The 57,671-nt window shown below is 67.5% G+C and carries 50 protein-coding genes and 1 tRNA gene (1 of these 51 only partly in view); 21 read left to right on the forward strand and 30 right to left on the reverse strand.

Going from position 1 to position 57,671, the window contains the following annotated elements; all coding sequences use genetic code 11:
• Positions 1 to 14: 14 nt before the first annotated feature.
• Entirely contained in the window at positions 15 to 1,610 is a 1,596-nt protein-coding gene (locus tag A8G18_RS05170) for an FMN-binding glutamate synthase family protein (protein ID WP_084421516.1), read from the forward strand.
• Positions 1,611 to 1,617: 7 nt separating this feature from the next.
• Here the strand turns inward: A8G18_RS05170 and A8G18_RS05175 are convergent, their stop codons facing one another.
• The 3 genes from A8G18_RS05175 to A8G18_RS05185 form a co-directional block, all read right to left on the reverse strand.
• The gene (locus A8G18_RS05175; protein WP_064062994.1) at positions 1,618 to 2,496 is read right to left on the reverse strand and encodes a cyclopropane mycolic acid synthase family methyltransferase; all 879 of its coding nucleotides are present in this window, start codon (positions 2,494 to 2,496) and stop codon (positions 1,618 to 1,620) included.
• Between the two features lie 181 nt (positions 2,497 to 2,677).
• Complete coding sequence (locus A8G18_RS05180) at positions 2,678 to 4,078, reverse strand: WS/DGAT/MGAT family O-acyltransferase (protein ID WP_064062995.1); 1,401 nt, start codon at positions 4,076 to 4,078, stop codon at positions 2,678 to 2,680.
• Positions 4,079 to 4,408: 330 nt separating this feature from the next.
• Positions 4,409 to 4,948, reverse strand: a complete 540-nt coding sequence (locus A8G18_RS05185) for a potassium channel family protein (RefSeq protein ID WP_064062996.1) — start codon at positions 4,946 to 4,948, stop codon at positions 4,409 to 4,411.
• Between the two features lie 131 nt (positions 4,949 to 5,079).
• On the opposite strand from A8G18_RS05185, the gene ppsA reads away from it, so the two are divergent.
• Complete coding sequence (gene ppsA / locus A8G18_RS05190) at positions 5,080 to 7,365, forward strand: phosphoenolpyruvate synthase (RefSeq protein ID WP_064062997.1); 2,286 nt, start codon at positions 5,080 to 5,082, stop codon at positions 7,363 to 7,365.
• A 135-nt stretch (positions 7,366 to 7,500) separates the two neighbouring features.
• On the opposite strand, the gene A8G18_RS05195 is transcribed toward ppsA, so the two are convergent.
• The 3 genes from A8G18_RS05195 to A8G18_RS05205 form a co-directional block, all read right to left on the reverse strand.
• The gene (locus tag A8G18_RS05195) at positions 7,501 to 8,589 is read right to left on the reverse strand and encodes a TerC family protein (RefSeq protein ID WP_064062998.1); all 1,089 of its coding nucleotides are present in this window, start codon (positions 8,587 to 8,589) and stop codon (positions 7,501 to 7,503) included.
• A 179-nt stretch (positions 8,590 to 8,768) separates the two neighbouring features.
• On the reverse strand, positions 8,769 to 9,437 hold the full coding sequence (locus tag A8G18_RS05200) for a hypothetical protein (protein ID WP_064063038.1): 669 nt from the start codon (positions 9,435 to 9,437) through the stop codon (positions 8,769 to 8,771).
• Positions 9,434 to 12,205 (reverse strand): cation-translocating P-type ATPase, encoded by a 2,772-nt coding sequence (locus A8G18_RS05205; RefSeq protein WP_064062999.1) that lies wholly within the window; start codon positions 12,203 to 12,205, stop codon positions 9,434 to 9,436. The genes A8G18_RS05200 and A8G18_RS05205 overlap by 4 nt, the downstream gene beginning before the upstream one ends.
• A 323-nt stretch (positions 12,206 to 12,528) precedes the next feature.
• Here A8G18_RS05205 and A8G18_RS05210 point away from each other — a divergent pair, with 323 nt between their 5' ends.
• From A8G18_RS05210 to A8G18_RS05220, 3 genes are all read left to right on the forward strand, one after another.
• Positions 12,529 to 13,080 (forward strand): GNAT family N-acetyltransferase, encoded by a 552-nt coding sequence (locus A8G18_RS05210; protein ID WP_064063039.1) that lies wholly within the window; start codon positions 12,529 to 12,531, stop codon positions 13,078 to 13,080.
• Between the two features lie 120 nt (positions 13,081 to 13,200).
• Positions 13,201 to 14,133, forward strand: coding sequence for an ABC transporter ATP-binding protein (locus A8G18_RS05215; RefSeq protein WP_064063000.1), 933 nt, complete (start codon positions 13,201 to 13,203; stop codon positions 14,131 to 14,133).
• Positions 14,134 to 14,149: 16 nt separating this feature from the next.
• Positions 14,150 to 15,784, forward strand: a complete 1,635-nt coding sequence (locus A8G18_RS05220; protein WP_064063040.1) for an ABC transporter permease — start codon at positions 14,150 to 14,152, stop codon at positions 15,782 to 15,784.
• 3 nt (positions 15,785 to 15,787) lie between these two features.
• Here A8G18_RS05220 and A8G18_RS05225 read toward each other — a convergent pair whose 3' ends face one another.
• Positions 15,788 to 16,660 (reverse strand): universal stress protein, encoded by an 873-nt coding sequence (locus A8G18_RS05225; protein WP_064063041.1) that lies wholly within the window; start codon positions 16,658 to 16,660, stop codon positions 15,788 to 15,790.
• A gap of 191 nt (positions 16,661 to 16,851) precedes the next feature.
• Here A8G18_RS05225 and A8G18_RS05230 point away from each other — a divergent pair, with 191 nt between their 5' ends.
• Positions 16,852 to 17,382 carry a flavodoxin domain-containing protein gene (locus A8G18_RS05230; protein ID WP_064063001.1) on the forward strand — a complete coding sequence of 177 codons (531 nt, stop codon included), beginning with the start codon at positions 16,852 to 16,854 and terminating at the stop codon, positions 17,380 to 17,382.
• On the opposite strand, the gene A8G18_RS05235 is transcribed toward A8G18_RS05230, so the two are convergent.
• The 5 genes from A8G18_RS05235 to A8G18_RS05255 form a co-directional block, all read right to left on the reverse strand.
• Positions 17,383 to 18,873, reverse strand: coding sequence for a DUF4389 domain-containing protein (locus A8G18_RS05235; protein WP_064063042.1), 1,491 nt, complete (start codon positions 18,871 to 18,873; stop codon positions 17,383 to 17,385).
• A gap of 154 nt (positions 18,874 to 19,027) precedes the next feature.
• On the reverse strand, positions 19,028 to 19,795 hold the full coding sequence (locus A8G18_RS05240; RefSeq protein ID WP_064063002.1) for a glycerophosphodiester phosphodiesterase: 768 nt from the start codon (positions 19,793 to 19,795) through the stop codon (positions 19,028 to 19,030).
• Entirely contained in the window at positions 19,795 to 21,180 is a 1,386-nt protein-coding gene (locus A8G18_RS05245) for an ABC transporter substrate-binding protein (protein WP_064063003.1), read from the reverse strand. The genes A8G18_RS05240 and A8G18_RS05245 overlap by 1 nt, the downstream gene beginning before the upstream one ends.
• A 37-nt stretch (positions 21,181 to 21,217) precedes the next feature.
• The gene (locus A8G18_RS05250) at positions 21,218 to 22,102 is read right to left on the reverse strand and encodes a carbohydrate ABC transporter permease (protein ID WP_064063004.1); all 885 of its coding nucleotides are present in this window, start codon (positions 22,100 to 22,102) and stop codon (positions 21,218 to 21,220) included.
• Positions 22,099 to 23,076, reverse strand: coding sequence for a carbohydrate ABC transporter permease (locus A8G18_RS05255; RefSeq protein WP_064063005.1), 978 nt, complete (start codon positions 23,074 to 23,076; stop codon positions 22,099 to 22,101). Before A8G18_RS05255 ends, A8G18_RS05250 begins: the two co-directional genes overlap by 4 nt.
• 315 nt (positions 23,077 to 23,391) lie before the next feature.
• Here A8G18_RS05255 and A8G18_RS05260 point away from each other — a divergent pair, with 315 nt between their 5' ends.
• Entirely contained in the window at positions 23,392 to 24,261 is an 870-nt protein-coding gene (locus A8G18_RS05260) for a DeoR/GlpR family DNA-binding transcription regulator (protein WP_245207779.1), read from the forward strand.
• The gene (locus tag A8G18_RS05265) at positions 24,258 to 24,968 is read left to right on the forward strand and encodes an HAD family hydrolase (RefSeq protein WP_016933698.1); all 711 of its coding nucleotides are present in this window, start codon (positions 24,258 to 24,260) and stop codon (positions 24,966 to 24,968) included. The genes A8G18_RS05260 and A8G18_RS05265 overlap by 4 nt, the downstream gene beginning before the upstream one ends.
• A 40-nt stretch (positions 24,969 to 25,008) precedes the next feature.
• Here A8G18_RS05265 and A8G18_RS05270 read toward each other — a convergent pair whose 3' ends face one another.
• From A8G18_RS05270 to A8G18_RS05290, 5 genes are all read right to left on the reverse strand, one after another.
• Positions 25,009 to 26,091: an ABC transporter ATP-binding protein gene (locus A8G18_RS05270; RefSeq protein WP_064063007.1), complete on the reverse strand. Its 1,083-nt coding sequence runs from the start codon at positions 26,089 to 26,091 to the stop codon at positions 25,009 to 25,011.
• A gap of 185 nt (positions 26,092 to 26,276) precedes the next feature.
• On the reverse strand, positions 26,277 to 26,849 hold the full coding sequence (locus A8G18_RS05275; protein ID WP_064063008.1) for a hypothetical protein: 573 nt from the start codon (positions 26,847 to 26,849) through the stop codon (positions 26,277 to 26,279).
• A 360-nt stretch (positions 26,850 to 27,209) separates the two neighbouring features.
• On the reverse strand, positions 27,210 to 27,872 hold the full coding sequence (lexA, locus tag A8G18_RS05280) for a transcriptional repressor LexA (RefSeq protein ID WP_064063009.1): 663 nt from the start codon (positions 27,870 to 27,872) through the stop codon (positions 27,210 to 27,212).
• 77 nt (positions 27,873 to 27,949) lie between these two features.
• On the reverse strand, positions 27,950 to 28,483 hold the full coding sequence (locus tag A8G18_RS05285; RefSeq protein WP_016934207.1) for a hypothetical protein: 534 nt from the start codon (positions 28,481 to 28,483) through the stop codon (positions 27,950 to 27,952).
• 85 nt (positions 28,484 to 28,568) lie between these two features.
• A tRNA-Leu gene (locus tag A8G18_RS05290) sits at positions 28,569 to 28,642 on the reverse strand.
• Between the two features lie 110 nt (positions 28,643 to 28,752).
• Here A8G18_RS05290 and A8G18_RS05295 point away from each other — a divergent pair.
• Both A8G18_RS05295 and A8G18_RS05300 read left to right on the forward strand, forming a co-directional pair.
• Positions 28,753 to 29,367, forward strand: coding sequence for an ANTAR domain-containing response regulator (locus A8G18_RS05295; RefSeq protein WP_016934206.1), 615 nt, complete (start codon positions 28,753 to 28,755; stop codon positions 29,365 to 29,367).
• Positions 29,368 to 29,553: 186 nt separating this feature from the next.
• A complete protein-coding gene (locus A8G18_RS05300) occupies positions 29,554 to 30,885 on the forward strand; it encodes an ABC transporter substrate-binding protein (RefSeq protein WP_064063010.1) in 1,332 nt (443 codons plus the stop codon).
• A gap of 40 nt (positions 30,886 to 30,925) precedes the next feature.
• On the opposite strand, the gene A8G18_RS05305 is transcribed toward A8G18_RS05300, so the two are convergent.
• From A8G18_RS05305 to A8G18_RS05320, 4 genes are read right to left on the reverse strand one after another with little or no spacing between them, the layout of a single operon-like run.
• Positions 30,926 to 31,765 (reverse strand): ABC transporter ATP-binding protein, encoded by an 840-nt coding sequence (locus A8G18_RS05305; protein ID WP_064063011.1) that lies wholly within the window; start codon positions 31,763 to 31,765, stop codon positions 30,926 to 30,928.
• A complete protein-coding gene (locus A8G18_RS05310; protein ID WP_064063012.1) occupies positions 31,762 to 32,844 on the reverse strand; it encodes an ABC transporter ATP-binding protein in 1,083 nt (360 codons plus the stop codon). The genes A8G18_RS05305 and A8G18_RS05310 overlap by 4 nt, the downstream gene beginning before the upstream one ends.
• Positions 32,837 to 33,826, reverse strand: a complete 990-nt coding sequence (locus A8G18_RS05315; protein ID WP_016934864.1) for a branched-chain amino acid ABC transporter permease — start codon at positions 33,824 to 33,826, stop codon at positions 32,837 to 32,839. Before A8G18_RS05315 ends, A8G18_RS05310 begins: the two co-directional genes overlap by 8 nt.
• A gap of 3 nt (positions 33,827 to 33,829) precedes the next feature.
• Positions 33,830 to 35,200 (reverse strand): branched-chain amino acid ABC transporter permease, encoded by a 1,371-nt coding sequence (locus tag A8G18_RS05320; protein ID WP_064063013.1) that lies wholly within the window; start codon positions 35,198 to 35,200, stop codon positions 33,830 to 33,832.
• Between the two features lie 253 nt (positions 35,201 to 35,453).
• Between A8G18_RS05320 and polA the strand changes: the two genes are divergently transcribed.
• Positions 35,454 to 38,177, forward strand: a complete 2,724-nt coding sequence (polA, locus tag A8G18_RS05325) for a DNA polymerase I (protein WP_064063014.1) — start codon at positions 35,454 to 35,456, stop codon at positions 38,175 to 38,177.
• An 80-nt stretch (positions 38,178 to 38,257) separates the two neighbouring features.
• On the opposite strand, the gene trxA is transcribed toward polA, so the two are convergent.
• The 3 genes from trxA to A8G18_RS05340 form a co-directional block, all read right to left on the reverse strand.
• The gene (gene trxA / locus A8G18_RS05330) at positions 38,258 to 38,629 is read right to left on the reverse strand and encodes a thioredoxin (protein WP_016691445.1); all 372 of its coding nucleotides are present in this window, start codon (positions 38,627 to 38,629) and stop codon (positions 38,258 to 38,260) included.
• Positions 38,630 to 38,769: 140 nt separating this feature from the next.
• Positions 38,770 to 39,777 (reverse strand): GlxA family transcriptional regulator, encoded by a 1,008-nt coding sequence (locus A8G18_RS05335; protein ID WP_172506047.1) that lies wholly within the window; start codon positions 39,775 to 39,777, stop codon positions 38,770 to 38,772.
• Between the two features lie 229 nt (positions 39,778 to 40,006).
• Entirely contained in the window at positions 40,007 to 40,525 is a 519-nt protein-coding gene (locus A8G18_RS05340) for a 2'-5' RNA ligase family protein (protein ID WP_064063015.1), read from the reverse strand.
• 37 nt (positions 40,526 to 40,562) lie between these two features.
• On the opposite strand from A8G18_RS05340, the gene A8G18_RS05345 reads away from it, so the two are divergent.
• The 4 genes from A8G18_RS05345 to A8G18_RS05360 all read left to right on the forward strand — a co-directional run bounded on the left by A8G18_RS05345 (position 40,563) and on the right by A8G18_RS05360 (position 44,378).
• Positions 40,563 to 41,630 carry an isocitrate/isopropylmalate dehydrogenase family protein gene (locus A8G18_RS05345; protein WP_016934442.1) on the forward strand — a complete coding sequence of 356 codons (1,068 nt, stop codon included), beginning with the start codon at positions 40,563 to 40,565 and terminating at the stop codon, positions 41,628 to 41,630.
• Between the two features lie 86 nt (positions 41,631 to 41,716).
• On the forward strand, positions 41,717 to 42,610 hold the full coding sequence (locus A8G18_RS05350; RefSeq protein WP_172506106.1) for an ABC transporter substrate-binding protein: 894 nt from the start codon (positions 41,717 to 41,719) through the stop codon (positions 42,608 to 42,610).
• Positions 42,611 to 42,621: 11 nt separating this feature from the next.
• On the forward strand, positions 42,622 to 43,608 hold the full coding sequence (locus A8G18_RS05355) for an amino acid ABC transporter permease (RefSeq protein WP_064063016.1): 987 nt from the start codon (positions 42,622 to 42,624) through the stop codon (positions 43,606 to 43,608).
• Positions 43,605 to 44,378 (forward strand): amino acid ABC transporter ATP-binding protein, encoded by a 774-nt coding sequence (locus tag A8G18_RS05360; protein ID WP_064063017.1) that lies wholly within the window; start codon positions 43,605 to 43,607, stop codon positions 44,376 to 44,378. Before A8G18_RS05355 ends, A8G18_RS05360 begins: the two co-directional genes overlap by 4 nt.
• 39 nt (positions 44,379 to 44,417) lie before the next feature.
• On the opposite strand, the gene A8G18_RS05365 is transcribed toward A8G18_RS05360, so the two are convergent.
• A complete protein-coding gene (locus A8G18_RS05365) occupies positions 44,418 to 45,326 on the reverse strand; it encodes a class I SAM-dependent methyltransferase (RefSeq protein ID WP_064063018.1) in 909 nt (302 codons plus the stop codon).
• Between the two features lie 219 nt (positions 45,327 to 45,545).
• Here A8G18_RS05365 and rpsA point away from each other — a divergent pair, with 219 nt between their 5' ends.
• Entirely contained in the window at positions 45,546 to 47,006 is a 1,461-nt protein-coding gene (gene rpsA, locus A8G18_RS05370) for a 30S ribosomal protein S1 (protein WP_016934980.1), read from the forward strand.
• Between the two features lie 191 nt (positions 47,007 to 47,197).
• Here the strand turns inward: rpsA and A8G18_RS05375 are convergent, their stop codons facing one another.
• The gene (locus A8G18_RS05375; protein ID WP_016934979.1) at positions 47,198 to 47,410 is read right to left on the reverse strand and encodes a hypothetical protein; all 213 of its coding nucleotides are present in this window, start codon (positions 47,408 to 47,410) and stop codon (positions 47,198 to 47,200) included.
• 780 nt (positions 47,411 to 48,190) lie between these two features.
• Here A8G18_RS05375 and coaE point away from each other — a divergent pair.
• Together coaE and A8G18_RS05385 are read left to right on the forward strand one after the other, a co-directional pair.
• A complete protein-coding gene (gene coaE / locus A8G18_RS05380) occupies positions 48,191 to 49,408 on the forward strand; it encodes a dephospho-CoA kinase (RefSeq protein ID WP_209446998.1) in 1,218 nt (405 codons plus the stop codon).
• A gap of 96 nt (positions 49,409 to 49,504) precedes the next feature.
• Positions 49,505 to 50,647, forward strand: coding sequence for an LLM class flavin-dependent oxidoreductase (locus tag A8G18_RS05385; RefSeq protein ID WP_064063020.1), 1,143 nt, complete (start codon positions 49,505 to 49,507; stop codon positions 50,645 to 50,647).
• Positions 50,648 to 50,834: 187 nt separating this feature from the next.
• Here the strand turns inward: A8G18_RS05385 and A8G18_RS23180 are convergent, their stop codons facing one another.
• The 3 genes from A8G18_RS23180 to A8G18_RS05395 all read right to left on the reverse strand — a co-directional run bounded on the left by A8G18_RS23180 (position 50,835) and on the right by A8G18_RS05395 (position 53,626).
• Positions 50,835 to 50,966 (reverse strand): putative transporter small subunit, encoded by a 132-nt coding sequence (locus tag A8G18_RS23180; protein ID WP_016935144.1) that lies wholly within the window; start codon positions 50,964 to 50,966, stop codon positions 50,835 to 50,837.
• A complete protein-coding gene (locus A8G18_RS05390) occupies positions 50,963 to 52,663 on the reverse strand; it encodes a sodium:solute symporter family protein (protein ID WP_064063045.1) in 1,701 nt (566 codons plus the stop codon). The genes A8G18_RS23180 and A8G18_RS05390 overlap by 4 nt, the downstream gene beginning before the upstream one ends.
• 444 nt (positions 52,664 to 53,107) lie before the next feature.
• Positions 53,108 to 53,626, reverse strand: a complete 519-nt coding sequence (locus A8G18_RS05395; protein ID WP_064063046.1) for a ribonuclease FAU-1 family protein — start codon at positions 53,624 to 53,626, stop codon at positions 53,108 to 53,110.
• 69 nt (positions 53,627 to 53,695) lie between these two features.
• Between A8G18_RS05395 and uvrB the strand changes: the two genes are divergently transcribed.
• The 3 genes from uvrB to A8G18_RS05410 all read left to right on the forward strand — a co-directional run bounded on the left by uvrB (position 53,696) and on the right by A8G18_RS05410 (position 57,382).
• Complete coding sequence (uvrB, locus tag A8G18_RS05400; RefSeq protein WP_064063021.1) at positions 53,696 to 55,855, forward strand: excinuclease ABC subunit UvrB; 2,160 nt, start codon at positions 53,696 to 53,698, stop codon at positions 55,853 to 55,855.
• A 45-nt stretch (positions 55,856 to 55,900) separates the two neighbouring features.
• On the forward strand, positions 55,901 to 56,773 hold the full coding sequence (locus A8G18_RS05405) for an SCO6745 family protein (protein ID WP_064063022.1): 873 nt from the start codon (positions 55,901 to 55,903) through the stop codon (positions 56,771 to 56,773).
• Between the two features lie 156 nt (positions 56,774 to 56,929).
• On the forward strand, positions 56,930 to 57,382 hold the full coding sequence (locus tag A8G18_RS05410) for a universal stress protein (RefSeq protein WP_064063023.1): 453 nt from the start codon (positions 56,930 to 56,932) through the stop codon (positions 57,380 to 57,382).
• Between the two features lie 4 nt (positions 57,383 to 57,386).
• On the opposite strand, the gene A8G18_RS22315 is transcribed toward A8G18_RS05410, so the two are convergent.
• Positions 57,387 to 57,671 carry part of the coding region annotated (locus A8G18_RS22315; RefSeq protein ID WP_245207780.1) for a DUF732 domain-containing protein on the reverse strand (this coding region is incomplete at its 5' end). Its footprint extends 202 nt past the window's final position, so 285 of the 487 annotated nt are shown.

The raw sequence follows: 57,671 nt of genomic DNA on the forward strand, positions 1-57,671 counted from the left end.
AGAGAAGGTGAACCGTGCTGCGGTTCTTCCTCGTCGGTTTCCTGGGCCTGACTCTGGTTCTGGTCGGTGTGATCGCCGCAGTCGGAGGGTGGGGCTGGTGGGTGCTGGTCGCCCTTCTGGCGTTCCTGTCGGTGGTCGGAATCTACGATCTCGTGCAGCGCCGGCATTCGGTGCTGCGCAACTATCCGGTGCTCGGCCACATGCGGTATCTGCTCGAGAGTGTGCGCCCGGAGTTGCAGCAGTACTTCGTCGAGCGGAATTTCGACGGACGCCCCTTCGACAGGGACGTACGCACCGTCGTCTACGAGCGGGCGAAGGGAATTCACGGCGAGTTGTCGTTCGGCACCGAACGCGACGTCTACGAGGTCGGGTACGAGTATCTCGTTCACTCGACAGCGCCGGTGGTCGAACCCGACGAACCACCGCGGGTGAACATCGGAGGGCCCGACTGCAGCCGGCCGTATTCGATGTCGCTGCTGAACGTCTCGTCGATGAGTTTCGGCGCACTGTCCGCCAACGCGATCCGGGCGTTGAATCGTGGGGCGGCCCGAGGCGGGTTCGCCCACGACACCGGCGAAGGCGGGCTGACGCCGTATCACCTCGACGGTGGTGGCGATCTGGTCTGGGAGATCGGATCCGGGTACTTCGGGACGCGCGACCGCGACGGACGATTCGACCCCGCAGAGTTCGCCGACAAGTCGGCTCACGACCACGTCAAGGCGATCTCCCTCAAACTCAGCCAGGGGGCGAAACCCGGCGTGGGTGGCGTGCTCCCGGCGGCGAAGGTGAGTGAGGAGATCGCACGCTATCGTGGCGTTCCGGCCCACGAGAAGTGCATCAGTCCCGCAGCGCACACGGCCTTCACGACACCGCGCGAACTGATCCGCTTCCTCGCCGATCTTCGGGAACTGTCCGGAGGAAAACCCGTAGGTGTCAAGCTCTGCGTCGGTTCCCGCGTCGATGTGCTCGCGATCTGCAAAGCCATGCTCGCGGAAGGGACGGCACCCGATTTCGTCATCGTCGACGGGGCCGAGGGTGGCACCGCCGCAGCACCCCTCGAATACGAGGACAACATGGGGCTTCCGCTCACCGACGGGCTGATGACGGTCCACAACGCCCTCGTGGGTACCGGATTGCGGGACCGCATCAGGGTCGGCGCGAGTGGCAAGGTCGCGACCGGAAACGACATGGTGAAGCGACTGATCCAAGGTGCGGACTACACCAATTCGGCACGGGCGATGATGATGGCGCTCGGATGCATCCAGGCGCAGCGATGCCACACGAACAGGTGTCCGGTCGGAGTGACGACCCAGGACCCGAAACGAGCGCGGGCGCTCGATGTGGCGGACAAGGCATTACGAGTGCAGCGGTACCACGCGAGCACGGTGCGTCAGGCGGTTCGACTCATGGCGTCGATGGGCGTCGACGAACCCGGCGGGCTCACGACGGACATGCTTCGGAAGAAGGTGTCGCCGACCACCGTTCGCTCCTACACGGAACTCTACGAATGGCTCGCTCCGGGCGAACTCCTCACCGATCCACCGCCCATGTGGTCAGCGGATTGGCGTGCAGCCACGCCGGATTCGTTCCGCCCCCGGTCTCGCTCGTGACAGATCCTCATGATCGCTGTCGCTGCTTCACGAGGGTGAACTGCTGGACGTCGATGAGGCGCCGTCGGAAGTTCGCGGCGCAACCGGTCAGATACCTGATGTATCGCTGGTAGACCTCGTCGGAGGCCATCCGGACCGCATCGTCGCGACGCGACTCGAGGGCCTGCGCCCACAGGTCGAGTGTGCGGGCGTAATGGGGTTGCAGCGACTCGATGTTCTGCACCCAGAAACTGTTGCGTTGCGCGCCGGTGATGACCAGGTCCCGGTCGGGTAGCTGCCCTCCGGGGAAGATCTCCCGCATGATGAATCGCAGGAACAGGGCGTCCTCCCGGGTGACCGGCACCTTCATCGCCTCGAGTTGGGCGCGGGAATGACCGACGATGGTGTGCAGCAACATCCGGCCGTCGTCGGGCAGGATGCGCGAGGTGCGTTCGAAGAAGGTGTCGTACCGCTGCCGGCGGAAATGCTCGAACGCCCCGATGCTGACGATGCGGTCCACAGGCTCGTCGAATTCCTCCCACCCCTGCAGGCGAACCTCGGCGGTACGGCCGCCGGCCGACATTCCCGAGAGCAGACCGGACACGTGCTCGTACTGGTTGCGGCTCAACGTCAAGCCGATGACGTGCACGTCGTATCGCTGCGTCGCCCGCACCATCGTCGAGCCCCACCCGCAACCGATGTCCAACAGCGTCATTCCGGGCCGGAGATCGCACTTGCGGAGAGCAAGGTCGACCTTCGCGATCTGCGCTTGCTCGAGGCTCATGCCGTCGCGCTCGAAATAGGCGCAACTGTACGTGCGGGTGGGGTCGAGAAACAGTTCGAAGAAGTCGTCGGACAGGTCGTAGTGGGTCTGGACCTTTTCGTAGAACGGCGTCAGCTTCTGCATTCGGACCTACTCTCCGCGAGGAGTGGGACGAGAGTTCCGGTGTCGGCGTCGATGCCTCCCGACGGACACACCGCTCTCGGTCGATAGTGCTCCCGCAGAGCGCCTTCGCACACGGGAACGGCGATTCCTGGGGCAGTTGTCCGACTCGGTCACACGAGTGTGTTACCGCTACTCCGTGACGTCAGCCTGCACGGACGGATGGCTCGTCGTCGTCCGGCTCGATGCCGAGGGCGTCCTCGAGTGCTTCGAGGGCTGCGTCGAAGTGGTCGAGCAGCGGCTGCAGTTGCGGCAGGCTGCGACTGCACGAGGTCAGGCCGAAGGCGATGGCGTCGTCGGTGCTCGTGCACGTGATGTTCAGCGCCTGGCCGTCGACGGGCACGGACAGCGGATACACCGCGTCCACCCGAGCGCCGTTCCAGTACAACGGATCCGGGGATCCCGGCACGTTCGAGACGATGACGTTGAAGGGCGGGCGGGGGAGTGCGCGATTGCGGGTGAGGATGCCTACCGCCAGTGGCGCGACGCCGAGTGCGCTGGTCGCCAACCGCGACAGGGTGGACATGCCCTGCATGGAGGCCTTGCCCTCCGTGGTCGACGCCGACACCCGGGCCAGCCGGTCGGCGGGATCGGCCAGGTCCGTACCCAGATCGCACATCAGGACGCCGAGTTCGTTTCCTGCGCAGTCCTTGTCGGGTCGGAGGCAGACGGGGACCATGGCTACGAGCGACTTGTCGGGCAGCGCTTTCTGCTCCGTGAGAAGAGCGCGCAGTGCTCCCGACGACATGGCCAGCACGACATCGTTGACGGTCGCGTCGGCCGCCCTCGCCACGGTGCGCAGACGGGCGAGCGGCCACGACCGCGCAGCGAACCGGCGCGTGCCCGAGATGGGGACGTTGATCACGGTGTTCGGTGCGGCGAGCGACAGCGATCCGCCCCCACCGCGCAGTGCCCTGTTCACGGTGCCGGCCAGCGCGGGCACGAAGCCTGTGACCTCGGCGGTTGCGGTCCGCACCGCCTGCATCGCGGCTTCGGGGAGACCGAGCGCCGTCCCGGGCGAGTGGGGGCGGCCCGGCGTGTCGAACGGAGCCCACGGCGCCGGCATGTCGGTGCGCTCGGAGTCCGGGCTCAGGGCGCGGCGCAGCAACTTCATCGCACCCACGCCGTCGGCGAGGGCGTGGTGGATCTTGGTGTAGACGGCCAGTCGGCCGTCCGTGAGACCCTCGATGACGTGCATCTGCCACAGGGGCCTGCTCCGGTCGAGCAGCGTGCTGTGCAAACGGGAGACGAGATCCCACAGTTCGTCGAGGCCGCCGGGTTGCGGCAGCGCGTTGCGCCGGACGTGGTACTCCAGGTCGAAGTCCACGTCCTGCTCCCATGCCCACTGTCCGAAGGTGCCCAGGGAACGGACCGCGCGCTTACGCCACAGCGGGGCGACCTCGCCGTTCTCTGCGGCGGCGGTGAACAGGGCCCCGAGATCCGCGGCGGTTGCTCCGTCCCGGGGACTCAGAAGGATCAATCCGCCCACATGCATCGGATGATCACGGGACTCCCCGAGAAGGAACATCGAATCGGTGGGCGACATGGGTAGACGCATAAGAACGTTTCCTCAGCTCGGAACACCGAGCAGTTCGTGGCGAGACCCCCTGCTGTCCCGCCGGCATGTGCGCCAAACCATGACCCCCGTCACAGATTTATGACGCGACACAACTAATACGCGATCCCGGACCATGTCGCCAAGTCCGGGAGTCCGTTTTCGTACCAAAACGACAATTGTTGTCCGATTTGCGAACTCCGGGCCGAGTTCTGGGACGCGGTCGTGGGAGGCGTCGAGAGTTCTGCGATGTCCGACGCCGACGATCGTGGCGATCAAGACCGGGACGCCGAATCGCGTAGGTCTCGGTCCCGTGATCGGTCACTCCTCGCCCCCACGATTGCGACGACGCCACTGCACGGCGGCCGTGAGCAATCTGATCCCGACAGCCAGGAAGATCAGATTTGCGACCATCTGCACCGACACGACGGCTCGCGCGGTCTCGGATACGGCGGCGATGTCCCCGAATCCCACCGTGGAGAAGACCGTCAGACAGAAGTACAGGGCATCGACGCGGGACAGTGGTTCGGTGAAGTAGTCCGGATGCGCCACGGACATGCGGAGATAGATGGTAGCGAAAACCACGAGATAGGTGGACACGATCGTGGTGAGTGCCTCGACGGCCTGGACCGCCGGGTACTCGGAGGCGAGAATCCTGCGGATCTGCCACCAGCCGACCATCAGGACCGCAGTGCCGCCACCGATGAGGGTCAGGGCCTCGGAGGTGCTACGGATATGCTCGACCGGAATCACGAAGTAGACGCTGACCAGCACGAAGGCGGTGAGCGTCGGACGCGCTATCGCAGTCAGGATCAGCCGTCTCCGCTCCCGCGGGTCCGGTATTCGCGGAGAATCGACCATGACGATGCCCGTTCCGGAATGGTGACTTTCGCCCCTACGGTATCGACCGGGTCGAGGCGACGATGGGAAGACCGAGGATCCGATCCGGCCCGAAAGGTCGACGCGGGGCGGCGAAGCGTGGGGAGTCACCGATGACCGAACACAACCTGTGGGTTCGACCGATCGGCGAAGTAGGCGCCACCGACGCGCCGACGGTGGGCGGTAAGTCCGCGAACCTGGGGGAACTGACCCGCGCCGGGTTCCCTGTCCCCGCCGCCTTCGCCGTCACCACCGACGCCTACCTCGATGCGATGGAGGCTGCCGGGACACGAACCGAGCTGGTCGCCGAGGCGGTGCCCGCACCGGACATCGACGACGCCACGCTCATCCGCACGTCTGCCGCCCTCGCCGCCCTGGTGACCGATTCGACCGTTCCGGACGAGATGCGTGCGGCGATCGTCTCCGCCTACGAACGTCTCGGACCCGATGTCCCCGTCGCGGTGCGGTCGTCGGCTCCGGCGGAGGATGCCTCCGACACGTCGTTCGCCGGGATCCACGAGTCCTACACGAACATCATCGGCGCCGCTTCGGTGGTCCGCGCGGTGCAGGCGTGCTGGGCCTCGTTGTGGTCCGAACGCGCCCGCACCTATCGCGGACTGCGCGGAGTCACCGACGAACCGTCCATCGCGGTGGTCGTCCAGGTCATGGTGAAATCCGAGTCCTCCGGTGTGGCATTCACCGCGGACCCCCGCACCGGCGACCTCGACCGCATCGTGATCGAAGCGGCGCTCGGTCTCGGCGAGGTCGTCGTCGGCGGGCAGGTGGAGCCCGACACCTACGTCGTCGCCAAGGACACCTTCGAGGTGCTCGACGTGCATCTCGGTCACCAGGAGTTCCGGATCGCCTCGACCGACACCGGGGACAGTCGTGTCGCGGTCGATCCGACTCGCAGCACCCGGGTGCTCGACGACGATCAGCTCGACCGCGTCGCGCGGCTGGCCGCCGGAGTCGAACAACACTACGGTCGGCCCCAGGATCTCGAATTCGCATTCGCGAACAACGAGCTGTGGATCGTGCAGACCCGCCCCATCACCACCCTCGATCAGCCGGCTCCTGCCGCCTCGACCGGCAACGGCGAAGCACGACCGTTGCTGACCGGCCTCGGCGCCGGCCCCGGGGCGGCGACCGGGCGCGTACGGGTGCTGCACGAACTCGTCGACGGGAAACGTCTGAGCGACGGCGAGATCATCGTGGCGCCCATGACCCGGCCGGACTGGCTGCCGATCCTGCGGCGCGCCGGTGGCATCGTCACCGACGGCGGCGGCATCACCTGCCATGCCGCCATCGTCGGACGGGAACTGGGCAAGCCCGTCGTGGTCGGTGCCCGGACCGCCACCACCGATCTGCGCGACGGACAGTTGATCACGGTGGACGGCAACGCCGGGGCGGTGTTCGACGGGGCGGTCCACACCGCCGAGCGGCCCGCGGCGACGACATCCGCACCGGCGACGTCGCCTGCCGGAGCTGCGACCGTCACGGCCACAGCGGTATACGTCAATCTCGCCACTCCGGACGCGGCAGAGGCGGTCGCCGCCACCGATGTCGACGGGGTCGGCCTGCTCCGCGCGGAATTCATGATCACGGAGGCGCTCGCGGGGGAGCACCCGTCGCACATGATCGCGCAGGGCCGTCGCGACGAGTACGTGGAGAAGATGGCGGAAGGCGTCGCGACGATCGCGACGGCGTTCGCGCCACGTCCGGTGGTCTATCGCGCAATCGATCTGCGCAGCAACGAGTTCGCCGATCTCGAAGGAGGCGAGATCGAGCCCCACGAGGAGAACCCCATGATCGGCTACCGCGGATGCTTCCGGTACGTGCGGGATCCTGAACTGTTCTCGCTCGATCTCGATGTGCTGCACCGCGTTCGGAGTGCACATCCGAACGTGCACCTGATGATCCCGTTCGTGCGCACCCGCTGGGAACTCCGGGACTGCCTCGCCCAACTCGACCGGCATCCACTCGGATCCGACCAGCGCATGCTGCGCTGGATCATGGCCGAAGTCCCTTCCGTCGTCTACTGGCTGCCGGAGTACGCCAAACTCGGAATCCATGGGGTGTCGATCGGCAGCAACGACCTCACACAATTGATGCTCGGGGTCGACCGGGACTCCGAAGTGTGCAAGGACCTGTTCGACACCCTCGACCCGGCCGTGCTCGACGCGATCGACCACGTCATCGAACGAGCCTCGGCCGCGGGACTGACGACGTCGTTGTGCGGGCAGGCCGTGTCGACCAGCACCGACCTCGCCGAGCATCTCGTGCGGCGCGGTATCACCTCGGTGTCGGTCACACCCGACGCCGCAACGCAGACGAGACGGACCGTGGCGCGAGCGGAACAGCGCATTCTGCTCGACCGCGCCCGCACCTCGGAGACGTGAGTGAAATATCGACGCCCCCTACCCGGTGGGCCTCTCGACAGGGCGTCGATAGGTCGGATCCCCTGTCTCGGATCCGACACGATCTGTTCCCACCATCGTTTTCGATCTCCCGCTGCAGGTCGCCGAGACTCGCGCTCAGTCCCGGAGCCCCTCTCCTGTGGTGGTTCGGCTCCCATCCCCGAGGCACTCGGAATCGTCCGAACGAGCCGGGGCACCTGTGCGCCTCCACCCCCACAGGGGCGCTGCGGCAGCGAGTTCCGCCGGAGTGGCGCGGCGGAACAGAGCCGCAGCGACCGGAGGAGCCTGACGGCCCCGGCCGCGGGTGACGTACAAGCTCGCAGCGATGGAGGCCCCGATGATCGTGGTCACCACGGCCAACGAGATCGTGGTGGGGATGTAGAACACGTCGATCTTCAACGCCATCTTGAATCCCACCCAGACGAGCACCAGCGCCAGGCCGACCTTCAGGTAGACGAAGCGGTGGATCAGATCGGCGAGAAGGAAATACATCGCCCGCAGACCCAGGATGGCGAACGCGTTGGCCGTGAACACCAGGAACGGAACGTCGGTGACCGCGAAGATCGCCGGGATGGAGTCGACGGCGAAGACGATGTCGGTGACCTCCACCAGTACCAGCACCGCCAGCAGCGGAGTGGCCAGCACCGTGCCACCGATCCGAACGAAGAACTTCTGCTCGTAGAAGGCGTCGGTCATCGGCACGTAGCGGCGGAACAGGCGTAACGTACGCGAGCGCTCCGGATCGAGGTGCTCGTCGCGGCCGCGCAGCATCCGACAGCCCGTGAGGATCAGGAAGGCCGCGAACAGATACAGGATCGCTCCGAAACTCGCGATCAGCACCGAACCGGCAGCGATGAACAGGCCACGGAAGACCAACGCTCCGAGTACCCCGAGGAAGAGCACCCGGTGCTGCAACCGGCGGGGCACTGCGAAGTATGTGAAGATGATCGCCCACACGAAGACGTTGTCCACTGCGAGAGATTTCTCGATCAGGTACCCCGCGAAATACTGCCGGCCGAACTCCGCGCCGGCATTGAGCCAGATCAGAACGCCGAACCCGATCCCGAAGCCGACCCAGACCGCGGACCAGACCGCCGCCTCACGCACCCCGATCACATGGGCGCGGCGGTGGGCGAACAGGTCGATCGCGAGCATCACCACGATGAATCCCAGCACCGCGGCCCAGGCCCAGAACGGAACAGTCATCGACACACCTCCGGTTCGTGATCAACCGGAGGTCTTTCCCGCCCGCCGAGACAGGCCCGCTCGCCGGGTCCGGATCGTCGGACCGTCGTGACGACGAGACGGTTGGGGGATACTCCCCTCCATCGGAAACCAGTGAAACCGATCCAGCGGAGTTCTGCAAGGAATTTCGCCGAGTGCGCTCACGGTCGTCCCCGTCGAGATTCCGAGGACTCCGCGACTCGTGGGACGGACGGGGTCTGTCGCCTGAGCAGGACCGACATGGTCGCGCCCGTCACCGCAGCCATGGCGAGCGCCATACCCACGCCCGCGACGAGTCCGATCGCCACGACGAGCACCGGGGGCTGGCCGGGGTGCCAGAACGGTGGAGCTACTGCGAAGAAGACGGCGAGACCGACGAGCCAGCCGAGAGCCGTTCCGAGTATCCACCAGGTCGCACCGGAGAGATGACGGCGTAGTTCGAGCCATTGAGCGAGACCGATCGACGTCAGGAGGGCGACAGCACCCGCTCCGAAGAAGAGCACCTGCGCGATCAGTGGCCAACTCGTCCACCGGGCGGCGAGTGCGGAAGGCAGGAGACCGATCGCGTACGCCGCCGTCGCCGCTGCCGCTGTGAGTGCCACCCATCTCCGTCTCGACAGTTGCGGCAACCGCCGGTGCAGTACCGCTGCCTGCGAGATTCCCAGGATCGCACCTTCCACGGCACCCGCGGCCAGAAGCAACGGAAATGCCGATGGGGAATCCCTCGTGAGGACGCCGACTGCGGCGGGCGCAGCGAAACCCGCCGCTTCTCCTGCCGCCACCACCACGATCCACGTCGTGAGCCAGCGTCGCGTCGGTTGCTCGTTCATCCGTGCTGCGCTCCGTTCCCAGTCCGACGCCACCATCGGAACAACTCGTCGCATCCCCACACGATGACCGGTAAGGGAAGCAACAGGGTCAGCAGCCAGATGTCCGGGACTGCGGTACCGAAGACGGTCTGCAGCGGGGGAAGGGTCACGACCGCTGCCGCAAAGACGATCTCGAAGGCGATGCCCCACAACAGCATCCGATTCGTGGTGAATCCGATTCGGGCGAGTGGACTGCGGCTGGTGCGGGCCGCCATGGCGGTGCCGATCTGACAGGCGACGATGCCGAGAAAGGTCATCGTCGTCGCCTGCTGCCAGGTGTGGTGCAGTTCTCCGGTGCTGGTGTCGGCCCCGAAGGTCCATCCGCCGTCGAGGAGGGTGAGCAGGAACAGTCCCATCACGAGGACGGCCGAAACGCCACCGAGCAGGCCCCATGAGCGGGCGAGCATGGGGCCGTCGATCACCGATTGTGTACGCGGCCGAGGCGGACGCCGCATCAGATCCGGTTCGGCGTTCTCACGACCGAGTGCCAGGGCGGGAAGTGTCTCGGTGCCGAGATCCACGGCCAGGATCTGCATGATGGTCAGCGGCAGAGGGATCGCGCCGCTGGTGAGTGCGTACGCGAGGAACGGCACGACCTCCGGTGTGGCGTGCGCGAAGATGTAGACGATGAATTTGCGGACGTTGTCGTAGACGCGCCGGCCCGCTTCGATGGCGCCGACGATCGTGGCGAAATTGTCGTCGACGAGGACCATGACGGCGGCTTCGCGCGCGACGTCCGTGCCCGAACGCCCCATTGCCACTCCGATGTCGGCCTGGCGCAACGCCGGTGCGTCGTTGGCTCCGTCCCCGGTCATGGCGACGATATGGCCCGATTCCTGCAAGGCGTCGGTGATGCGCAGTTTCGTCTCCGGTGAACTACGGGCGAAGACGATCTCGTCGTGTCCTGCGAGTGCCGCGTCGAGTTCACGATCCGACATGGCGTCCGCCTCGTCCCCGCCGATGACGCGCAGACCCCTTTCCCCGATGTGCACACTCTCGGCGATCCCCCGGGCAGTGAGCGCGTGGTCGCCGGTGACGACGATCAGTCGGATCCCCGCCGAGTGGCAGCGGTCCACGGCTTCGGGTACCTCGTGGCGGGGTGGATCGATCATGGCGGTGATACCGAGCAGTGTCGAGCCCTGTTCCGCCTGTTCGCGGGTGAGGTTCGCGGGGATCTCGGACGACGGGAGGGTGCGTTCGGCGATCGCGAGCAGACGCCGGCCTCGCCGCGCCCAGTCGGCGATGACCGCGTCGACCGTGGCACGATCCTCATCCGTCAACGGTCTGGTCGAGGTCTCCTCGGCGATGTGCGTACAGCGTGCGAGGACTTCCTCGGGTGCGCCTTTGGTGTGCACGACGACGGATGTGCCGACGCGGTCCACCGTCGACATTCGTCGCAGAGCGGGATCGAAGTGGAACTCCGCCAGCCTGTCGTCCTTGCTGCGATGGGGGTCGATGCCGACCTGCGCGGCGGCCTGGAGGAGAGCGAGTTCGGTCGGGTCGCCGATGCCGGTCTTCGCGGCATGTTCACCGTCGGGTCGGATCGTGTCCGGAGCTTCGGCCGGTTCGGAATTGTTGCACCATACCGCCGCGGTCATCAGCCGGTGCGAGACCGAACGTGCGGCGGGCGGATCCGGGAGGGCTTCGAAGTCGACGACTCCGTCGCTCGTCCACGCCGTCGTGACGGTCATCCGGTTCACGGTCAGCGTGCCGGTCTTGTCGGTGCAGATGACGCTCGTCGACCCGAGTGTCTCGACGGCCGAGATCCGCTTGACCAGGGCGCCCTGTCGGGCGAGCAAGCGTACCCCGACGGCGAGAGCGAGGGTGATGGTGGGAAGCAGTCCCTCGGGAACGTTGGCAACGATCAATCCGATCGCGAAGGTCACGGAGTCTGCCAGGGACAGTCCGGCCAGCAATGTGCCGAGTGGTATGAATGCGGCGCCCATCCCGACGGCGACGACGGCGATCAGCCGCGCAACCCGTTTGACCTGCTTTTCGAGGGGACTTTCCTGATGTCCGCCGCCTTGGGACAACGCCGCGATCCGTCCGAGCTCGGTGTGCATGCCGGTGGCGAAGACCACGGCTGTCGCTTCGCCGGTGACACAGGTGGTGCCGCTGAACACGACGTCCCGCGCGTGGATCAGAGGCACGTGGCTGTCGGCGCTGTCGGCGGTCACCCGCACCGGCATCGATTCTCCGGTGAGAGCCGAGGCGTCGATTTCCGCCACGCCGTCGAGCAGTCGTGCATCGGCGGAGACCCGATCCCCCTCGGAGACCACGATGACGTCACCCGGCACCAGCTCCCGGGCGTCGATTTCCCCGTCGGTGTCGTCACGCAGGACTCGGGCACGTTGGGGCAGGTACGCGGCGAGAGCTTCGACCGCCTGGTCGGCGTGGCGTTCCTGCACGAACGCGAACGCGGCGTTGAGGGCGATGACGACGACGATCGCAACGGCGAGAGGAACGGAGGACGACAGCGCCGCAAGGAGAGCCGCGACCCAGAGCAACAGCGCGAGCGGGTGCACGAGTTGCCGGCTCAGGGCGCGCAACCAGCCTTCGCTGCGGCGACGGACCAGTTCGTTGTAGCCCGACACGCCCAGGCGCCGCTGCGCTTCGCGGGTGGACAGGCCGGTACGGGACGAACGCAGGTCCCGTAGGAGGCGGTCGAGGGATTCGAGGGGATCGACGGGCGGGTCGTGCTCGGCGGTGTCGGTCGTGAAGTGACTCATGAGGTCTCATTCCTGCCGCATCGCACAGGGGCTCGGGGGTGGGGCACAGGGAACCGGTGTCCGCCGCGTCCGACGACCAGAAGGATCTGTTCCGCGACAGCGCCGGCGGTCACTTCTGCAGAATAGGCCTGCACGGCCGGTCGAGCAGCGGCCTCGCCGTCGGCCGCGTGAACAGTGACCAGGGACCCCACGCCTCTCGCGTTTCGGGCCTATCGTGGACGTCGACGGAAATCGGAGCACACGGGAGGCCGTGATGCGGTCGGTGTCGGCGGCGATCGAGGCGGTGCAGAGTCTCGGCTCGCCGGTGGGAGGGGATGCACTCGATGGGGACTACTCCACCACACACCGTCTGCGCAGATCTGGTGCTCCGCCCGCTCGGTCCGCAGGACGAGGAGCAAGTCCGCGCATTGCACGAACATCTCACCGAACGGGAGACCTATCTGCGATTCTTCACGCTCGTCCCGCGCCACCTCGACGATCTCGTGGACATGCTGTGCAATCAGGACGACAAGCACGTGAGTCTCGGGGCCTTCGACGACGGAACGCTCGTCGGAGTCGCGAACTACACCGTTCTCGAGCCCGATCACAAGGCTCCTACGGCGGAATGTGCCGTCGCTGTCGGTCATCCGTTCCAGCATCACGGGGTCGGCACCACCTTGCTGCAGCGATTGGTGGGAATCGCGTGGCGTCGCGGCATCCGACATCTGTCGGCATTCGTCCTGGCCGAGAACAGTACGATGTTGCAGGTGCTCGAGGACCTGGGGTGGTCGCGGGACGAGCGAGCGCCGGGGCCCGTGGTCGAGGTGAAGATCGACCTCGCGGATCCGAGGGGCGAGGACGACCTCCGAAACCTGATCGCCGGGCCGGTCGGTTGACGCAGTGCCACCTGTTCTTCGCGTCCGGTGGCCGCGGCGCGACGAAAACCGTGCAGTGTGCGACGCATTCGCGTTCGAAATGCGCTGTCTGCGCCCCGGAATGCGCGTAATCTCGGCACCGTGTCCCCGGCCGTGTCGGTGAATCAGCTCGTCAAGACGTTCGGCACGACCCGCGCGCTCGACGGCCTCGATCTCGAGGTCCGTCCCGGTGAGGTGCACGGTTTTCTGGGACCCAACGGGTCCGGCAAGTCCACGACCATCCGGATCCTGCTCGGATTGCTTCGTGCCGACTCCGGAGAAGTGTCACTGCTCGGTGGCGACCCGTGGCGTGAGGCGGTGTCGCTGCACCGGCGTCTCGCCTACGTGCCGGGAGACGTCAACCTCTGGCCGAACCTGACCGGCGGGGAGGCGATCGATCTCCTGGCCGGACTTCGGGGAGGTCTGAACGAGCCGCGACGCGCCGATCTCGTCGAACGATTCGAACTGGATCCGACGAAGAAGGTGCGGACGTATTCACGAGGCAACCGGCAGAAGGTCGCGATCGTTGCAGCGCTGGCCTCGGACGTGGACCTGTTCCTGTTCGACGAGCCCACCTCCGGTCTCGACCCTCTTAAGGAGGAGGTTTTCCGGGACTGCGTGCGCGACATGGTTGCTCTCGGCTGCTCGGTGTTGCTGTCGAGCCACATCCTGGCGGAAGTGGAGGCATTGTGCGACCGCGTGACCATCATCCGTCGTGGCCGCACCGTCGAGTCGGGCACACTCGCCGAACTGCGCCACCTGACCCGCACGTCGGTGACCGCCGAAACCGTTCGCCCGGCGGTGGGCCTCGAGACGATCGAGGGGGTGCACGATCTGGACGCGCACGACCACACCGTGCGCTTCGAAGTCGACACCGGACATCTCGAAGCGGTGTTGCGCGAACTGCTCGGATTCGGTCTGACCTCGCTGACGAGTACTCCGCCCACTCTCGAAGAACTGTTCCTGCGGCACTACGGCGACGATCTGCCGGGTGAGCACAACCATGCACCCGGAACACGCTCCGCACCGCGGTGAAGGAGCCGGATCCGTCATGAGTGCGGCATTCGTCGGAACCGGCCACCTGATACGGCTCGCCGCGCGCCGCGACCGGGTGCAGCTGCCGGTGTGGCTGGCAGCGATCACGGTCGTCTACACGGTGTCGGTGTCGAGCCTCGAGGGTTTGTATCCCACGCAGCAGGATCTGCACGTGCTTGCGGTGAGTTCTGCGGTCTCGCCGGTGGTGCTCGCCACCAACGGTCTGGTGTCGGGGGACAGCCTGGGGGCGGTGGTCGCCGCGCAGACGCTGTTGTTCCTCGCGCTGGCCGCCGGATTGATGAGCACGCTGGCGATGGTGCGGCACACGCGGCAGAACGAGGAGACCGGTCGAGCGGAGTTGGTGGGCGCCAACGTCGTCGGCCGACGCGCGATGCTCACCGCAGCTCTGGCCGTCACCGCCGGGGCGAATCTGGCGCTGGCGGTGCTGTCGAGCGTCGTGTCCATCGCTTTCGGATTGCCCGTGGACGGATCCGTGGCCCTCGGTGTCGCAACCGGTGCCGCCGGTCTCGCCTTCGCGGCCGTCGCCGCTGTGACCGCCCAGATCGCCGAGGGAGCTCGGGCGGCGAACGGGCTCGCCGGTGCCGCCCTCGGCGCGGCTTTCCTGCTGCGTGCGATCGGTGACAGTGCCGGCACGGTGGATCCGTCCGGTGTTCGCGTTACGAGCATGTGGCTGTCGTGGCTGTCGCCGATCGGATGGGCCCAGCAGATCCGGCCGTTCGACGCGAACGCATGGTGGATCCTGCAACTGTTCGTGGTGTTCGTGGTCGTGATGGTCGGGCTCGCATATGCCCTGACGGAGCGACGGGATTTCGGTGCCGGATTGATGCAGTCGCGTCCGGGACCTGCCCGTGCGGCCGAGCGGTTGCCGACGGCCTTCGGTCTCGCCTGGCGGCTGCAACGCACCACGCTGCTGTGGTGGGCGGTCGGTCTCGTGATCCTGGCTGCGACCTACGGCAGCGTGGCCGACGAGATGAACGACTTCCTCGACGAGGGCGGCGGGGTCGCCGACCTCATGAAGCAGCTCGGAGGCGGTGCGGAAGCGCTCACCGACGCGTACTTCGCCATGACCTTCCTGATGATGGCGTTGTTGACGAGCGGCTATGCGGTGCAGTCGATTCTGCGGTTGCACGGTGAGGAGACCTCCGGCCGTGTGGAATCGGTGCTCACCACCGCCCTGGGGCGGGTGCCGTGGGTGCTCACCCATCTCGTCGTCGTGGTGATCGGTGTGCTGATACTGCAGCTCCTCGTGGGGATCGTGCTGGCACTGACATACGGTGCGGCGATCGGCGACGTCGCCGGTCCGTCGGCCGATCTGCTTCCGGCGGCACTCGTGTACGTGCCGGCGATCGCGCTGGTCGCAGCCACGGCCGTGCTGTGCGTCGGGGCGCTTCCGCGTCACGGCGCGGCCGTCGCATGGGGACTCTTCGCGGTCTGGCTGCTCATCGGGCAGCTCGGGGTACTGCTCGATCTCCCGCAATTCGTGCTCGACCTGTCGCCGTTCACCCACGTACCGGCGCTCCCGGCGGCGCCGTTGCGGATCCTGCCGCTCGCTGTCCTGTCGGTGCTTGCGGCAGCCACCGCGACGGCGGGGGTGCTCGCGATGCGCCGCCGCGACCTCGTCCTCCACTGATGTCTAGGGGACGACCATCACCGGGCAGGTCACCGTGTGCAGCAGCGCCCAGGTGGTCGACCCGAGCAGCAGGTTGGGGAATCCGCCTCGTCCGCGACGGCCGAGGACCAGCAACTGCGCGTCGGCCGCGTGCGACGCCAGATAGCGGGAAGGCTGGTCCAGGACCACCACCGGCCGCACCGTGACGTCGGGGAACTGTTCACCGTGCCCGGAGAGGTTCTCCGACAACAGTGCTCGCTCCCGGTTCTCCACACTGTCCCAGTCGATCCTGAAGCGGAAAGGTGCCCGCACGTCGAGATCGGACCAGGCGTGGACGGCCACGAGCTCGGTGCCGCGCAATGCCGCCTCCTCGAACGCCGCGGCGATGGCGCGGGAACTGTGCTCCGAACCGTCGACCCCGACCACGACCGGCCCGGAGATGTCGTTGATCTCGACGTGCGGCAGGTCCCGCACGACCACTGCAGGAGCGTGCGTGTGCGTCACGAGCGCCGTACCGACCGACCCGAACCGCTCCCAGCCGAACCGGTTGTAGCCGGCACCGACGACCACCATCGACGCCGACTTCGAGCGGTCGACCAGTTCGAGGGACGGAGAACCGGTGCACAGGTGGGTTTCGATGTCGAGTTCACGATCGGGGACCGCGCGGCGCGCATACTCGGCGGCGTCGAGAAGTATCTCGCGTCCTTCGGACTCTTCCTGTTCGAAGAAGCCGGCGGGCATACCGATGGGAACACCGAAGGTGTTGCGGACCGACACCGTGGTGACCAGTGCCAGCGAAAGCCGGCGGCGGTCGGCTTCGCGTGCCGCCCAGGCCACGGCCTGAAGGGACGCTTTCGACCCGTCGACTCCGACGACGACGGAGCGATGTGCGGACATGGCGACCACCTCGGGAATGTCCGGGCTACGGGGGCACTGTCAGTACACGCTCGTATCCATCGGTCGCACTAGAGTCGACGGTCCCGAGTCGATCGGAACGGGTGACCAAAGGCCCTCGTGGGCCGCCGACTCGATGTTCACACTGAGAACTACGAAGGGCACCGAATGCCACTACACCCGAAAGGCCTGACATGTCCGTCCTGGTCGGTTACGCGACCGCCGGAGGATCGACGCGCGGGGTCGCCGAGCGCATCGCTGCGGGGCTGGAGCGTGGCGGTGCGGTGGAACTTCGAGCGTTGACCGAGGTCGACTCGGTGCGGAAGTACGAGGCTCTGATCCTCGGAAGTGCGATCCACAACGGCCGATGGCTGCCGGAGGCCACCGCAGCCGTCGACCGGTTTCGCGCGGAACTCGCAGGGCGGCCTCTGTGGGTCTTCTCGGTCTCGTCGGTCGGGGCGACGAGCACGACCCTGTCGCCCCGGCTCGCGGGACGTCTGCGCCGGATGACTCCTGAACCACAGGCGGTCCAGGATCTCCGCTCGTCCGCGGATGTGCGCGACCACCGCTTCTTCGCAGGAGCCATCGCCCCCGGAGATTGGCCGGGAGTGGGGCGGATCGTCTTCCGTCTGATGGGCGGACACTACGGCGACGCCCGCGACTGGGACGACATCGATGCGTGGACGGGACGGATCCGGGCAGGACTCGTCGAGAACGCGCCGTGATCAGGGCGGATCGGTGCCGTCCGGGTCCGGGTCCGGCGACGACGTGACGGTGCTCGGTTCGACGGGTTCGACGGGTTCGCGCGCGCCCTGGTCGAACCGGAACGGCGGGTACTCGTCGCGCATCAGCGCGGCATACGCCCAGACCCGGAACAGCCACCGATCGATGCCCATCACGACATCGAACAACCCCCGCGGGTAGGTGCCGGTGATCAGCACCGCCACCGCGGCGAACAACACCAGGACGCCCAGCAGCGAGCCGAAGGCCCAGCTGCCGTTGCCGGCCGGATCGTCGTGCCCGTCGCCGGTCGCGACGCCGACGCTCCACCCGCCGACCAGCACCGCCAACACGATGTAGTGGGGGATCGCAAGCAGCCACCACTTGATCAGCACCAGCCCGCGGGAGAGCCGCTCGGGATACTCGACGTCGAAGTCCGCCGGATAGTCGGTGCGGTGGAGACCGAACGGCGGGTACCTGTCGGTGCCCAGCGCCGAGTAGGTGTAGAAGGCGACCCGCCAGGTCCACCGCAGTACACCGACGCCGAAATCGAACAGTGCTCGTGGATACCGACCGGTGAACAGGATGGCGAATCCGGCTGCGATCGTCGTCACGAGAAAGGCGATGTGCAGGAAGAACAGCACGATGAAATGGGGTATCGCAGCGGCCCACTTGATCAGCCACAGCCATCGCGAAATCGGTTCGTCCAGGTCACCGCGCAGATGTACCGGATACGGCGCTGCAGGCGGGGGCGACGGTGCGGCGGATGCGGCGGTCGTTCCGGCCTCCTGCGGGGACACCGGACCCGGTGGAGGAGGCCCGTGCCGACCGAGCCCGACGGCACCGGCGAGCACCAGCGGCACGCCGAGGACGAGGAGCACCAGGCCGAGGATCAGCAGCGCGAGCACGGCCGGTCCGAGCAGGTCGATGTGGATTCCGGCCTGCACGTCGACACCGACCCCCGCGGACCCGTCGGCGTTCATGACCACGACGGTCCACGCGCCGTCGCGCAGATCCCACTCCAGTTGCCGCGTGCCGGTCCCTTCCGCCGACGCTACCCAGAACTGTTGTGCCGCCGGTGCCGTCGGGGCGTCGCCGCCGGGAACATCCCGGTACGTGACATCGAACGGCTCGAACCGCAGGTCGGTCACCACGGTATGGGCGACACCCGACAGATAGGATTCGACGTCCTCGACCGGGGCGATGCCGACGAACACCGCCTGTGTGGGATCGGTTGCGGTGGCGCGCACCGACAGTCGGCCGATGTCCTCGCCGCGCAGCCCCGACGGAGTCTGGTCGTCGGTGACCAGGTCGAGTCGTTCGGAGACCAGCGCGTGTGTCTGCGTCCGGAAGGTCTCCGTGGGCCCGGTGAGGAATCCGCCGTCGCGCTGGAGGACGAGGAACCATCCCAGTACGAGCGCTCCGACCGCGGCAGCGGCGCCGAGAAGCGCGAGGAGAGTTCCGACGACCAGCATGATCATTCTGCCGACGTTCATCGATCCGTCCTCCGGACAATCGTGGCGGCCCTCGACGTGCGATTCGTTCACGATAGCTGTCGTCCGGGACGGATCTCCAGCAACGCTCGGTCGCCGCAGCCCAGGTGGACGTGGCTGTCCGGCTTCTCGCCGGCGAACGAGAAGCCGGACAGGGTCAGAGGGCGAGTTCCGCTCGGGCGCGGCTCAGCCAGTCCATCGCGGCGCGGGGGTCGTCCACTGTCCCTCCGCCGAAGCCGAGCACGAGACCGCGTCGCAGCTCCTCGAACGTGCGGACCGGCCAGCCGCCCATCTCGTATCCGGCGTCCTGGATCCGGGTGACGAGGTCGTCGGTCAGCCCGTCCCAGCCGCAGTAGAACGCCTCGGCCTCGACCTCGGCGAGCACTTGTTCGATTCCACCGGGATGTCGTTCCGCATCGGGCCACCCGTGCGTGATCAACCCGCGCGGGACGTGCGGCGCAAGCACGAGCATCCGGTGCAGGGCTTCGGGCCGGAAGCTCGTGAAGCGGATCCGCGGGGTGTCCTCCGGACGATCGGCTATCGCCGCGGCGACAGCCTCGCACGCCTCGACGGCCTTGATCTCGACCTGCAGGAACACGGTCGTGGCGTCGAGGACCTCGGTCAGGGTGGGCACGTGGCGGCCCTCGCCGACGTCGACGGCCCGGATGCGCTCGTAGGCGAGTTCCGCGACAGGACCGAGCCCGTGGGCGGAGGGGTCGACCGCGGTGCGGTCGAGGGTCGCGTCGTGCAGCACGACGGGCACACCGTCGGCGGACACGCGTACGTCGAATTCGAGTTCGTGGACTCCGATCTCCTCGGCGAGCCGGAACGATTCGATGGTGTTCTCGGGGGACAGATCCTTGGCGCCGCGGTGACCGACGACGTGGTAGACGGCGCGATCGGGGGTCGATCCGGTGGTGGTCATCAGGCGACGAGCTCCTCGTAGCGGCTGCGGATGTCCTCGGTGTCGCGCCGGATCACCGTTGCGGCGGCGGCGAGCGCGGCGGCCGGATCGGCGTTCTCGGTGTAGAGCTTCTGGATCACGGTGCGCATCTCGAGGATGGTCGACGACACGTACCGGCGGACCGCGTCGGGCTGGCGGGCACGGTCGAGTTGTTCCACGGCCAGGCCGTAATTGGGGTTCTCGGCAATGCGGCTCGTGACGATCGGAGACGTCGTCGCCCCCTTCGTCGCCGGCAGGTACCCGGTGCCGACCGCCCATTCTGCTGCCGCGTCGTCGCCGGCGAGGAACTCGATCACCTTGGCTGCGGCCGCCTTCCGCTCGGGGTCGGCGTGCTTGAGGATGCCGAGCCCGGCACCGCCGGTGGGCACACCGGTGTCCTGTGCGACGGGAAGGAATCCGGCTCCGAGCTCGAACCCGGCCGCTTCGGCGCCCTTCGTCAGACCGCTCAGCGAACCTGTCGAGTTGCAGACGGTGGCCACGAGCCCGTTCGTGAAGTCGGTGTTCATCTCCTGGGCGAGATAGCCGATCCGGTCGTCGTTGACACAGGCGCGGTCGAACTCGGCGGCGGCGATCGCGGCTGCGGAGTCGACGGTGACGTCGAGCCCGTCGGAGATCGAGCCGCCGAAGTTCCACAGCAGCCCCTGCATGTACCAGTCGTCGGCGCCGGTGTAGGCACGCATCATCAGCCTGTTGCCGCGGTAGTCGCGCCCGGTGATGCGATTGCCCCACTCGCGGAACTCGTCCCAGGTCTCGGGTGCGCGATCGGGCAGACCGGCGTCGGCGAAGATCTCCTTGTTGTAATAGAACAACGGTGTCGACCGGCCGAACGGAACCCAGAACGCTTCGCCGCGCACGACGCCCTCCTGGAAGAGGCGGTCGTGGTAGGTGCCGGCGTTCCACGTGTCGGTGAAATAGCCGTTCATCGGTTCGAGATGCCCGGACAGGAAGAATTTGTTCCACGACACATCCGAGAAGATCGCCAGGTCGGGGATCTGGCGGGCCTGCAGACCGGCCGAAAGTTTCTCGGTGAGTCCGTCGTAACCCTGGAACTGCTGGATCTCGACGTAGATGTCGTTCTGCGATTCGTTGAAACGGCGGATCAGCGACGCGAGGACCTCACCGTTCGTGCCGGCCCAGCCGCTCCAGAAGACCACATCGGTACGCCCGGCGAACTCACCGGGTGGATTCACATCGGGCTGACCGAACGAACCGGACGACCCGCCGGCAGGCGAGCCGCACGCGGCCAGGATGGGAACGGACGCCGCGGCGATTCCGGCCACGGCCAGGAAACGACGCCGGCTGAGCGACGCAACCGGTGCAGTGTTTCGTCGGATGGACGGGAACATGGATTCTCCTCGAAGGGGATTCGTGGGGGAGGGGAGGTCAGCGCCGCGTGGCGGCGCCGGCGAAACCGGCGATGATGTAGCGCTGGGCGAACAGGAACAGCAGGAGCATCGGCAGGATCACCAGGACGGTGCCGGCCATGATCGGACCCCACTGGTCGACACCTTCGGTCTCCTTGAGGAACATCAGACCGATGGGCAGGGTGCGGGCCTGCAGGGTGTTGGTCACGAGCAGCGGCCAGATGAAGTCGTTCCACTCGTCGATGACCGCGATCAGCGCCACCGTGACGACGGCGGGGCGCGACATCGGAAGAACGAAGTGCACGAGGCGGCGCAGATGGCCGCACCCGTCGAGTTCCGCGGCCTCGAGTACTTCTTTCGGTAGTGCCAGGAAGTGCTGGCGCAGAAGGAAGGTCCCGAAGGCGCTGGCGAGACCGGGCAGGAAGATGCCCGCATAGGTGTTGATCAGGCCGAGGTTGCCGATGGTGATGTAATTGATCAGCAGGGTGACGTGACCCGGCACCATGAGCGCGCCGAGCACGGCGAGGAAGAAGATCCTCTTGCCGGGAAAACGCAGGAACGCGAAGGCGTAGGCGCTGAAGACCGCGAGCAGCACCTTCAGTGTCGATCCGGCCGCCGTGACGATCAGCGAGTTGACGAAGAACTGTCCGAAGGGCACCGCCTCCCATGCGCGGGCCAGATGCTCGAGTGTGATCGTCGACGGAATCCATTGCGGCGGCCACGAATAGATCTCGTGTTCCGGCTTGAACGCCGAGGAGACCATCCAGTAGAAGGGGACGAGGAAGACCGCGGCGACGACGACGAGCCCGACGACGGTGAGGGGATTGCCGACTCGTCGTCGGCGGAGACGGCGGCCGGGCTTCGTGCTGCGTTCCCGGGAGGGGCGTTCGACGGTGGTGATCATCGGTAGTGCACCTTCTTCTCGACGAAGCGCATCTGCAGAACCGTGACGACCATGAGCAGGACGAACATGATCATCGCGCCGGCCGCGGCGGATCCGGCCTCGAACTGCCGGAATCCCTCGTTGTAGATGAACCAGCTCAACGTGGTGGTCGCTCCGGCCGGTCCGCCGCCGGTCATCATCGCGATGAGGTCGAACGACTGGAACGCGCCGATCACCTGGGTGACGAGGAGGAAGAACGTCGTGGGGGAGAGCAGGGGCAACGTGATGTGCCGGAAGGTCTGCCACCGCGACGCGCCGTCGAGTCGCGCGGCCTCCATCACGTCCCGGGGGAGCGCCAGGATCGCCGCGAGATAGACGATGGCGACGAACCCCACTCCCTTCCAGATGGCCACGATGATGAGCGCGGGCAGTGCCCAACCGCTCGAGGTCGTCCAGTGCGGGGAGTCGAGTCCGAAGGTGTCGAACAGGATGCGGGACAACCCGTAGTTGGGATCGAACAGGAACAGCCAGATGGCGGCGACCGCGGCACCGGAGAGGATGTGGGGCGAGAATGCCAGTGCCGAGACCGCCGACCGCCCTCGGGTTCCGGAGGCGAACAGCAGGGCCAGTGCGAGACCGCCGGTGAGGCTGATGCCGACGACGGCGAGGACCCAGATCGCGGTGATGCGAAGAACTCTCAGGAACGACGGGTCGCTCAGCAGGGTGACGTAGTTGTCGAGGCCGACGAAGGTGGGGGACGGCGCGATCATGTCCCACCGCGTCAGGCTCAGCGCGGCGTTACCGAGCACCGGCCAGTAGGCGAACACGACGATCAACGCGAGATTGGGGAATGCGAACAGCGCGAACAACAGGTACTCGCGCCGTTTTCGGGCGCGGGCGCGTTCGGGCCGCCGGGCCGGGGGAGTCGCTGGGGCGACGGGCGCCACCGCTGCCCGCACGGGTGTGTCGGGAGCGCGCTGGGCGGTGACGGACATGTCCGCCCTCCTTCCGAATTATCAACGAACTGTTATCTCCAACGTGGGATGACGATCATGGTGGCACTGCCGACGGAGGTGGTCAAAACGGATGCCGGCGCTTCCGGCGCACGTGCGTGGTATGCCGAGATATGCGCTTCAAGCTTGTGTTGCAACGGGATTCGTGTGAAGCGCGGTCGTCACTCGCGGTGGGTGTCAAGTTCCGTTGGGTCGGGATCCGGCGAAGTTTCCCTTCGTGTTCATGGCCCGTTAATCACATGAAAAGTGATATAAACAGCGTCACCGATCCCCGATTCGATGATGGAGGCGACCGCCGTGCACTCGAGAGCCATCAGCACATCACGCCAGGAACGGCTCGACGCGGTCATCGAAGTGCTGCTCGCCGACGACACGACCTCGGCGCAAGTGCTCGCCGAGACCTTCGGTGTCTCGCTCATGACCGTCCACCGCGATCTCGACGAACTCCAGCGGCGCGGCATCGTCCGCAAGTTCCGCGGTGGAGTCAGTGTGGCGCGTACGAGCACGTACGAGATCAGTGCCGCGCTGCGCCGACGCCTGGCAGTACCGGAGAAATCTGCGATCGCCGCAGCGGCGGCCCGGACGGTGACGCCCGGAAGCTCGATCCTGCTCGATGATTCGACCACCGTGGCGACCATGATCGACCACCTGCTCGACATCGAGGACCTGCACGTGGTCACCAACTATCTGCCCACCCTCACCCGTCTTTCGCGTGCCGCCACCGGAGCGGGAAGCAGCACCGTGACGGGGCTCGGAGGCACCTACAACGTGGGTCACGAATCGTTCCTCGGGGTCGGCGCCGTGAACGCGATCCGGGCGCTCCGCGTCGACGTCGCCTTCCTGTCCACCACGACGGTCGACACGGCAGGCCTCTACCATCAGGAGGAATCGATCGTGGCGGTCAAGTCCGCCATGATCCGCTCCGCGCGCCGCAGTGTGCTGCTGGCCGATTCGACCAAGCTCGGCGCCACGTCGCTGCACCGCATCTGCGACTGGGATGTCGTCGACGAGCTGATCACCGATACCGCGGCTCCCGTCGAACTACTCGACACGATCCGTGCGCGCGGGGTGCGGGTGATCACGGTCGACCCCGATCGGACCGAGAACGCTACCGCCTGCTCCGAACGAGAGCAGGGCGCCGAAGAATACGACGAGGAGAACACGTGAGCCAGACGGACACCGACCGGACACCGCGGGTGCGGACCGATACCGGCGTACATGCCGTGCTGTGGGACATGGACGGCACGCTCGTCGACACCGAACCGTACTGGTTCCGGGCCGAGACCTCGCTCACCGCCGAACACGGCGTTCCGTGGACGCACGAGCAGGCGACCGCTCTGGTGGGCAACTCGCTGCCCACGTCCGCTGCGATCCTGCGGGAGGCCGGCGTCGGCCTCGGCATCCGGCAGATCATCGACACCCTGGTCGATTCGGTGATCGACCAGGTCCGGGAAGCCGTGCCGTGGCGGCCCGGCGCCCGGGAACTGCTCGCCGAGATCCGGGAGGCCGACGTCCCGTGTGTCATGGTCACGATGAGCGAGCGAAAGCTGGCCTCCGAGATTCACCGGCTCCTGCCCTCCGGCACCTTCGAATTCGTGATCAGCGGCGACATGGTCGAGCGCGGAAAGCCCGATCCGCAGCCCTACGATCTGGCCGTGGAACGACTCTCCGCGACCCGCGGAGTCCTCTCGCGTGAGCGGATCGTGGCCATCGAGGACTCTCTACCCGGTCTCGCGTCGGCCAAGGCGGCGGGTGTGGTGACCCTCGGCGTGCCGAACATGGTGGCGTTGCCCGACGGTCCCGGTCACACGTTGTGGCCGACACTCGAAGGTCGTGGTCTCGCCGACCTCCGCCACTTGCTCGACGCGGGCTGACAGTGGCGGCGGGACCCGCGCGGGTCCCGCCGCGGTCGGTCTATGCGCTCAGCCGAAGACCGGTGACCCCGTCGAAGAGGTGCACCGCCGACGCATCCGGACGCACGCGCACCGTCGTGTCCACCGCAGGATGATCGTTTCCGTCGGTGCGCACGGTGAGCGGGTACGAGTGCTCCGCACCGATCACCCGCCCGTACAGATAGGCATCGGCACCGAGAACCTCCACGGCATCGACGATCATGTCCACACCGTCGGCATCCCCGGTGAGTTGCGCGGATTCGGGTCGAACGCCCACCGTGACCTGCCCGCTCGTGACCGCCCGCACTATCGTCCGCTCCACGGGAACGACGGTGCCCGCGAAGTCGACACCACCGTCGACGAGCGGAAGGTCGAACAGACTCATGGCAGGTGACCCGATGAACCCGGCGACGAACCGGTTCGCCGGACGTTCGTAGAGTGCGCGCGGCGTATCGACCTGCTGCAGGATGCCGCCGTCGAGCACTGCGACGCGGTCGCCCATCGTCATCGCCTCCACCTGATCGTGTGTGACGTACAAGGTCGTGACGCCGAGACGGCGTGTCAGCCGCGAGATCTCGTTCCGGGTCTGCACACGCAGCTTGGCATCCAGATTCGACAACGGCTCGTCCATGAGGAAGACCTGCGGATTGCGGACGATGGCGCGTCCCATCGCCACCCGCTGTCGTTGCCCGCCGGACAGTGCGGCGGGCTTACGCCCGAGATACGGTTCGAGATCGAGCATGCGCGCTGCCTCCGTGATGCGGCGGGTGCGTTCGTCTTTCGACACCCCGGCGATCTTCAGAGCGAATCCCATGTTCTCGGCGACGGTCATGTGCGGATAGAGCGCGTAGTTCTGGAACACCATCGCGATGTCGCGTCGCGAGGACTCGACATCGGTGACGTCGGTGTCGCCGATGAACAGATGCCCCGCATCGATCTCCTCGAGACCGGCGAGCATGCGCAACGAGGTCGTCTTGCCGCAGCCGGACGGGCCCACGAGCACGAGGAACTCGCCGTCGGCGATGTCGAGGTCGAGCGCGTCGACCGCGGGACGCGGCGCACCGGAATAATGCCGGGTGACGCCGTCGAAGGTAACTGTTGCCACGAATATTCCTCTCACGGGCAGGAACGTGCCCGACGATCCGAAGTGAAGAGACGTCCGAGACGGACCGATGCATCACATCGGGTCTGCGTGAACGGCATGCAGCGTCGATCCGAACGGGATATGGACCGCGTGAGAGGAGTGCGTGGAGACCGTTCGAGCGCCGGGACTCCGAGTGCGTTACGTGATCAGCGAACGGTGTTCGTCGGTCGGTCCGCACCTCGTCGCGCAACGATGTCGTCGAACGCATCGATGAGCCCGGCGGGATACCAGCGGGAATTCGTATCCGCCGTGGTGGCGACGAGCAGGAGTTGCCGTTCGCTCGCGCCGGTCGCGATCGCCGCGAGCCGCTCCCGTCCCTCCTCGTCGAGCGCTGCGACCGTCGCCGCGAGGTCGGCGACGAGAAGCACGCGCGGGGGTCCGACGATCGGGGAATCGAGTGCGGCCACGACGCGGGTGATCTGCTCGGCGGTCGTGGCCCAGCAGATCGGCCCCGAGGGAAGCGGGGCCGATCCTCCGAGCCAGCGATGCCTCCGATGAGGGTCGACGACGACGAGATCGTGCGTGTCGCCGGTCAGTGTCGTCATGGCGATCAGATCGAGCGACACGCTGGGTACCGAGCGGCGCTCGTCGCGGTGGATCAGCAGGTGCCGTCCGGCAGAGAGATCCCACGAGACGGGTGTGCCGTCGCTGTCGCGCCCGAACGGGATCGTCGTCCGGCATGCGGTGATCCGCCGGGGGAGTCCACGAGCGGATCGCATCGGGACGGAAGACCGGCACGATCGAGGTGTGGGCGGCATGGCGGGCGTCGGCATGGCGGTTCCGTTTCGTATCGCTGGGTTCGGAGCGAATCCCGGACGGCAGAACTGTAGAGGGGGCCACCGACAGGAACGTTCGAGTGCAGGTCGCCGCCCCGAGCAGTACGCAGATCTCGTTCGGTCACACCCCGAGCGGTCTGCGGACCGGCACCGCGAACGAACACGCGTCCCGTGGGTGTGTCGATCGTCGAGATGTATCCGGCCGAATACGTCCTCACCTACGGTGACCCCGCGGACCATGCGGACGCGACCGAGATGATCCGGTCGTCACCGATCCGACCTGCGGCCGACCTCGGCAGGGGGTCAGATGCGGCGCATGACGGACACGACCGTGCCCAGCACGATTGCCTCGTCACCGTCGAGGACGGGGTACGCGGAGTTCCGGGGTTCGAGGTAGACGTGGCCGCTGCGGCGCCGGTACACCTTGACCGTCGCTTCGCCGTCGATCATCGCCGCGACGATCTGCCCGGAGTGGGCCTCGTGCTGTCGCCGAACCACCACTGTGTCACCGTCGCAGATCGCCGCATCGACCATCGAATCGCCGCGCACACGCAACGCGAAGACGGTGCCGGAGCCCACCAGATCGCGAGGGAGCGTGAGCAGATCTTCGGTGTGCTCCTCGGCGAGAATCGGTGCGCCCGCAGCGATGTCGCCGACGACCGGCACGGTCACGGTGTCGTCGGACGCTCGTTCCCCACCGGGTGATCCGAGGAACGGACGTACGTCGAGCTGGCGGGCCACGGCGCTGCCGCGACGCAGGAAACCCTTCTCTCCGAGGCTCTTCAGATGCTTCGAGACCGTCGACGTCGACCGCAGACCCACCGAATCGGCGATCTGCCGGGTGCTCGGCGAAGACCCCTGAGCGACGACCCAGTCCCGGATCGCGGCCAGGATCTGCTGCTGGCGCAGCGGCAGGGAAGCAGGGTCGAGGCCCCCGAACATGTCGAACTCGTCGTAACCGGTCACCCGGCGAATCGTAGTGGGCGAGACGAACTCGGCTCGCTGCGGGCAGAGACCCGTACGAGAGAGCGGATCAGGCGCCGCTACGCCGTCTCCGCCAGCTCCGAGGAAGTGCCGGCAGACGAACCCGGTCCGTTCTGCAGCTGCTCCATGGCGCGACGTTCCCGCAACGCACGGACGAGCTGTCGGTCCTGCATCTCCGCCGGATCCGCGGACAAGGCCGGAATCGAGAATCCGACCAGGGCGCCACCCAGCAGGGCGAGAGCCACCCGGAGCGAGTCGTCCTCCCGGATGTTCAGGACGAGTTCCAGGAGCACGAGGGCGCCGACGACGACGAGTGCGACTCCGGCCAGAGCCAGGATCCGGCGCACTCGGGGCTTCGGGCGCGATCCCGGCGGCAGCGGCATCGACCGGGCCGCCAACTGCCACAGCCTTGCGTCGATGCTCTCCCGGACGGGACGCTTGCGGAACTCGTCGCCGAGCGCGTTGTAGATGGCGAGATCGGCTGCGATCCGGGTCCGGAGGTTTCGGCGGCCCAGCTCGCGCGTCAGACGCACGACTGCCCATGACACTGTCCCGGTGACGAGTGCGACGACGACAAGAACCCAGATACCCACGTCGGAACATTACGACAGGGAGGCAGGAATCGGCGGGAGGCGGGCTGCTTCCCGCGGCCGCGCCGCGCCGCGGAGTGAAAAGCGGTGCCCCCGGTGAGACTCGAACTCACACTGGACGGGTTTTGAATCCGTTTCCTCTGCCAATTGGGATACGGGGGCGTTGCGGACACCACTGTAGAGGATCGGGCGAAGCGGGCGCGCACCGGTACCCTTTCTTACGTTCCACTCCCGCACCCGGGGACCGCCAGTACCGAGGGGAAGGCCCGACCATGACCTCCGCGCCGCACGACAGCACACCAACTCCTCGTCGGGTCGTCGTAGCGGAAGACGAGGCCCTGATCAGGCTCGATCTCGTCGAGATGCTGCGCGAAGAGGGCTTCGAGGTGGTCGGCGAGGCGGGCGACGGACAGCGTGCCGTCGAACTCGCCGACGAGCTCCGCCCCGATCTGGTGATCATGGACGTCAAGATGCCGCGTCGCGACGGCATCGACGCCGCGTCCGAGATCGCACAGCGCCGCATCGCCCCTGTGGTCATTCTCACAGCCTTCAGTCAGCGCGAACTCGTCGAACGCGCCCGCGACGCAGGCGCTATGGCCTACCTCGTCAAGCCGTTCTCGAAAAGTGATCTCGTGCCCGCCATCGAGGTGGCCGTGAGCCGTTTCTCCGAGCTGCGCGAGCTCGAGCGCGAGGTGCAGGGTCTCAACGAACGCTTCGAGACCCGCAAGCTCGTCGACCGGGCCAAGGGTCTGCTCATGGAGAAGCACGCGATGACCGAGCCGGAAGCGTTCCGGTGGATCCAGCGGGCGGCGATGGACCGCCGCACCACCATGAGGCAGGTCGCCGTCGTGGTTCTGGAGACCCTCGGGGGCGACACCACCGAGTAGCTGCCCGAACCGGTTTCGCGTGCTCACGGCGCCGTGCCGCGTTACCGCCACATCACATCTCCGCTCCGTAGATAACGGTCGTATCACAAGGATTTCGGCACGGTTCACGGGGTTCGTCCGACCGCTATGTTTCGACCACATCCGGAATCCGCCGGATGCGGTGTCAGGCGTTCGAAGGAGAGTTGAATGGCAAGACGGACTCTGGTCCGCGCCGTAGCGGTACTCGGTGCTGCGACGCTCGCCCTCGCCGGGTGCAGTTCGGACGGTGACGATTCGACGTCCGGCACGTCGGCCGGCGACGACGGATCGGCGGCCGCGACGACCGTCGAGACCGACTGCGAACCGCAACAGGCCACAGCCGGGACGACTCCCGCCACAGGACCGCTGAAGATCGGCACGATCCTCCCCGAGACCGGCAGCCTCGCCTTCCTCGGCCCGCCCGAGGTCGCCGCCGTCCGACTCGCCGTCGACGAGATCAACGCCGCCGGCGGGGTTCTCGATCAACCGGTCGAACTGTTCCCCGGCGATTCCGGCGATACGACGACCGACACCGCGAACACCACCGTCGACCGGCACCTCGCCAACGGCACCCAGGTGATCGTGGGCGCCGCGTCGTCGTCGGTCTCGCTCAAGGTGATCGACAAGATCGTCAGCGCCGGCGTCGTGCAGTTCTCGCCGGCGAACACGTCCGACCAGTTCGTCTGTTATCCCGACCGCGGGTTGTACTTCCGTACCGCCCCGACCGACGTGCTCCAGGCTCAGGCGCTCGCGCAGTTGATCGCCGAGGACGGAGCGCAGCGCGTGTCGATCCTGGCGCTGAACGACCCGTACGGCACCGGACTCGCCGAGAACACCGTGACCAACCTCGTCGACGCCGGTATCCCGGAGGACCAGATCCAGAAGATCATCTACGACCCCAACGCGCAGTCGTTCAACGCGGAGGTCGACCAGGTGGTCAACTTCGGACCGGATGCGGTGGCGCTCATCGGGTTCGAGGAGTCGGCGAAGATCATCACCCGCATGCACGAGGTCGGCATCGGCCCGTCCGACGGCACGGCCGTGTTCGGCGTCGACGGCAACATGGGTAATGCGCTGGGCGAGAACGTCGCCGAGGGACTGCTCGACGGCATGGCCGGCACCACGCCGCTGACCGACACCGGGGAGGAGTTCCGGCAGCGGCTGCTCGGTGTCGATCCGGCTCTGATCGACTTCAACTACGCCGGTGAGTCGTACGACGCCGTGGTGGTCTCGGCGCTGGCCGCAGTGCAGGCGGGGTCGACCGCCGGGGTGGACATCGCCGCGAACATCAACTCGGTGACCCGTGACGGGCAGAAGTGCACCAGCTACCAGCAGTGCCTGGATCTTCTTCGTACGGGTGAGGACATCGACTACGACGGTGCCACCGGCGAACTCAGCTTCGTGGACGCGGGCGAACCGGGTGTGGGCTCGTACGGCCGACTCGTGTTCGGTCCCGACAACACACTGACCACCGAGGACTACATCGTGGTCGGGGAGTGACCGGAAGGTCGTGTGCGAAGGGGTGGCCGCCGATGGGCGGTCACCCCTTCGGCTTCTCCCGGCTGCCGGCGAGAGTACCGAGATACAGTTCCACGACCTTCGGGTCGTGCAGCAGATTCGTGCCGGTGTCGGTGTAGGCATTGCGGCCCTGGTCGAGAACGTAACCACGGTCGCAGATCTGCAGGCAGCGCCGCGCGTTCTGCTCGACCATGATGATCGAGACCCCAGCGGCGTTGATCTTCTTGCAACGGATGAAGACCTCGTCCTGGAACATCGGCGACAGTCCGGCCGACGGCTCGTCGAGAAGCAGCACCGACGGCTCCATCATCAATGCCCGCCCCATCGCGACCATCTGCCGTTCACCGCCGGACAGTGCCCCCGCCTTGACCTTCCGGCGCTCGGCGAGCAGTGGGAACAGCGACGCCACCCGCTCGAACTGCTTCTCGAACGCCTTGGGGCGCAGATAGATCCCCATCTCGAGGTTTTCCTCGATGGTCAGTGAGGGGAACACGTTCTGCGTCTGTGGTACGTAGCCGATCCCTTTGCGCACGAGGACGTGTGCGGGTGCCGACGTGATCGCGTCCCCGCCGAGCGTGACGGTACCGCTGCGGATGGGGATGAGACCGAACAACGCCTTGAGCAGAGTGGACTTGCCGGCACCGTTCGGGCCGATGATGCCCACGATCTCACCGTCGCGCAGGTAGAAGTTGCAGCCGCGCAGGATGTCCACCCCGGGGAAGTAACCGGCCACGAGGTCGTCGGCGCGCAGGAGTGCGTCGGCCGCGAGGCGGGCATGCTCCTCCGGGGACGCCGCACGTTCGGCCGGCGTCGTGCCGGTGGGCGTCGTGTCGGTCGGACCAGGACGGATGTTGTCGCTCACGGCTTCTCCACTGTTCTCGCCGTCGTGTCCGTCGCCGCGGCATCGGCCGGATCGCCTCCGGCTCCGGGGTCCGACAGGTCGCCTCCGGCTTCGGGATCCGACAGGTCGCCTCCGGCTTCGAGGGTCTGCGCCTCCGCGTCGGCGAGGGCGTCGGCGAGTTCGGCGGTCGCGCCCACGGGATTGCCGTCGTCGTCGAATTCGAGCGCCTGGTCGTGGTGACTGCCGAGATAGGCGTCGACCACGGCCGGATCGGACGACAACGCGTCCGGGGGTGCCTCCGCGATCACCGAGCCCTGCGCCATCACCACCACCCAGTCGGAGATGTCGCGGATGACGTCCATGTCGTGCTCGACGAACACCACCGTCGTCCCGTCGTCGCGCAGGGTCTTGATGTGCCCGAGCAGACTCTGTGTGAGCGCCGGATTGACCCCGGCCATCGGCTCGTCGAGCATGACGACGGTCGGCTCGGTCATCAACGCCCGTGCCATCTCGAGCAGTTTGCGCTGGCCGCCGGACAGTGAACCGGCGAAGTCGTCGGCCTTCGCCGCCAGACCGAAGCGGTCGAGCAGTTCGTGCGCGCGTGCGGTGATCTCGCGTTCCTGCCGGCGCCACGTCCACGGCAGCAGCGCACCGGCCATGCGCTCCCCGGTCTGGTGCCGGGCGCCGAGGCGGACGTTGTCGAGGACGGTCATCTTCGACAGTGCCTTGGTGAGCTGGAAGGTGCGCACGATCCCGCGGCGTGCCACCTGATGGGGGTGGAGTCGGCCGAGCGGGACGCCGTCCATCGCCCACGTGCCGGTGTCGGGCCGGTCGAAGCCGGTGAGGAGATTGAACAGAGTGGTCTTGCCGGCGCCGTTCGGGCCGATCAGGCCGGTGATGCAGGAGCGCTGGATCTCGAGATGGCCGACATCCACGGCCGTGAGGCCCCCGAAGGTGCGGCGCAGGTCGTCGACGACGAGGATCGGGTCGGGCTTGGCGACGCCGGGCGTGCGGGAGACGCCGGCGAACAGGACGGCGCGTTCGTCCGCGCCGAGTACCGTCCGGGACGGCTGCGGGTCGGGTCGGATCGTGTCAGGCATCGAGTTGCACCTTCCGCTTGCTTCCCAGGATGCCTTGTGGCCGGAAGACCATCATCACCGCGATGAGAACGCCGAGCAGTACGTACCGCATCGCGCCGACCTGCTGTTCGGTGAGGGGAAGCAGCGGGTCGGGCCCGGCGATCGCCTGTCGCAGGAAGGCGTCCGGGAGGGTGAGCAGGAACCAGAACACCATCGCACCGAGCACCGGTCCGAAGACCGTTCCCGCCCCGCCGAGGATGAGTGCGCCGAATGCGAAGAAGGTCTGTGCCGTCGAGTAGAAGTCGGGGTTGATCGACTTGGTCTGCAGCGCGTTGAAGATTCCGCCGAGGCCGCCGATCATGCCGCCGAGCACGAGGGCCTGCATCTTGTAGGCGAAGACGTTCTTGCCGAGTGCGCGGGCCGCGTCCTCGTCTTCGCGCACCGCTTCGAGGACCCGTCCCCACGGACTGTGGGAGAGGAGGTGGACCAGACCGCACAGCAGCAGCACGAGCGTCCACCCGACGACCATCGCCCACAGGTCGTCGCCGTAGAACCTCATACCGAGCAGGTTGTACTGGCGACTCGAATCGAACGGGCTCAGGGAGGTGAACGGCTCGGCGAATCCCCACAGGCCGCGGGTGGAGCCGGTCACCGAGTCGGACGCGGTGGAGCGGAACATCAGGCGCAGGATCTCCGCCGCGGCGATCGTGGCGACGGCGAGATAGTCGGCGCGCAATCGCAGGGTGGGGATACCGAGGACCAGGGCGAGCAGACCTGCCAGGGCGAGACCTACGAGGATGCCCACCCACAACGGCTGGTCGTAGGTGACGGTCATGATGCCCACGCCGTAACCGCCCAGCAGTGCGAAGCCGATCTGCCCGAAGTTCAGCAGGCCGGCGTAGCCGTAGTGCAGGTTCAGCCCGATCGCGAGCAGAGCGTAGAAGATCGCCGACGGACCGATGAGCTGGGCGAAGGAAACCTGGAGTACCGCAACGATATCCATGGGTCACCCGATCCTTGTCCGACTGCCGAGGATGCCCTGGGGGCGGATGACCAGGATGACGATGAGGACGAGCAGGCCGCCGATGTACTTCAGGTCCGGATTGATCACGAGGGTGGACAGCTGGACGAGCAGGCCCACCACGACGCATCCGACCAGCGCGCCGTAGGCGGTACCGAGACCGCCGAGGATGATGCCGGCGAACATCAGCAGCAGCAGCTTGAAGCCCATCTCCCACTGCACGCGCCCGCCGAGCTCCGACAGGCCGAAGAGCACACCGCCGAGTGCGGCGAGCCCGCCGCCGAGCCCCCACACGAAACGGATGACGTGTTCGACGTCGATCCCCGACGACGCCGCGAGGTCGCGGTTGTCGGCCACGGCGCGCATGGCCTTGCCGATCCGGGTGCGCTGCAGCAGCAGTGCCACCCCGACGAGCACCACCAGGCTGATCACGATGCACGCGAGGTTGACCGGTGTGATCGCGATCGGCCCCCACACCAGCTGTTGCTGGGCCTGGTAGTCGTCGAACGCCTGTGTACGGTCGGAGAAGAAGGCCAGGATGAGATAGCGCAACGAGATCGCGAGCCCGATCGACACCACCAGCTGCGCGATCAGACCGGTGTGGCGCCGCCGGAGCGGAGCCCAGATCAGCGTGTTGTTGAGCAGGCCGATGACGATGCCGACGATCACCGCCAGGATCGTGGCCGGTATCAACCGGATGCCGAGCGTGACATTGAAGATCCACGCCGCGACCGCCCCGAGGGTCACCAATTCTCCGTGGGCGAAGTTCGTCAGGCCCGTGGTGCCGAAGATGAGGCTCAGGCCCACCCCGGCGATGGCGATGACCAGGCCGAAACGCAGACCGTCGACGATCGTGCGGATCAGCGTCTCGCTCCAGGCCACCGTCGAGCCGGTGCGGGCCTCGCCGAACGAGAAGATCACCGTGTTCGCCTGTCCCGGCGCCACTTCACGGGTGACGGAGGTCTGGACGGTGACGTCGTCGGGCAGACTCCCGGTGTCGACCTCGAAGACGTAGGTGCCGGGTGGGACGCTGAGTTCCCAGCGTCCGCCGTCGGCCGACTCGGCTTCCGCGACCACCTCGCCGCCAGTCGTCGTCGCACGGACGACGACGCCGTCGAGACGTTCACCGGCGTTGTTCAGCGTGCCGCGGACGGTCACCCCTGCCGCGGGCTCCTCGTCGGGGGACGCCGGTGCCGTGGTCGCGGGCGGGGAGGGTGGATCCGGTGGATCCTGCGCGGAGGAGAATCCGGCGCCGAGAAGAACGAACAGGACACCCGTGAGCGTGACGAGTACGGCGCGAACCGATCGGCGGAGTGTCGACGTCGGTGGTCGCCGACATCCCGAGGTTGGGGCCACGCGGGTCCTCCCGGTCGGTGCGCTGTCATCGAGCGCGGCGCCGCGCCCGAGGCGTCATCCGAACAGGGATGACGCCGGACTACGGTGTCGTGAGAGGGGACTCTAGCGGCTGCGACGCGGCTCGAGGGAAAAATTGGATCACCCGGACGTTTCGGTCTCGTTTCTTCGGTTCACGAGCGTTCGCAGATACCGGCGGGAAGCAGGTCGGGCGGTGTGGCCGACGCTGTCGCCCTCGGTCCCTAGACTGGCACGCGTGACCCGTGCATCCACTTCCGCGACGTCCATCGCGGCCACCGACGACCGCCCGACCCTGCTGCTCCTCGACGGCCATTCGCTCGCGTTCCGCGCGTTCTACGCGCTGCCCGCCGAGAACTTCAAGACCCACAGCGGGCAGACCACGAACGCGGTCTACGGGTTCACCTCCATGCTCATCAACCTGCTGCGCGACGAACAGCCCACGCACGTCGCGGCGGCATTCGACGTCAGCCGCAAGACCTTCCGCGCCGAACTGTTCGCTGCCTACAAAGCTCAGCGCAGCGCCGCGCCCGACGACTTCAAGGGCCAGATCGACCTCACCAAGGACGTCCTCGGGGCGATGGGGATCCCGGTGATGGCGATCGAGGGTTACGAGGCCGACGACATCATCGCCACGCTCGCCACACAGGCGCATGCGCGGGGCTTCAAGGTGCTCGTGGTGACGGGCGACCGCGACGCGCTCCAGCTCGTCAACGGCGAGATCACGGTGCTGTACCCGCGGCGCGGCGTCTCCGACCTGACGCGCTTCACCCCCGAGGCGGTGGAGGAGAAGTACGGGCTCACCCCCGAGCAGTATCCCGATTTCGCGGCGCTGCGCGGCGACCCGAGCGACAATCTGCCCGGCATCCCCGGTGTCGGTGAGAAGACCGCCGCGAAGTGGATCCGGGAGTACGGAAGCCTGAGCGGACTCGTCGACCGCGTCGACGAGGTGCGCGGGAAGACCGGCGACGCGCTGCGCGAGAATCTGTCCAACGTGCTGCTCAACCGTCAGCTCACCGAGATGGTGCGCGACGTGGCGGTGCCCTACACCCCCGAGCAGCTCGCGCTCGCCCCGTGGGATCGCGACCGGATCCACCGCCTGTTCGACGATCTCGAGTTCAAGGTGCTGCGCGACCGGCTGTTCGAGACGCTCTCGTCGGCCGAGCCCGAGGCCGAGGAGGGCTTCGAGGTACGCGGCGGGATCGTCGAGCCGGGTGCCCTCGGGGACTGGCTGACCGAACATGCTCCGGCGGGCCGACGGCACGGCCTCGCCGTGGTGGGCACCGGCACCCCTTACGGCGGCGACGCGACCGCGATAGCCGTCGCCGGTGCCGACGGCGAGGGTGCCTACGTGAGCACCGTGGCGCTCACCCCGGAGGACGAGAACGCTCTCGCCGCGTGGCTCGCGAATCCTGCGGTGGAGAAGGCCGTGCACGAGGCGAAGCCCGCCATCCACGCGCTGCGCGGTCGTGGCTGGTCGCTCGCCGGCATCACCAGCGACACGGCGCTCGCCGCCTATCTGGTGCGGCCCGGGCAGCGCTCGTTCAAGCTCGACGACCTGTCGCTGCGCTACCTCAAGCGTGAGCTTCGGGTGGAAGACACCGGGGCGCAACAACTCTCGCTGCTCGACGACGAGGACGCGGCCGACGCGCAGGCGGCCGAGACCCAGATCCTCGCCGCGCGCGCCGTCGTCGACCTCGCCGCGTCCCTCGACACCGAACTCGGAGACATCGAGTCGGTGCGGCTGCTCACCGAGATGGAACTGCCCCTGCTCGAGGTCCTTGCGGACCTCGAGGCCACCGGCATCGCCGTCGACGCGACACACCTGCACGACCTGCAGTCCGAGTTCGCGGCCCAGGTGGCCGCGGCCGCGAACGCCGCCTACGAGGTCATCGGCAAGCAGATCAATCTCGGTTCGCCGAAGCAGCTGCAGGTGGTGTTGTTCGACGAGCTCGAGATGCCGAAGACGAAGAAGACCAAGACCGGATACACCACCGACGCCGACGCGCTGCAGAACCTGTTCGACAAGACGGGTCACCCTTTCCTCGAACATCTGCTCGCGCACCGTGAGCACACCAAGATGAAGACCACCGTCGACGGGCTGATCAAATCCGTCGCCGACGACGGCCGCATCCACACCACCTTCAACCAGACCGTCGCGGCGACGGGCCGGCTCTCGTCGACCGAGCCGAATCTGCAGAACATCCCGGTGCGGACCGAGGCCGGTCGCCGGATCCGCGACGGCTTCGTCGTAGGCGACGGCTTCGACGTGCTGCTCACCGCCGACTACAGCCAGATCGAGATGCGCATCATGGCGCACCTGTCGGCCGACGAAGGACTCATCGAAGCCTTCCGCACCGGCGAGGACCTGCACACCTTCGTGGCGTCGCGCGCGTTCGGGCTGCCGCTCGAGGAGGTCACACCGGAACTGCGTCGCCGGGTCAAGGCGATGTCCTACGGCCTCGCCTACGGGCTCAGCGCCTACGGGCTGGCGCAGCAGCTGAAGATCTCCACCGACGAGGCCCGCGAACACATGGAGGCCTATTTCACCCGCTTCGGCGGCGTGCGCGACTACCTCTACAACGTGGTCGAGGAGGCCCGCAAGGTCGGCTACACGTCCACGTTGTACGGCCGCCGGCGGTACCTTCCCGACCTCAACAGCGACAACAGGCAGCGCCGGGAGATCGCCGAACGCGCCGCGCTCAACGCCCCCATCCAGGGCACGGCCGCCGACATCATCAAGGTCGCGATGATCGACGTGCAGAAGGCGCTGAACGAGGCGGGGTTGCGGTCGCGGATGCTGCTGCAGGTGCACGACGAGCTCGTGCTCGAGGTGGTCGAATCCGAACGCGAGCAGGTCGAGGCGCTCGTGCGCGACAAGATGGACTCGGTGATCGAGCTGTCGGTGCCGCTCGAGGTCTCGGTCGGCTACGGCCGCAGCTGGGACGCCGCCGCACACTGAGCCGTACAGGAAGACCGCGACGCACGGACGACGACGCCCGCCCCCGAATGCCGGGAGCGGGCGCCGTCGATGCGAGTGGGTCAGCCCTGCTCGGCGCGAGCCTCGGCGATCTGCTTGCGCACATCGTCCATGTCGAGGTTCTTGACCTGCGAGACCAGATCCTCGAGCGCGGCAGGCGGAAGAGCACCGGCCTGGTTGTAGACGAGGATGCCTTCGCGGAACGCCATGATCGTGGGGATCGAGCGGATGTTCGCCGCTGCCGCGATGGCCTGCTCGGCCTCGGTGTCGACCTTCGCGTGCACGACGTCGGGGTGTTTGTCCGACGATGCCTCGAAGGTGGGGGCGAACTGCTTGCAGGGGCCGCACCAGTCGGCCCAGAAGTCGACGAGCACGATGTCGTTGCTCGTGACGACCTCGTCGAAGTCCTGCTGGGTGAGAGCCTTGGTTGCCACGGAAATCCTTTCGGTCGGGCGTGTCGACGGGTCCAACATCCGGTCGCAGTTGTTTCTTCCCGTCACGTCTTCCTTCCGCCCACGCTACGTGACGGCACCGCGTCGGGGGACGCGTCGAGACGGGCGAACCGAGGGATGCGTCACACGCTCACCGGCTCGAGGGATCGGCGGAACGTACGGCGATAGGCCTGCGGCGTCGTCTGGCGCAACCGCAGGAAATGCCGACGCAACACCGCTGCGGTGCCGAACCCGACGCGGTCGGCCACCACGTCGACGGGCAGGTCGGTCTCCTCGAGAAGCCGCTGAGCGGCCAGGACCCGCTGGTCGCGGAGCCAGCGCGCGGGGGTGACCCCGACCTCGGCGACGAACCGCCGCGCGAACGTGCGCGCCGACATGTGCGCCTTCTGTGCCAACGCGGCCACCGGGAGTTCCCGGTCGAGGTGCTCGCTCATCCAGTCGAGCAGAGGCGCGAGCGACTCGTCCTTGCATTCGGGCAGCGGCATCGCGACGTACTGGGCCTGCCCACCGTCGCGATGCGGCGGCACGACCATGCGCCGGGCGATCGTGTTGGCGACCTGCGCCCCCTGCACGGTGCGCACGATGTGCAGGCACAGGTCGATGCCGGCCGCGGTGCCTGCGGCGGTGAGGACGGGATGGTCGTCGACGTAGAGCACGTCCCGGTCCACTTGCGCCGTCGGATACATCCGGGCGAGGCGATCGGCGTGCATCCAGTGGGTCGTGCAGCGGCGCCCGTCGAGCAGTCCCGCCGCGCCGAGGACGAACGCGCCGGTGCACATGCTCGCCACGCGCGCACCCCGGTCGACGGCGGCGCGCAGCTTCGCACACAGCGGTTCGAGGCGCTCTTCGTCGAGACCGATGCCTTCGCTGTCCACCGCGGGCAGCAGGATCAGGTCGGCGTCGTCGAGCAGATCGAGCATGTGGGGCACGTCGATGGTGTAGCCGAAGCGGGTGCGCACGGGCTCGGTGCTCGCGGCGACGAGGTGGAAGTCGTAGGTGGGCAGGCCGTCGTCGGAGCGGTCGAATCCGAACACCTCGCACGCCACGCCGAGCTCGAACGTCTCGACGTAGGGGAGGAGGGGAACGACCACCTTCTCGAGCCGGCCGCTGATTCGCGGTGTTCCGGACACGGCAACGAGTGTGACAGTGCGGTGGCAGAAAATCGAGGTTTCCTGACGATTCTGCCACTGTCGGGCCGGGTCCCGACGCAGCAGACTCGACGCATGATCCTGCTGGTCCTCGTACTCCTGGCGATCTTCCTCCTCCTCGACGTGCTCGCGCTCACCGAACGCACGCCCGACACCCATCGGGAAGTGACGCAGTTCGGCGACTATCGCTTCTGAACCATCTGCTCACCGCTCAGGTGAGCAACCATTCCCGCTTGGCGTCGCCGTCCCAGCGCCGCACTCCCGCGCTCGAACCGGTCGGTTGCCGTTCCGGGCTCTGCACCGCCACGATCGCCGTCCCGACCCGTGCGGCCGGCACTCTCCGCGCCAGGGTGACGTGCGGTGTCCACTCACCCGGACGGATGTGCGCCGGGATCCCCGGACACCCCGAGAGCGCCTCGAACACCCGCGCCTGGAGTTCGAGCAGTTCGATCGACGGCACGACCGCGCGGGCGAGCGTCGCGTACCGGCCGCCGAAGATCACCACACCACCGAGTCGGAGCGTGATCCGCCGGACCCTGATCGCGGCCCGCACCGCATCCTCGAGTTCGGGCGGCACGGCGTGGGCGACGAACAGCGTGACGTGCGGACGGTTGGATTCGGAACGGACGCGCGCCTGACTGTGCAGGCCCGCATCGAGCAGCCGGATCCACTCGTCGCGCACCGCCGCGTCGAGCGAGGTGTCGAGGAGGAGTTCCACCGACTGGACCACGGTAGGCAATGATGACGGGGTGACCGACGACACCGCAATGCTCCACCGCCACCGCATCGGACTTCTCGAGGGCGACGGCATAGGCCTCGAGATCGTGCCGGCGACCCGCACGGTCGTCGACACCGCCGTCGCGGCGGCCGGGGTCGCTATCGACTGGGTGCCGTTGCCGGTGGGTGCCACCGCGATCGACACCCACGGCAGTCCCCTGCCGCAGGTGACCCTCGACACCCTCGCCGAGCTCGACGCGTGGATCCTCGGCCCGCACGACAATGCCTCCTACCCACCCGAGTTCCGGGGTCAGCTCACCCCGGGCGGACGGATCCGCAAACACTTCGACCTGTACGCGAACATCCGGCCCGCCTCCGCGTTGCCCGGGGTGCCGTCGGTCTCGCCGAGGATGGATCTCGTCGTCGTCCGGGAGAACACCGAGGGCTTCTACGCCGACCGCAACATGGCCGTCGGCAGCGGCGAGTTCATGCCCACCCCCGACATCGCCCTCGCGGTCGGGGTGATCACGCGCGCTGCCTGTGAACGCATCGCGCACACCGCCTTCGACCTCGCGTCGCGTCGCCGCAAGCGCGTCACCATCGTGCACAAGGCGAACGTGCTCTCCCTCACGACCGGCCTGTTCCGGGACGTGTGCCAGGAGGTGGGGCGTCTCTACCCGAGCGTCACCGTCGACGACCAGCACGTCGACGCGATGGCCGCGCTGCTCGTGCGCCGCGGCGCGGAGTTCGACGTCATCGTGACGGAGAACATGTTCGGCGACATCCTGTCGGACCTCGCGGCCGAACTGTCCGGCTCGCTCGGCACCGCGGCGTCGATCAACGCATCGCGCACGAAGGCCATGGCGCAGGCCGCGCACGGCGCGGCACCGGACATCGCCGGGCAGGGCCGTGCCAATCCGATCGCGCTGATCCTGTCCGCCGCCATGCTTCTCGACCGTCTCGGTGCCCGAGCGGACATCGAGTTCTCCGCCGCCGCCCGCAACATCGAGGACGCGGTACGCGCGACGGTCGCGGCGGGTGTCGCCACCGCCGATCTCGGTGGCACCGCCTCGACGGACGAGTTCACCGCCGCCGTCGTCGCTCGCCTCGAGGCCTGAGCTTCGGTTTGCGTTCGCCCCCCTCCCGGGTTGGATACTGTTCGACTGTGAAACGAGCAGTGCACACCCGCCGCGCGACCTCGTGGGTGCGTGGTCGCGCCCGGACCCTGAGCAGGCTGGCGGGGGGAGTGGCGGTGCTCGCCCTCGCGACCGGGTGCGTGGTGAACACCGAATCGACCGTCCCGCCCGGCGACCGGATCGGCGTCGAGAAGGTCGACGCCATCGCGAGCCGACTGCCACCAGACGTCGCCGACGGCGGAACCCTCGAGGTCGGGGTGAACGTGCCCTACGCCCCCAACGAGTTCAAGGACGACGACGGAACCATCGTCGGTTTCGGCGTCGAGCTCGTCCAGGCCGTCGGCGACGTCCTCGGTCTCGAGGCGGTGTTCAACGAAGCGGACTTCGACCGGATCATCCCGGCCGTCCAGGCCGGCACGTTCGAGATGGGCTCGTCGTCGTTCACCGACACGAAGGAACGCGAGGAATCGGTCGACTTCGTCACCTACTACAGCGCCGGGGTGCGGTGGGCGCAGCGCACCGGCGAATCCGTCGACCCCGACGACGCGTGCGGACTGCGGGTGGCGGTGCAGACCACCACGATCGAGGACCTCGAAGAGGTCCCGGCCAAGAGCGAGGAGTGTGTCGCCCGCGGGCTGCCGCCCATCGACAAGGTCAAGTACGACAGCCAGGACGAGGCCGCCAACGCCCTGATCCTCGGCCGGGTGGACGCACTGTCCGCCGACTCGCCGGTCACGGCGTACGTCGTCTCCCGCAGCGAGGGACGGCTCGAACCGGCCGGTGAGGTCTTCGACGCCGCGCCCTACGGATTCGTCGTCGCCAAGGGCTCGCCGTTCGGTCCCGTACTGCAGCAGGCGGTGCAGTATCTCATCGACTCCGGTGCGTACGGCGAGATCACCGCGCGCTGGGGCATGGAGGACGGCGCGATCACCACGTCGCAGATCAACGGCGCGACGAGCTGAGAAAGGGAACCATGAGCGAGTCCACGTCCGCGAGAACCGCGGAACAGCGACCGGACGAACCGGAGCCGATACGCGCAGTACCCCTGCGTCATCCCGGACGATGGATCTCCGGCGCGATCGTCCTGATCGCACTCGGGTTGTTCGTCTGGGGAGCGGCCACCAACGAGGCCTACCGCTGGGACATCTACGCCCGGTACCTGTTCGATGCCCGTATCACCGCGGCCGCGTGGAAGACCGTGCAGCTGACGGTGCTGGCGATGCTCATCGCCGTGTTCCTCGGCGTGGTGCTCGCGGTGATGCGCCTGTCCCCGAATCCCGTCCTGCGTTCCGTCGCATGGCTGTACCTGTGGGTCTTCCGCGGAACCCCCGTGTACGTGCAACTCGTGCTGTGGGGGCTGTTCCCGTCGATCTACAAGCAGATCGACCTCGGAATCCCGTTCGTCCACCAGTTCGTCCACATCGACGTGCAGGGCCTGAACGCGGCGTTCCTGTTCGCCGTGATCGGCTTGGCGCTCAACGAAGCGGCGTACATGGCGGAGATCGTGCGCGCCGGCATCACTTCCGTGCCCGAAGGACAGCTCGAGGCGTCCACCGCGCTCGGCATGTCGTGGTCGCAGACGATCCGCCGCACCGTCCTCCCGCAGGCGATGCGGGTGATCATCCCGCCCACCGGCAACGAGCTGATCAGCATGCTCAAGACCACGTCGCTGGTCGCCGCCGTGCCGTACAGCCTCGAGCTGTACGGTCGCGCCCGCGACATCTCGGGCGCGAACTTCCAGCCGATCCCACTGCTGCTCGTCGCCGCGACCTGGTACCTGGCGATCACCAGCCTGCTCATGATCGGCCAGTACTACCTCGAACGGCACTACTCGAAGGGTCTGACCCGGCAGCTCACCGCCCGTCAGCTGCAGGCACTCGCCGACGCACAGAACGCACCGGTCACCGAGGCCGGCAAGCCGACGCCGAAGCCCGGCGCACCGGGGGAGGAACGCATATGACGTCCGTCGACACGCCGATGGTGCGGGCCGACCGGGTCTGCAAGAGCTTCGGCGCCGTGAAGGTGCTCAAGGGCATCTCGCTCGAGGTCGGACGCGGCCAGGTGACCTGTCTGATCGGCCCGTCCGGATCGGGCAAGTCGACCTTCCTCCGGTGCATCAACCACCTCGAACGCGTCGATGCCGGTCGCCTGTACGTCGACGGGGATCTCGTCGGTTATGCCGAGCGCGGCTCGAAACTGTACGAACTGCACCCGCGTGCCGCCGCGAAGCAGCGCCGCGACATCGGCATGGTGTTCCAGCATTTCAACCTGTTCCCGCACCGCACCGTGCTGGACAACGTCGTCGAGGCACCGATCCTCGTGAAGAGGATCAAGCGCGGCGAGGCGGTCGAGAAGGCCCGCGATCTGCTCGCCCGGGTGGGGCTGGCCGACAAGGTCGACGCCTATCCCGCGCAGCTCTCGGGCGGCCAGCAGCAGCGCGTGGCGATCGCCCGCGCGCTCGCCATGGATCCCAAGCTCATGCTCTTCGACGAGCCCACCTCGGCCCTCGACCCCGAACTCGTCGGCGAGGTACTCGCGGTGATGCGCGATCTCGCGGACGGCGGCATGACGATGGTCGTCGTCACGCACGAGATGGGCTTCGCGCGGGAGGTCGCAGATCAACTGGTCTTCATGGACGGCGGTGTCGTGGTCGAGGCCGGCGATCCCCGCAAGATCCTGGCCGACCCGAAGGAGAGCCGTACTCGGGAGTTCCTGTCCCGGCTGCTGTGAACGCCGGACCCTGAACCCGGCGGGGGTCGGGAGCCGGGATCAGGCGGGTTTGCGGCTGCAGAAGATGGCGGTGCCCGGGAAGATCGATCCGCGCAGCGGGCTCCACTGCCCCCACTCGCGATCGAGATGCTCGGGCCACTCGGGTTCGACGATGTCGTAGACCTCGAGCCCGGCGGCGACGAGTTCGCGCACCCGGTCGCCCACCGTGCGGTGGTGCTCGGCGTAGGTCGCGCGACCCGTCGGGTCGACCTCCACGTAAGGGGTCCGGTCGAAATAGGGGAACATCGCGACGAGGCCCTGTTCGCCGGGGTCGTCGGGGAAGATCCACCGCATCGGGTGGTTCACGGAGAACACCCATCGTCCGCCGGGGCGCAGCACCCGCGCGACCTCGCGCATCACCCGGGCGGAATCGGCGACGAAGGGCACCCCGCCGAAGGCCGAACACACGATGTCGAAGCTCGCATCGGCGAACGGCAGGTTCTCGGCGCCGGCCTGTACGAGCGGAACCGCCCGGCCGGAGGCGGCCGTCGCCGTGCGTCCGCGCTGCAGCATCCCCATGGAGATGTCCAGTCCGACCGCGCGGGCGCCCTGTCCCGCCAGCCAGCGGGCGCACGGGGCCGAACCGCATCCGAGTTCGAGGACGTCGCGTCCGGAGACCGGGCCGAGCAACTGCACATCGGCCTCGTGCAGACCCTCCGGGCACCACACGAACTCGCCGTCGGCCGAATCCGCGCCGAGGAAATCGCCGTGGGTGCGGTGGTAGTCCTCGGCGTCGGCGTCCCACCACACCCGGTTCGCGCGCTCGCTCTCGAGGGAGCCGAGGCGGGTGCGGGTGGGCCGGGTCTCGCCGAGGACGGTCTGCGCGTTCGCGTGCCGCGCGGTCTCGTCGTCGGTCCCGTCCGAGTCGCCGGACGAGTCTGGAGAAAGGGGGTTCACGGAGCCCGACATGTGCGTGAGCCTAACGGGTCGGCAGGACGGGCCACGATATCGGTTTGCCCGGGTCCCCTCGAGGCGCGTAGCCTGGTGATCGCGAGTGTCCGCAGTTCGGCTCCACGGCCGAGCGGGGAACTCGCCGTGACTCACACATCGCCGTATCGCAGTGGGTGTTTCACGTGCCCGACCGAATTTCACCAACCGACTATCAACCCGTCCGGAGCAACTCAACACATGGCCTCCACCACCGTCACCTCGCCGCAGGTAGCCGTCAACGACATCGGCTCTGCCGAGGATTTCCTCGCCGCCATCGATGCCACGATCAAGTACTTCAACGATGGCGACATCGTCGAGGGCACCATCGTCAAGGTCGATCGCGACGAGGTGCTGCTCGACATCGGTTACAAGACCGAAGGCGTCATCCCGTCCCGCGAGCTCTCCATCAAGCACGATGTCGACCCCAACGAGGTCGTGTCGGTGGGCGATGAGGTCGAGGCACTTGTTCTCACCAAGGAGGACAAGGAAGGCCGTCTGATCCTGTCCAAGAAGCGTGCGCAGTACGAGCGCGCCTGGGGCACGATCGAGGAGCTCAAGGAGAAGGACGAGGCCGTCAAGGGCACCGTCATCGAGGTCGTCAAGGGCGGCCTGATCCTCGACATCGGCCTGCGCGGCTTCCTGCCCGCCTCGCTCGTCGAGATGCGTCGCGTCCGCGACCTCCAGCCGTACGTCGGCAAGGAGATCGAGGCCAAGATCATCGAGCTCGACAAGAACCGCAACAACGTGGTCCTGTCGCGCCGCGCATGGCTCGAGCAGACCCAGTCCGAGGTCCGCAGCGAGTTCCTGCACCAGCTCCAGAAGGGCCAGGTCCGCAAGGGCGTCGTGTCCTCCATCGTCAACTTCGGCGCCTTCGTCGATCTCGGCGGTGTCGACGGCCTCGTGCACGTCTCCGAGCTGTCCTGGAAGCACATCGACCACCCGTCCGAGGTCGTCGAGGTCGGCACCGAGGTCACCGTCGAGGTTCTCGACGTCGATCTCGATCGCGAGCGCGTCTCCCTGTCGCTCAAGGCCACGCAGGAAGATCCGTGGCGTCAGTTCGCCCGCACCCATGCGATCGGTCAGATCGTGCCGGGCAAGGTCACCAAGCTCGTTCCGTTCGGCGCGTTCGTCCGCGTCGAGGAGGGCATCGAGGGCCTCGTCCACATCTCCGAGCTGGCCGAGCGCCACGTCGAGGTCCCGGACCAGGTCGTCGCGGTCGGCGACGACGCGATGGTCAAGGTCATCGACATCGACCTCGAGCGTCGTCGTATCTCGCTGTCGCTGAAGCAGGCGAACGAGGACTACACCGCCGAGTTCGACCCGTCGAAGTACGGCATGGCCGACAGCTACGACGAGCAGGGCAACTACATCTTCCCCGAAGGCTTCGATCCCGAGACCAACGAATGGCTCGAGGGCTACGAGAAGCAGCGTGAGGAGTGGGAGTCCCGCTACGCGGAGGCCGAGCGTCGCCACAAGATGCACACCGCTCAGATCGAGAAGATGGCTGCCGACGAGGCTGCCGAAGCTGCGGCCGGCGTGTCCGGTGGCAACTACTCGTCCGAGTCGGGTGCCGAGGCTGCTCCGGAGACCACCGGCGGATCGCTCGCGAGCGACGCCCAGCTCGCCGCTCTGCGCGAGAAGCTGTCGGGCAACGCCTGACATATCGTTCCCACGGACGGCCCCGCACCTTTCGGTGCGGGGCCGTCCGCGTTCCGGGGAAGCGCTTCCTCCCGCCTCGCGCTCGTTTCGGAGCAACGGCTCCGGGACCACGACGAGACCGGCCCCTTCCGAAACGGAAAGGGCCGGTCTTCGTATGTCGTCGGCAGCAGGTGCTCAGCTCGGGGGCGAGTTCACCCCACGGCGGGAGTGGCCCACTGTGCGGGCAGGGCCGTCGCGCGCTTGCGCATCGCGGCGTGGCTGTGGCGCGCGTTCGTCAGCAGCGCGGTGAACCAGTTCCGCCGGTGCTCGGCGAGGGCGGCAGCGACCTCGGGGATGAGGATGCAGTGAACCCCGTTTTCCATGCCGAGGCGATGCCGACCTGTGGTGGAGGTGGAGGATCGCATGGCCTGCCTTCTCGAATGCTCCGGACGAGCCGGGAGGGACGCTTCGCACCGACGATATCGGACAGTCCCGCAAATTCTGCGCATTTACCCCAGGTCGGAGGGGGTGTGTCCGGTCGTCGAGCGGTGTTGCGACCGCCCCGTGACCCCACCGTGATCGGGGTGTGATCCCGGGAGCCCGGGCACCGTGGTCCTCGCCGCCTACGCCCACTCGATCCCCACCTGCGCCGGATCTCGGCGGATGCTCGGACGGGAATCCGAACCCGCCCGGTCACGCCCCGGGGATCCCCTACGGCGCACCTCATGTCGACATGCACTTCTCCACGACGGGCGCCGACCACGGAGTCGGCCCGGCCGCAACGGATTCCGTGGAGCGCGCGGCGCGACTTCCCGGTCCGCACTCCGTTCCGGAGGGTTGCATTCCGTCTCCGGGTTCGCCGCTCGAGAACACCGCCCCGGTCGTGGGGATGCACTGAGCGGACGCGGAGGACCACGTGATTCCCGGATCGTTCGAATTCACCGAGGTGCTGTCGACGGCTCGTGGGACGGGGAGTTCATCGTCATCGAGCCGATGATGACCCGAGAATCGCCGGCGGCGAAGCCGTCCCTGCGGGAGGTCGTGGCGCAGCCCGCGTCCGGCCGGCCCCTACCCGACGCTGTACACCGTCGTCTTCGACGAGGAGACGGACGAATATGTCGTCTCGCCGTCGGGGCCGACGATGCGCGAAGCGTCGCAGGGACCGCGAAGATGCCTCGACGGCGTGGTGATGCGAGACTGGCAGCGTGCTGCGAATGGGGTTGACCGGAGGTATCGGCGCGGGCAAGTCGACCGTCGCCAAGGAGCTCGTCGAACTCGGGGCGGTGATCGTCGACTCCGATGTCGTCGCCCGGGAGATCGTCGCTCCGGGCTCCGACGGCCTCGCCGAACTCGTCGACGCCTTCGGCGAGGACATCCTGCACGCCGACGGCACGCTCGACCGCCCCGCGCTCGCGGCGAAGGCGTTCGCGAGCGACGACGCGCGCGCCGTCCTCAACGCCATCACCCATCCGCGGGTCGGCCGCCGCACCGCCGAACTGGTCGCATCCGCGCCCGGCGACGCGGTGGTGGTGCAGGACATCCCGCTGCTCGTCGAAGGTGGCATGGCGCCGGCCTTCCATCTCGTCGCCGTGGTGCACGCCGACGAGTCCGAGCGGGTCCGCCGCCTCGTCGAGCTGCGGGGTATGCCCGAGGCCGACGCCCGGGCGCGCATCGCGGCGCAGGCGACGGAGGAGCAGCGGCGTGAGGTCGCCGACGTCTGGCTCGACAACACCGGCGATCAGCAGGTGCTGGTCGAGCAGGTCCGCAGACTGTGGAACGAGCGCCTGATGCCCTTCGAGGAGAATCTGCGCACCGGTGTCGTGGTGGAGGCGGAACCGGTGCTCGTGCACGCCCGCGAGGAGTGGCATCGTCAGGCCCAGCGGCTCATCGCCCGGCTTGCCCTCGCCGCCGGGGGCGCAGCGAAGCGCATCGACCACATCGGGTCCACCGCCGTGCCCGGTCTGGCCGCTGTCGACGTCCTCGACCTGCAGATCACCGTCGGTGATCTCGCGGCGGCCGACGCGCTCGCCCCCGCACTCGCTGCCGCGGGTTTCCCGCGCATCGACGACGTGGTCACCGACGAACCGAAGCCGTCCTACGGTGCCGGGGGCGAGACCGACCCGGCCGTGTGGGAGATGCGGTTGCACGGCAGCGCCGATCCCGGCCGTCCCGCGCGGGTGGCTGTCCGCGTGGACGGCTGGCCCGCCCAGCAGTTCGCGTTGCTGCTGCGCGACTGGCTGTCCGCGGTCGACACCGCGAAGCGCGAGTACGCAGATCTCAAGGCCGACGCCGCGGCCGACGCGGCGCAGCGGTCCGACCCCGCCGAGGCGGCCGCCGCCTATGCGGCGCTCAAGGCGCCGTGGTTCGACCATGCGCACCATCGCGCATGGGAGTGGGCCGCGAACACCGGTTGGTCGGCCTAGAGGCGTCCGGATCCCGGTGGATTCCCATCCGGGAATGTTCCGGACGCCCCGTCCGTTAGAGTAGTTGACAGTTCAACTATTAACGGAGGTTCCATCGTGCAGTTCGGCATCTTCACCATCGGCGACGTGACGCGCGACCCCACGACGGGCCGGGTCCCCACCGAACACGAGCGCATCCTTGCGATGACGAAGATCGCACTGAAGGCCGAGGAGGTGGGGCTCGACGTCTTCGCGTCCGGCGAGCACCACAATCCGCCCTTCGTCCCGTCCTCGCCGACGACGATGCTCGGCTGGATCGCTGCGAGGACCGAGAAGCTCATCCTGTCGACCGCGACCACGCTCATCACCACCAACGACCCGGTGAAGATCGCCGAGGACTTCGCGATGCTGCAGCATCTCTCCGGTGGCCGCGTCGACCTCATGATGGGGCGCGGCAACACCGGGCCCGTCTACCCGTGGTTCGGCAAGGACATCCGACAGGGCATTCCCCTCGCCATCGAGAACTACCACCTGCTGCGACGGCTCTGGCGCGAACGCGTCGTCGACTGGGAAGGCAAGTTCCGCACGCCGCTGCACGGCTACACCTCCACCCCGTGGCCGCTCGACGACACCCCGCCCTTCGTCTGGCACGGCTCCATCCGTTCGCCCGAGATCGCCGAACAGGCCGCCTTCTACGGCGACGGCTTCTTCCACAACAACATCTTCTGGAACAAGGAACACATCGAGCAGATGATCACCCTCTACCGCCGGCGGTTCGAGCAGTACGGACACGGCACCGCCGACCAGGCGATCGTCGGGCTCGGCGGCCAGGCGTTCATGGCCGGGACCGAGGCCGAGGCGAAGCGGATCTTCCGTCCCTACTTCGACAATGCTCCCGTCTACGGCCACGGCCCGTCGCTCGAGGACTTCTCGACGATGACACCACTGACCGTCGGCACACCCGAGCAGGTCGTCGAACGTACGCTCGGCTTCGCGGACTATGCGGGCGACTACCAGCGTCAGCTGTTCCTCATGGACCACGCCGGCCTGCCGCTCGACGTCGTGCTCGAACAGATCGAGATCCTGGGGCGAGAGGTCGTGCCGGTGCTGCGAACGGAATTCGAACGCCGCCGCCCCGCCCACGTGCCGTCCGACCCGCCCACGCACAGCACTCTCGCCGCGCAGGGCGCCGACTCGGCGCACCGGCACGTGATCCCGGCCCGCGTGGACCTCGTGCCGGAGGAGGCCGACGCCCGCTGACCCGCCACCGAGGACTTCGGCGCGGGGAAGGCCTCCGCCGCGTCGACGAGCCGGATCGGCAGGGCGGCGCGAGAACTCGCCGAACAGATCGCCCGTGGTGCCGGACGGGCACCGGCATCCCGGACGCCGCGCCCGCCGGGCTGCCACGTTCCTCCAAGGATCACCTGGCGTTCCCCGAATCGAGGGGTCAGATCAGATCCTTGCCGTCCCGTCGCGCTTGCAGCCACTCCTCGAAGAACCCGCGGCACAGCACCGCCAGGACACCGGCGACCAGCACGGGCCAGATCAGGACGTAGATCGTCAGCGTGAGCATGTTCATCGGTTCTCCTTCTCCGGACTGGTTGCTGCAGGATCGTTCCCGGCCGTCGCGGTGTCCTCCTCCACGTCGAAGTCACCGACGCGCTGCGCGATGACCTCGAAATCGAAGTTCTCCTCGGAGTTCACGGACATCGCCCAGCACACCACCGTGCTGACCGCGTACGCGACGAGCGATGCGCTGAGCACCGCGTACTCGTGGACCGCGCCGAGCGCGAAGGGTGCGGCCGCCACTGCGGCGACGGTGCCGACGATGCGCGCGACCCGAATTCCGAAGAAGCCGAACGCCATCAGGCCCGCGATCACGCCGACGCCGATCACCGAGGCGATGTCCACCGCCCAGGCGATCACTCCGTCCATCGGGAACCATCCGAACCGCACCGGCAGGAACGCTGCGAGGGCGACGAGCACCGACGTCGTGAACGCCTTGTTGGTGACCTTGTCCCAGTAGAAGCTCGCGATGACGGGGAAGACCAGTGCGCCCCACAGTGCCCCGACGAAGACCAGCAGGTCGAGGATGCTCAGCCGCATGCTCGCGAAGGCGACGGCGGCGGCGGTCGCGACGATCATCGTGGCGCGCCCGACGAAGAGCATGCGCTTGGGATCGGCGTTGCGGGTGCCCCCGGCGATGTTCTGACCGTAGATGTCCGCCATCACGATCGACGACAGGGCCGACAGGTCGGAATCGGCGGTGGACGACAGCGCGCCGATGATCATGACGAAGAACACGACGACCAGTGCCGTGGGCAGGAACGACGCCACCATCTGCGGCACGATGTTGTTGACGTCGCCGTCCATCGGGTCGATGCCCAGATACAGCGCGAGCACACCGAACATGCCGACCCCGATGACGGTCGCCCCGTAACCGATCGTCGCGGTGACGAAGGTCGGTTTGATGAGATCCTCCCGCACCGCGAACAGCCGCTGCGCGATCGTCTGGTTTCCGATGGCATACGCGAGCACGGCCGCGATGTACGGCGCGCCCTGGTTCAGGAACGCCTCGCTCGAGAAGAAATCTCCCTGCTGGTCGCTGAGATTGCCGGCACCGCTGTCGAAGGCGCCGGGAAAGCCCGTGAGGAAGAAGACCGCCGGGATGATGACGACGACGGCACCGAGCATCGCCACGACCTGCACGAAATCGGTGAGGACGGACGCGCGGAAGCCGGACCACAGGGTGTAGAGCAGCACCCCGACGGCGATGAACACCACGCCCTGAACGAAATCGAACGGGGAGAGCAGCGAGATGAGCACGCCCCCCGCGATAAAGTTGGACATCAGGCTGATCAGGCTGCCGACGAGATTCGAGCCGGCGAGCATGAGCTGGCTCGACCGGCCGTGCCGGGCGAACATGACTTCCGCCAGAGTGTGGGCTTTCGGTGCGACCGCGCGGATCCGCTTGCCGAAGGGGTAGATGAACAGGATCATCAGTGCACCCCACAGCCCGTAGTGGATGGGGCCGGAGACGCCGTAGGTGTATCCGGAGGTCGCGGAGGCGTACAGCGAGGACGCCCAGATCCAGGTGGCGGTCATGCTGGCCGCCGACACCCCGAAACCGACCTTGTTGCCGGCGGTCATGTAACCGTCTGCGTTCTCGTCCTTCTTCCCGATCCGGGCGGAGATGAGAAGCGTTCCGCCATAGAAGAATACGAGCAGGGTAACGATCGTCGCGGCGCTGAAATGAACGAGCTCGGTGCCGTCCACTGCGACCTCCTTCGTCTTCGCGTCGTGTCCACGGCGATCGGAGCGCAGCGCGGATCCACGGGGCGCGTTGCACGCGTCCGTTCGCGGTTCCGCTTCGGCGTCTGTCCGATTCACCCCCGGACGGTGGGCATGCGTCGAACACCCGATCGGGCGTGGCATACCGCTCCAGCAGGGCACACCCGGATCCGGGCGTGTGCCGACGAAGAGGCGGCGGCGTTCTCGGTGGCGCCCGTGAACTGCGCGGGCGCGCGCCGCCGGCGCGAGGGGTTACCTCGGTCGGGCGATGTGCACGCGGAGAGGCGATCCGGGCCGGCCCGATGGTCGCCTTCTCGGTGCACTGCTTCGCCGGCCGAGGCAGATTATCATGTCCTTTGCGACAGTAACTTTTTCGCTCCCGTGCCCTGTGTTTCTGTGCAGGTGGCACCCACGTCGACGGCGTGAGCGTCAGCGCCAGGAGACGGGCGCGCCCCGCTCCCGGAGCCATGCGTCGAGATCGTGACCGTGCGCGGCGATGCCGTCCACCGCCCGCAGCGCCGTCTCGATCGCGATCTCGGCCGCCCCGGCATCGATCAGACCGGCGGTGACCGCGACGACCAGTTCGTCGATGTCCTCGACGGTGGTGTCGCGACCGGTGCGGACGATCAGGTCGAGATAGTGGTCGTGGGAGTGCCAGACGTCACCGTCGCGCCGGAACTCGCCGACGTCGACGTACCGGTCCTGATCGCGTTCGTTGCCCGGTGTGAAATGGAAGATCGAAGCCCGTAGCCGCAACTCCGGAAGCAGCCACGACTCGAGATAGTGGAACTGCGGGTGATCGGACGGTCGCGCCATGTACAGGCCCCACGCCTCGACGCGGTACTCGTCGACGGCGCGCACGAAACCCTTCGGGTCGATGTTGGTCTTCGCGGCGACGTCGAACGTCTCGGTCTTCACGGGATGCGGGGTCGCGGACACGGGATGCAGGCTAGCGGCCGGACCGTCCCGCACGTAGGAGCACGGTGCGTGTCGGTGGGAGCGCTTACTCTGGTTTCCATGGCGTTCGCAAGTGAACATCCCGTCGTCGCCCACTCCGAGTTCCGGCCGGTGGGTGAGATCGAACGCACCGAGGCCCGCTTCGAAGTCGTCAGCGAATACGAGCCGGCGGGTGACCAGCCCGCCGCCATCGACGAGCTCGAGCGGCGGCTGAGGGCGGGGGAGAAGGATGTCGTCCTGCTCGGTGCCACCGGTACCGGCAAATCCGCCACCACCGCGTGGCTCATCGAGCGCGTCCAGCGACCCACCCTCGTGATGGCGCCCAACAAGACCCTCGCCGCGCAGCTCGCCAACGAGCTGCGAGACATGTTGCCCAACAACTCGGTCGAGTACTTCGTCTCGTACTACGACTACTACCAGCCCGAGGCGTACATCGCGCAGACCGACACCTACATCGAGAAGGACTCGTCGATCAACGACGACGTGGAGCGGCTGCGGCACTCGGCCACCTCGTCGCTGCTGTCGCGTCGCGACGTCGTGGTGGTCGCGTCCGTCTCGTGCATCTACGGTCTCGGTACCCCGCAGTCCTATCTCGACCGGTCCATCCAGCTCGAAGTGGGTGTGGAGGTGCCGCGCGACGCGCTGCTGCGCCTGCTCGTCGATGTCCAGTACGCCCGCAACGACATGGCGTTCACCCGCGGATCGTTCCGCGTCAAGGGCGACACCGTCGACATCATCCCCGCCTACGAGGAACTCGCCGTGCGGATCGAGTTCTTCGGCGACGAGATCGACGCGCTGTACTACCTGCACCCGCTCACCGGCGATGTCGTGCGCAAGGTCGACTCCCTGCGCATCTTCCCCGCCACCCACTACGTCGCCGGTCCCGAACGCATGGAACGCGCCGTCGCGAGCATCGAGGCCGAACTCGAGGAGCGCCTCGCCGATCTGGAGAACCGCGGCAAGCTGCTCGAGGCGCAGCGTCTGCGCATGCGCACCCAGTACGACATCGAGATGATCCGGCAGGTCGGCTTCTGCTCCGGCATCGAGAACTATTCCCGTCACATCGACGGTCGCCCCGCCGGGTCCGCTCCCGCGACCCTCATCGACTACTTCCCGGAGGACTTCCTCCTGGTCATCGACGAGTCGCACGTCACGGTGCCGCAGATCGGCGCGATGTACGAGGGTGACATGTCGCGCAAGCGCAACCTCGTCGACTTCGGCTTCCGCCTGCCCTCGGCGGTCGACAACCGGCCCCTGACCTGGGAGGAGTTCGCCGCCCGCATCGGGCAGACGGTCTACCTGTCGGCCACCCCCGGCCCCTACGAGCTCGGGCAGACCGGCGGCGAGTTCGTCGAGCAGGTCATCCGTCCCACCGGTCTCGTCGACCCGGAGGTGGTCGTCAAGCCCACCAAGGGCCAGATCGACGATCTCGTGCACGAGATCCGCGAGCGCGCCGACCGCGACGAGCGCGTCCTCGTCACCACACTCACCAAGAAGATGGCCGAGGACCTCACCGATTACCTGCTCGAACTCGGCATCCGGGTGCGCTATCTGCACTCCGACATCGACACTCTGCGGCGTGTCGAACTACTGCGGCAGCTGCGCCTCGGCGAATACGACGTCCTCGTCGGCATCAACCTGCTCCGTGAGGGCCTCGATCTTCCCGAGGTGTCCCTGGTGGCGATCCTCGACGCCGACAAGGAAGGCTTCCTGCGGTCGACGACCTCGCTGATCCAGACCATCGGCCGCGCTGCGCGCAACGTCTCGGGCGAGGTCCACATGTACGCCGACAAGATCACCGACTCCATGGCCCGGGCCATCGAGGAAACCGAGCGGCGCCGCGAGAAGCAGGTCGCCTACAACACCGAACACGGTCTGGATCCGAAGCCGCTGCGCAAGAAGATCGCCGACATCCTCGATCAGGTCTACCAGGAGGCCGAGGACACCGAGATCGTCGAGGTGGGCGGTTCCGGACGCAACGCCTCGCGCGGCCGGCGCGCGCAGGGCGAGTCCGGGCGCGCGGTCAGCTCCGGTGTCGTGGAAGGTCGCGACACCTCGACGATGCCGCGGGCCGAGCTCGCCGATCTCGTGCAGCAGCTCACCGATCAGATGATGCAGGCCGCACGCGACCTGCAGTTCGAGCTGGCGGCGCGACTGCGCGACGAGATCTCCGACCTGAAGAAGGAACTGCGCGGCATGGACGCCGCGGGGCTGAAGTAGCCGCCCTGCCCGGTCGGCGCCGGAGACTCGGTAGGGTCCTTTCCCATGGATCCCTCCTCGGCCGGGCGTACGGCCCGCGCGCTCGAACTGCTGCATTCGGTCGTCTACTTCGCGCCGGACACCGCGAGTGAACTCGCCGCGCTGGGCGTCGACGGGCCGGCCGCACACTATTTCGGTGGGCGCTCGGCAGCCATGGGTGCCGTGGGCCCCGGCCTCGTGACGGCGACGTTCTACAGTTTCTCGCCCCGTCTGGTGGCCTCGGCCGTCCCGGCGGTGTGGCAGAGCGCCGAGCCTGCCGCGATCCTTGCGGCGCGGTTGCGCGGGCTGGACGCTCTCTACCGGCGGGTCCTCGGGCAGGACGTGCTCGATTCCGCGGAGATGAACGAGGCCACGGATCTCGCCGTCACCGCGGCGCGGGCGATCCCGGGCCCCGACGGGCGACCGCTCTACGCCGCCCACGCCGACCTGCCCTGGCCCGAGGAAGCGCATCTCCGGTTGTGGCACGCGCTGACATTGCTGCGCGAGTACCGCGGCGACGGGCACATCGCGGCGCTGCAGACGGCGGGGCTGTCGGGGATCGAATCGCTGGTCACCCACACGGCGACCGGCATCGGATTCGCCGTCGATCCCGCCCGGAAGCTTCGGGGATGGTCGCGGGACGAGTGGGCGGACGCCGAGAAGGGATTGCGCGGACGCGGCCTGCTGGACAAGCGCGGAGAACTCACCGGTGAAGGGTTCGAGGTCCGCGAGCTCGTCGAGGACCTGACCGACGACCTGGCGGCCGCGCCCTGGGGCGCGCTCGGCGAGGACGGCGTGGAGCGTCTGCTCGACCTCGCGTTGCCGTGGCGCGATGCCTTCGTCGATGCCGAGGTGTTCCCCGCCGGCCTCTTCGGCCCGCGTTACGGTGACGCACGGTAACATCAAACCGGATTGTGGGATGAGACCCAAACGTCCCACCCGAGCCGCCCATCCCGCTACTGTCGACGCAGCGTATGGCGGGGGAGCGTGCGTGTCCTCCGTCGACGACGGCATCGGCGGCACACGTCGATGAACCACACACTCGATGGAGGATGAATGAGCGCCTACCGGACCATAGTCGTCGGAACCGACGGTTCCGAATCGTCGTATCGGGCCGTGGAGAAGGCAGCCGCTCTGGCCGGCGACGCCGGCGCCCAACTGGTGATCGCCTGCGCCTACTACCCGGCCGACCCCAAGGACACCGCGCAGGCCGCCGATGCGCTGCGCGACGAGGCGTACCAGATCACCGGTTCGGCCCCGACCTACGAGATCCTGCGCACCGCACGGGAGAAGGCGACCGTCGCGGGCGCCCGCAAGATCACCGAGCGCCCCATCGTCGGTGCTCCCGTCGAGTCGCTCCTCACACTCGTCGAAGAGGTCGACGCCGATCTCATCGTCATCGGCAACCGCGGTCTCAACACGCTGACCGGCCGCCTGCTCGGTTCCGTCCCCTCGGACGTCGCCCGCAAGGCCCTGTGCGACGTGCTGGTGGTGCACACCGTCCGCTGACGGATCAGCAGTACTCCTCGCGGGTGACCTCGAGGTAGCGCACGGCAGCGGTGTCCGCCGACATCCGCGAGTGTGTGGCCCCCGCGGCGTAGGCGGCGATCGGCCGAAGCGTGGCGAGGACGTCATGCTCCGGCACTCCCGCACTCAGCTGGTCGCACACCCCTCGCACCACCGCCAGGACGGTGTCGTCCCCGACGTCGGCGACCAGACCGGACGCCTCCAGCATCTCCTTCACCCGCAGGAACCGCGCGTCGGGCGGCATCGTGGAGGGTGAGGGCGCGGTCGACGT

Origin of the sequence: Rhodococcus gordoniae (assembly GCF_001646655.1) — a bacterium.
Classification (GTDB): domain Bacteria; phylum Actinomycetota; class Actinomycetes; order Mycobacteriales; family Mycobacteriaceae; genus Rhodococcus; species Rhodococcus gordoniae.

Excerpts from the sequence above, each read along its gene's own strand:
- A8G18_RS05175 (WP_064062994.1), bottom strand. The coding sequence starts at position 2,496 with ATGCAGAAGCTGACGCCGTTCTACGAAAAGGTCCAGACCCACTACGAC.
- A8G18_RS05180 (WP_064062995.1), bottom strand. The coding sequence starts at position 4,078 with ATGTCGCCCACCGATTCGATGTTCCTTCTCGGGGAGTCCCGTGATCAT.
- A8G18_RS05185 (WP_064062996.1), bottom strand. The coding sequence starts at position 4,948 with ATGGTCGATTCTCCGCGAATACCGGACCCGCGGGAGCGGAGACGGCTG.
- ppsA (WP_064062997.1), top strand. The coding sequence starts at position 5,080 with ATGACCGAACACAACCTGTGGGTTCGACCGATCGGCGAAGTAGGCGCC.
- A8G18_RS05195 (WP_064062998.1), bottom strand. The coding sequence starts at position 8,589 with ATGACTGTTCCGTTCTGGGCCTGGGCCGCGGTGCTGGGATTCATCGTG.
- A8G18_RS05200 (WP_064063038.1), bottom strand. The coding sequence starts at position 9,437 with ATGAACGAGCAACCGACGCGACGCTGGCTCACGACGTGGATCGTGGTG.
- A8G18_RS05205 (WP_064062999.1), bottom strand. The coding sequence starts at position 12,205 with ATGAGTCACTTCACGACCGACACCGCCGAGCACGACCCGCCCGTCGAT.
- A8G18_RS05210 (WP_064063039.1), top strand. The coding sequence starts at position 12,529 with ATGGGGACTACTCCACCACACACCGTCTGCGCAGATCTGGTGCTCCGC.
- A8G18_RS05220 (WP_064063040.1), top strand. The coding sequence starts at position 14,150 with ATGAGTGCGGCATTCGTCGGAACCGGCCACCTGATACGGCTCGCCGCG.
- A8G18_RS05225 (WP_064063041.1), bottom strand. The coding sequence starts at position 16,660 with ATGTCCGCACATCGCTCCGTCGTCGTCGGAGTCGACGGGTCGAAAGCG.
- A8G18_RS05230 (WP_064063001.1), top strand. The coding sequence starts at position 16,852 with ATGTCCGTCCTGGTCGGTTACGCGACCGCCGGAGGATCGACGCGCGGG.
- A8G18_RS05235 (WP_064063042.1), bottom strand. The coding sequence starts at position 18,873 with ATGAACGTCGGCAGAATGATCATGCTGGTCGTCGGAACTCTCCTCGCG.
- A8G18_RS05240 (WP_064063002.1), bottom strand. The coding sequence starts at position 19,795 with ATGACCACCACCGGATCGACCCCCGATCGCGCCGTCTACCACGTCGTC.
- A8G18_RS05245 (WP_064063003.1), bottom strand. The coding sequence starts at position 21,180 with ATGTTCCCGTCCATCCGACGAAACACTGCACCGGTTGCGTCGCTCAGC.
- A8G18_RS05250 (WP_064063004.1), bottom strand. The coding sequence starts at position 22,102 with ATGATCACCACCGTCGAACGCCCCTCCCGGGAACGCAGCACGAAGCCC.
- A8G18_RS05255 (WP_064063005.1), bottom strand. The coding sequence starts at position 23,076 with ATGTCCGTCACCGCCCAGCGCGCTCCCGACACACCCGTGCGGGCAGCG.
- A8G18_RS05275 (WP_064063008.1), bottom strand. The coding sequence starts at position 26,849 with ATGCGATCCGCTCGTGGACTCCCCCGGCGGATCACCGCATGCCGGACG.
- A8G18_RS05295 (WP_016934206.1), top strand. The coding sequence starts at position 28,753 with ATGACCTCCGCGCCGCACGACAGCACACCAACTCCTCGTCGGGTCGTC.
- A8G18_RS05300 (WP_064063010.1), top strand. The coding sequence starts at position 29,554 with ATGGCAAGACGGACTCTGGTCCGCGCCGTAGCGGTACTCGGTGCTGCG.
- A8G18_RS05310 (WP_064063012.1), bottom strand. The coding sequence starts at position 32,844 with ATGCCTGACACGATCCGACCCGACCCGCAGCCGTCCCGGACGGTACTC.
- A8G18_RS05315 (WP_016934864.1), bottom strand. The coding sequence starts at position 33,826 with ATGGATATCGTTGCGGTACTCCAGGTTTCCTTCGCCCAGCTCATCGGT.
- A8G18_RS05345 (WP_016934442.1), top strand. The coding sequence starts at position 40,563 with ATGCTCCACCGCCACCGCATCGGACTTCTCGAGGGCGACGGCATAGGC.
- A8G18_RS05355 (WP_064063016.1), top strand. The coding sequence starts at position 42,622 with ATGAGCGAGTCCACGTCCGCGAGAACCGCGGAACAGCGACCGGACGAA.
- A8G18_RS05360 (WP_064063017.1), top strand. The coding sequence starts at position 43,605 with ATGACGTCCGTCGACACGCCGATGGTGCGGGCCGACCGGGTCTGCAAG.
- A8G18_RS05365 (WP_064063018.1), bottom strand. The coding sequence starts at position 45,326 with ATGTCGGGCTCCGTGAACCCCCTTTCTCCAGACTCGTCCGGCGACTCG.
- rpsA (WP_016934980.1), top strand. The coding sequence starts at position 45,546 with ATGGCCTCCACCACCGTCACCTCGCCGCAGGTAGCCGTCAACGACATC.
- A8G18_RS05375 (WP_016934979.1), bottom strand. The coding sequence starts at position 47,410 with ATGCGATCCTCCACCTCCACCACAGGTCGGCATCGCCTCGGCATGGAA.
- A8G18_RS23180 (WP_016935144.1), bottom strand. The coding sequence starts at position 50,966 with ATGAACATGCTCACGCTGACGATCTACGTCCTGATCTGGCCCGTGCTG.
- uvrB (WP_064063021.1), top strand. The coding sequence starts at position 53,696 with ATGGCGTTCGCAAGTGAACATCCCGTCGTCGCCCACTCCGAGTTCCGG.
- A8G18_RS05405 (WP_064063022.1), top strand. The coding sequence starts at position 55,901 with ATGGATCCCTCCTCGGCCGGGCGTACGGCCCGCGCGCTCGAACTGCTG.
- A8G18_RS05410 (WP_064063023.1), top strand. The coding sequence starts at position 56,930 with ATGAGCGCCTACCGGACCATAGTCGTCGGAACCGACGGTTCCGAATCG.